Annotated in this window: 49 protein-coding genes, 1 pseudogene and 1 riboswitch (1 of these 51 running past the window's edge); of the genes and pseudogenes, 33 read left to right on the top strand and 17 right to left on the bottom strand. The window is 68.0% G+C overall.

All coding sequences use genetic code 11. The annotated features are described in order from the left end of the window. The 6 genes and pseudogenes from LDO54_RS32195 to fliF all read right to left on the bottom strand — a co-directional run. A pseudogene (locus LDO54_RS32195) lies at window positions 1–424 on the bottom strand (hypothetical protein); the annotation flags it as partial. An 88-nt stretch (window positions 425–512) separates the two neighbouring features. Further along, window positions 513–965 (bottom strand): flagellar export protein FliJ, encoded by a 453-nt coding sequence (gene fliJ, locus LDO54_RS32200; protein WP_224015723.1) that lies wholly within the window; start codon window positions 963–965, stop codon window positions 513–515. Then, window positions 962–2728 carry a flagellar protein export ATPase FliI gene (gene fliI / locus LDO54_RS32205; protein WP_224015725.1) on the bottom strand — a complete coding sequence of 589 codons (1767 nt, stop codon included), beginning with the start codon at window positions 2726–2728 and terminating at the stop codon, window positions 962–964. Before fliI ends, fliJ begins: the two co-directional genes overlap by 4 nt. After that, window positions 2722–3405, bottom strand: coding sequence for a flagellar assembly protein FliH (gene fliH, locus LDO54_RS32210; protein ID WP_224015727.1), 684 nt, complete (start codon window positions 3403–3405; stop codon window positions 2722–2724). The genes fliI and fliH overlap by 7 nt, the downstream gene beginning before the upstream one ends. After that, window positions 3398–4393 (bottom strand): flagellar motor switch protein FliG, encoded by a 996-nt coding sequence (gene fliG, locus LDO54_RS32215; protein WP_224015730.1) that lies wholly within the window; start codon window positions 4391–4393, stop codon window positions 3398–3400. The genes fliH and fliG overlap by 8 nt, the downstream gene beginning before the upstream one ends. Then, complete coding sequence (fliF, locus tag LDO54_RS32220; RefSeq protein ID WP_224015732.1) at window positions 4383–6173, bottom strand: flagellar basal-body MS-ring/collar protein FliF; 1791 nt, start codon at window positions 6171–6173, stop codon at window positions 4383–4385. Before fliF ends, fliG begins: the two co-directional genes overlap by 11 nt. A 280-nt stretch (window positions 6174–6453) precedes the next feature. Between fliF and fliE the strand changes: the two genes are divergently transcribed. The 5 genes from fliE (at window position 6454) to LDO54_RS32245 (ending at window position 9824) form a co-directional block, all read left to right on the top strand. Continuing rightward, complete coding sequence (gene fliE / locus LDO54_RS32225; protein ID WP_224015734.1) at window positions 6454–6789, top strand: flagellar hook-basal body complex protein FliE; 336 nt, start codon at window positions 6454–6456, stop codon at window positions 6787–6789. 162 nt (window positions 6790–6951) lie between these two features. Beyond that, window positions 6952–7404: a flagellar export chaperone FliS gene (gene fliS, locus LDO54_RS32230; protein WP_224015736.1), complete on the top strand. Its 453-nt coding sequence runs from the start codon at window positions 6952–6954 to the stop codon at window positions 7402–7404. After that, complete coding sequence (locus LDO54_RS32235; RefSeq protein ID WP_224015739.1) at window positions 7401–7733, top strand: flagellar protein FliT; 333 nt, start codon at window positions 7401–7403, stop codon at window positions 7731–7733. The genes fliS and LDO54_RS32235 overlap by 4 nt, the downstream gene beginning before the upstream one ends. A gap of 175 nt (window positions 7734–7908) precedes the next feature. After that, window positions 7909–9438 (top strand): flagellar hook-length control protein FliK, encoded by a 1530-nt coding sequence (locus LDO54_RS32240; RefSeq protein ID WP_224015741.1) that lies wholly within the window; start codon window positions 7909–7911, stop codon window positions 9436–9438. Further along, complete coding sequence (locus LDO54_RS32245; protein ID WP_224015744.1) at window positions 9435–9824, top strand: EscU/YscU/HrcU family type III secretion system export apparatus switch protein; 390 nt, start codon at window positions 9435–9437, stop codon at window positions 9822–9824. Before LDO54_RS32240 ends, LDO54_RS32245 begins: the two co-directional genes overlap by 4 nt. A gap of 63 nt (window positions 9825–9887) precedes the next feature. On the opposite strand, the gene LDO54_RS32250 is transcribed toward LDO54_RS32245, so the two are convergent. Together LDO54_RS32250 and LDO54_RS32255 are read right to left on the bottom strand one after the other, a co-directional pair. After that, complete coding sequence (locus LDO54_RS32250) at window positions 9888–11360, bottom strand: coniferyl aldehyde dehydrogenase (RefSeq protein ID WP_224015746.1); 1473 nt, start codon at window positions 11358–11360, stop codon at window positions 9888–9890. A 45-nt stretch (window positions 11361–11405) separates the two neighbouring features. After that, window positions 11406–13199: an isovaleryl-CoA dehydrogenase gene (locus LDO54_RS32255; protein ID WP_224015749.1), complete on the bottom strand. Its 1794-nt coding sequence runs from the start codon at window positions 13197–13199 to the stop codon at window positions 11406–11408. 519 nt (window positions 13200–13718) lie between these two features. Here LDO54_RS32255 and LDO54_RS32260 point away from each other — a divergent pair. Next, window positions 13719–15350: a GMC family oxidoreductase gene (locus LDO54_RS32260; protein WP_224015751.1), complete on the top strand. Its 1632-nt coding sequence runs from the start codon at window positions 13719–13721 to the stop codon at window positions 15348–15350. Window positions 15351–15602: 252 nt separating this feature from the next. After that, window positions 15603–17309 (top strand): OmpA family protein, encoded by a 1707-nt coding sequence (locus LDO54_RS32265; RefSeq protein WP_224015753.1) that lies wholly within the window; start codon window positions 15603–15605, stop codon window positions 17307–17309. Window positions 17310–17392: 83 nt separating this feature from the next. Here LDO54_RS32265 and LDO54_RS32270 read toward each other — a convergent pair whose 3' ends face one another. Then, a complete protein-coding gene (locus tag LDO54_RS32270) occupies window positions 17393–18337 on the bottom strand; it encodes a LysR family transcriptional regulator (protein WP_224015754.1) in 945 nt (314 codons plus the stop codon). Window positions 18338–18479: 142 nt separating this feature from the next. Between LDO54_RS32270 and LDO54_RS32275 the strand changes: the two genes are divergently transcribed. The 13 genes from LDO54_RS32275 to LDO54_RS32335 all read left to right on the top strand — a co-directional run bounded on the left by LDO54_RS32275 (window position 18480) and on the right by LDO54_RS32335 (window position 33741). After that, window positions 18480–18950 carry a CidA/LrgA family protein gene (locus LDO54_RS32275; RefSeq protein WP_224015757.1) on the top strand — a complete coding sequence of 157 codons (471 nt, stop codon included), beginning with the start codon at window positions 18480–18482 and terminating at the stop codon, window positions 18948–18950. 49 nt (window positions 18951–18999) lie between these two features. Then, window positions 19000–19722: an LrgB family protein gene (locus LDO54_RS32280; protein ID WP_224015759.1), complete on the top strand. Its 723-nt coding sequence runs from the start codon at window positions 19000–19002 to the stop codon at window positions 19720–19722. A gap of 193 nt (window positions 19723–19915) precedes the next feature. Continuing rightward, entirely contained in the window at window positions 19916–20692 is a 777-nt protein-coding gene (locus LDO54_RS32285) for a glycosyltransferase family 2 protein (protein ID WP_224015761.1), read from the top strand. A 68-nt stretch (window positions 20693–20760) separates the two neighbouring features. Continuing rightward, a riboswitch (S-adenosyl-L-homocysteine riboswitch) is annotated at window positions 20761–20879 on the top strand. 33 nt (window positions 20880–20912) lie between these two features. After that, the gene (ahcY, locus tag LDO54_RS32290) at window positions 20913–22331 is read left to right on the top strand and encodes an adenosylhomocysteinase (protein WP_224015764.1); all 1419 of its coding nucleotides are present in this window, start codon (window positions 20913–20915) and stop codon (window positions 22329–22331) included. A 208-nt stretch (window positions 22332–22539) separates the two neighbouring features. Further along, window positions 22540–22893, top strand: coding sequence for a phage holin family protein (locus tag LDO54_RS32295; protein ID WP_224015765.1), 354 nt, complete (start codon window positions 22540–22542; stop codon window positions 22891–22893). 48 nt (window positions 22894–22941) lie between these two features. Continuing rightward, complete coding sequence (gene metF / locus LDO54_RS32300; RefSeq protein WP_224015767.1) at window positions 22942–23772, top strand: methylenetetrahydrofolate reductase [NAD(P)H]; 831 nt, start codon at window positions 22942–22944, stop codon at window positions 23770–23772. A 277-nt stretch (window positions 23773–24049) separates the two neighbouring features. After that, window positions 24050–26335 (top strand): O-linked N-acetylglucosamine transferase family protein, encoded by a 2286-nt coding sequence (locus LDO54_RS32305; RefSeq protein ID WP_224015769.1) that lies wholly within the window; start codon window positions 24050–24052, stop codon window positions 26333–26335. A gap of 241 nt (window positions 26336–26576) precedes the next feature. Further along, entirely contained in the window at window positions 26577–28211 is a 1635-nt protein-coding gene (locus tag LDO54_RS32310) for an ABC transporter substrate-binding protein (protein WP_224015771.1), read from the top strand. A 139-nt stretch (window positions 28212–28350) separates the two neighbouring features. Further along, window positions 28351–29364 (top strand): ABC transporter permease subunit, encoded by a 1014-nt coding sequence (locus LDO54_RS32315; RefSeq protein WP_224015773.1) that lies wholly within the window; start codon window positions 28351–28353, stop codon window positions 29362–29364. Between the two features lie 54 nt (window positions 29365–29418). Then, window positions 29419–30336, top strand: coding sequence for an ABC transporter permease subunit (locus LDO54_RS32320; protein WP_224015775.1), 918 nt, complete (start codon window positions 29419–29421; stop codon window positions 30334–30336). Between the two features lie 84 nt (window positions 30337–30420). Then, window positions 30421–31452 carry an ABC transporter ATP-binding protein gene (locus LDO54_RS32325; RefSeq protein WP_224015777.1) on the top strand — a complete coding sequence of 344 codons (1032 nt, stop codon included), beginning with the start codon at window positions 30421–30423 and terminating at the stop codon, window positions 31450–31452. After that, window positions 31449–32465 (top strand): peptide ABC transporter ATP-binding protein, encoded by a 1017-nt coding sequence (locus LDO54_RS32330; protein WP_224015779.1) that lies wholly within the window; start codon window positions 31449–31451, stop codon window positions 32463–32465. The genes LDO54_RS32325 and LDO54_RS32330 overlap by 4 nt, the downstream gene beginning before the upstream one ends. Before the next feature lie 61 nt (window positions 32466–32526). Further along, window positions 32527–33741, top strand: coding sequence for a TraB/GumN family protein (locus LDO54_RS32335; RefSeq protein ID WP_224015885.1), 1215 nt, complete (start codon window positions 32527–32529; stop codon window positions 33739–33741). Here LDO54_RS32335 and LDO54_RS32340 read toward each other — a convergent pair. After that, window positions 33722–35950 (bottom strand): tetratricopeptide repeat protein, encoded by a 2229-nt coding sequence (locus tag LDO54_RS32340; protein ID WP_224015782.1) that lies wholly within the window; start codon window positions 35948–35950, stop codon window positions 33722–33724. The two genes, LDO54_RS32335 and LDO54_RS32340, sit on opposite strands and share 20 nt — an antisense overlap. Window positions 35951–36242: 292 nt before the next feature. Between LDO54_RS32340 and LDO54_RS32345 the strand changes: the two genes are divergently transcribed. Beyond that, window positions 36243–37037 carry a glycosyltransferase family 2 protein gene (locus tag LDO54_RS32345; protein ID WP_224015784.1) on the top strand — a complete coding sequence of 265 codons (795 nt, stop codon included), beginning with the start codon at window positions 36243–36245 and terminating at the stop codon, window positions 37035–37037. 39 nt (window positions 37038–37076) lie between these two features. Here the strand turns inward: LDO54_RS32345 and pxpA are convergent, their stop codons facing one another. The 3 genes from pxpA to pxpB all read right to left on the bottom strand — a co-directional run bounded on the left by pxpA (window position 37077) and on the right by pxpB (window position 39737). Continuing rightward, on the bottom strand, window positions 37077–37829 hold the full coding sequence (pxpA, locus tag LDO54_RS32350; protein WP_224015786.1) for a 5-oxoprolinase subunit PxpA: 753 nt from the start codon (window positions 37827–37829) through the stop codon (window positions 37077–37079). Between the two features lie 127 nt (window positions 37830–37956). Then, on the bottom strand, window positions 37957–39030 hold the full coding sequence (locus LDO54_RS32355) for a biotin-dependent carboxyltransferase family protein (RefSeq protein ID WP_224015789.1): 1074 nt from the start codon (window positions 39028–39030) through the stop codon (window positions 37957–37959). Next, a complete protein-coding gene (pxpB, locus tag LDO54_RS32360; RefSeq protein ID WP_224015887.1) occupies window positions 39027–39737 on the bottom strand; it encodes a 5-oxoprolinase subunit PxpB in 711 nt (236 codons plus the stop codon). The genes LDO54_RS32355 and pxpB overlap by 4 nt, the downstream gene beginning before the upstream one ends. A gap of 209 nt (window positions 39738–39946) precedes the next feature. Between pxpB and LDO54_RS32365 the strand changes: the two genes are divergently transcribed. Next, window positions 39947–40459 carry a winged helix DNA-binding protein gene (locus LDO54_RS32365; RefSeq protein ID WP_224015792.1) on the top strand — a complete coding sequence of 171 codons (513 nt, stop codon included), beginning with the start codon at window positions 39947–39949 and terminating at the stop codon, window positions 40457–40459. 71 nt (window positions 40460–40530) lie between these two features. Here the strand turns inward: LDO54_RS32365 and LDO54_RS32370 are convergent, their stop codons facing one another. Then, window positions 40531–41205, bottom strand: a complete 675-nt coding sequence (locus LDO54_RS32370; protein WP_436975741.1) for a 5-formyltetrahydrofolate cyclo-ligase — start codon at window positions 41203–41205, stop codon at window positions 40531–40533. 20 nt (window positions 41206–41225) lie between these two features. Between LDO54_RS32370 and LDO54_RS32375 the strand changes: the two genes are divergently transcribed. The 4 genes from LDO54_RS32375 (at window position 41226) to LDO54_RS32390 (ending at window position 46266) form a co-directional block, all read left to right on the top strand. Continuing rightward, window positions 41226–43199 (top strand): lytic transglycosylase domain-containing protein, encoded by a 1974-nt coding sequence (locus LDO54_RS32375; RefSeq protein WP_224015794.1) that lies wholly within the window; start codon window positions 41226–41228, stop codon window positions 43197–43199. Between the two features lie 104 nt (window positions 43200–43303). Then, window positions 43304–44260, top strand: coding sequence for a complex I NDUFA9 subunit family protein (locus LDO54_RS32380; RefSeq protein ID WP_224015796.1), 957 nt, complete (start codon window positions 43304–43306; stop codon window positions 44258–44260). Between the two features lie 81 nt (window positions 44261–44341). Next, complete coding sequence (locus LDO54_RS32385; protein WP_224015798.1) at window positions 44342–44998, top strand: glutathione S-transferase family protein; 657 nt, start codon at window positions 44342–44344, stop codon at window positions 44996–44998. Then, complete coding sequence (locus LDO54_RS32390) at window positions 44995–46266, top strand: multifunctional CCA addition/repair protein (RefSeq protein WP_224015801.1); 1272 nt, start codon at window positions 44995–44997, stop codon at window positions 46264–46266. Before LDO54_RS32385 ends, LDO54_RS32390 begins: the two co-directional genes overlap by 4 nt. Before the next feature lie 84 nt (window positions 46267–46350). Here LDO54_RS32390 and LDO54_RS32395 read toward each other — a convergent pair whose 3' ends face one another. Continuing rightward, window positions 46351–46545, bottom strand: coding sequence for a DUF2905 domain-containing protein (locus LDO54_RS32395; protein WP_224015803.1), 195 nt, complete (start codon window positions 46543–46545; stop codon window positions 46351–46353). Between the two features lie 36 nt (window positions 46546–46581). Further along, window positions 46582–47793: a class I SAM-dependent methyltransferase gene (locus LDO54_RS32400; RefSeq protein ID WP_224015805.1), complete on the bottom strand. Its 1212-nt coding sequence runs from the start codon at window positions 47791–47793 to the stop codon at window positions 46582–46584. 13 nt (window positions 47794–47806) lie between these two features. Between LDO54_RS32400 and LDO54_RS32405 the strand changes: the two genes are divergently transcribed. The 7 genes from LDO54_RS32405 to LDO54_RS32435 all read left to right on the top strand — a co-directional run bounded on the left by LDO54_RS32405 (window position 47807) and on the right by LDO54_RS32435 (window position 56242). Next, window positions 47807–48670: an SDR family oxidoreductase gene (locus tag LDO54_RS32405; protein WP_224015807.1), complete on the top strand. Its 864-nt coding sequence runs from the start codon at window positions 47807–47809 to the stop codon at window positions 48668–48670. A 276-nt stretch (window positions 48671–48946) separates the two neighbouring features. After that, window positions 48947–49342 carry a dihydroneopterin aldolase gene (locus tag LDO54_RS32410; RefSeq protein WP_065061120.1) on the top strand — a complete coding sequence of 132 codons (396 nt, stop codon included), beginning with the start codon at window positions 48947–48949 and terminating at the stop codon, window positions 49340–49342. A gap of 3 nt (window positions 49343–49345) precedes the next feature. Further along, window positions 49346–50341: a tRNA 2-thiocytidine(32) synthetase TtcA gene (gene ttcA / locus LDO54_RS32415; RefSeq protein ID WP_224015810.1), complete on the top strand. Its 996-nt coding sequence runs from the start codon at window positions 49346–49348 to the stop codon at window positions 50339–50341. 253 nt (window positions 50342–50594) lie between these two features. Next, complete coding sequence (glmU, locus tag LDO54_RS32420) at window positions 50595–51956, top strand: bifunctional UDP-N-acetylglucosamine diphosphorylase/glucosamine-1-phosphate N-acetyltransferase GlmU (RefSeq protein WP_224015814.1); 1362 nt, start codon at window positions 50595–50597, stop codon at window positions 51954–51956. A 76-nt stretch (window positions 51957–52032) separates the two neighbouring features. Next, window positions 52033–53859: a glutamine--fructose-6-phosphate transaminase (isomerizing) gene (gene glmS / locus LDO54_RS32425; RefSeq protein ID WP_224015816.1), complete on the top strand. Its 1827-nt coding sequence runs from the start codon at window positions 52033–52035 to the stop codon at window positions 53857–53859. A 145-nt stretch (window positions 53860–54004) separates the two neighbouring features. Next, window positions 54005–55528, top strand: coding sequence for a TPM domain-containing protein (locus LDO54_RS32430; protein WP_224015902.1), 1524 nt, complete (start codon window positions 54005–54007; stop codon window positions 55526–55528). 84 nt (window positions 55529–55612) lie between these two features. Next, window positions 55613–56242, top strand: a complete 630-nt coding sequence (locus LDO54_RS32435; RefSeq protein WP_224015819.1) for a LemA family protein — start codon at window positions 55613–55615, stop codon at window positions 56240–56242. Between the two features lie 24 nt (window positions 56243–56266). Here LDO54_RS32435 and LDO54_RS32440 read toward each other — a convergent pair whose 3' ends face one another. After that, window positions 56267–56552 carry the 3' portion of a hypothetical protein gene (locus LDO54_RS32440; RefSeq protein WP_224015823.1) on the bottom strand. It continues 11 nt past the right edge of the window, so 286 of the gene's 297 nt are visible here — the last part of the coding sequence; the start codon falls outside the window, past its right edge; its stop codon occupies window positions 56267–56269.

Below are 56552 nucleotides of genomic sequence, written 5' to 3' on the forward strand. Positions count from 1 at the left end.
CGGCGGCCTGGGCGCCCGCGGCATCGGCTTGCTGCTGGTTGGTGCGGGCGTCGTCGCCGCGATGGTCGGTCTTCGAGGTGCCGCGCGTGCTGCTCGACGAGCTGCTGCCCGAAGCCGATTGCGACGACTGCGACGACTGCGAGGACGACGACTGGCTCGCCTGCGACGATTGCGACGACGAAGCGTTCTGCGACGCGTTCGAGTTGTTCGCCGCGTTGGCGTTGTTGTACGCCTGCGCCGCGCTCGACTGCGCGTATTGCTGCGCCGTGGGCTGGTTCAGCGCGGTCTGCGCGGCGATGCTCTGCTGGAGCGTCTGCGCGAAGCCCTGGCTGGCCTGATCAGCCTGGCTGCCTGCGGAGGCGGCGCCACTCGAGGTGGGGTCGACGGCTCCGAAGAGTGAACTGACTGCGGAAAGAAGCGACATCGTGTCTGCCCCGGATAACGTAACGGTGTGGATCGCGGTGGATCGTTGTGCGAATTATGGGTACGGCGGGTCTGGCGCGCGTGGCGCGTCAGGAATGCTGCGACGCCCGCATGCGCAGCGCGCGGGCGGCGAATTCGTCCGAATCGCGCTGCTCGCGTTTGGCTTCCACGCGTGCCTTCACGGCGTCCTGGCGCGACTGCAGCACCTCGTAGGAACCGAGCTTCTGCTTGGTGCGCAGCCATTCGGGCTTGGCCGCTTCGACGCGCTGCGTCGCCTGGTCGAGCATGCGGCGCTGCTGTTCGATGGCGGCGTCGAGCGTGTCGATGAACGCCTGGAAATTGCGCACGTTGCCCGCCGCCATGCCCGCGCGCGCCGACTCGGTGAAGCGCGTATGGTACTCGTCGCGGTAGTCGATCAGCGACTTCAGCTGCTTCTCGATCTCCACGCGCTCGCGCTGCACGCGCCCGAGCTTCTGCGTGGCGGCGTCGACATCGTCCTGCGCGAGGCCGATCAGCGTCTGCAATGCGGTTTGCCGGGTCATGCCTTATTCCCCTGTCCAATGAGCGCAGCAAGCATATCGACGCTCTGATCGTAAGTCGCGCTCTCGCGAAAGCCTTGCTGGAGAAAGGCTTCGATGCGCGGATAAAGGGCGATGGCGCGGTCGAGCACGGCGTCGCGCCCGTTCACGTACGCGCCCACGTTGATGAGGTCGCGGTTGCGCTGGTAGCGCGAAAGCATCTGCTTGAACGCACGCGTCTGGTTCAGATGCTGGTCGTCGATCAGCGCCGTCATCGCGCGGCTGATCGAGGCCTCGATGTCGATGGCCGGATAGTGCCCGGCTTCGGCGAGCGCGCGCGACAGCACGATGTGGCCGTCCAGAATCGCGCGCGCCGAGTCGGCGATCGGGTCCTGCTGGTCGTCGCCTTCGGTGAGCACGGTGTAGAACGCCGTGATCGAGCCGCCGCCTTCGGGGCCGTTGCCGGTGCGTTCGACGAGCGCGGGCAGCTTGGCGAACACGGAGGGCGGATAGCCCTTGGTCGCGGGCGGCTCGCCGATCGCCAGCGCGATCTCGCGCTGCGCCATCGCGTAACGCGTGAGCGAGTCCATCAGCAGCAGCACGTGCTTGCCCTGATCGCGGAAATATTCGGCCAGCGAGGTCGTGTACGCGGCGGCCTGCATACGCAGCAGCGGCGAGACGTCCGCGGGCGCGGCCACCACGACCGAGCGCGCGAGACCTTCCGCACCGAGAATCTGCTCGATGAATTCCTTCACTTCGCGGCCGCGCTCGCCGATCAGGCCGATCACGATGACTTCCGCGCTGGTGGCGCGCGCCATGGTGCCGAGCAGCACCGATTTACCGACGCCCGAGCCCGCGAACAGGCCCATGCGCTGGCCGCGCCCGACCGTCAGCAGCGCGTTGATCGCGCGCACGCCCACGTCGAGCACCTTGTGGATCGGCTCGCGGTGCAGCGGGTTGATGACGGGCGCGGTGAGCGGCGCGTCGGCTTCCGTGTCGATCGGGCCGAAACCGTCGAGCGGCTTGCCCGAGGCGTCGACCACGCGGCCCAGCATGCCCCAGCCGACCGGCAGGCGCTTGGCGCCCGCCATCGGGTCGGCGATCGGCGCGCTTTCGAGCGGCCAGACGCGCGCGCCCGGCAGCAGGCCGGAGACTTCGGTGGTCGGCATCAGGAACAGCTTGTCGCCGGAGAAGCCGACCACTTCGGCTTCGGCCATCGGCAGCGAGCTGCCCGGCGGCAGTTCGATCACGACTTCCGCACCCACGGCGAGGCGCAGGCCCACGGCTTCGAGCACGAGGCCGGCGGCGCGCGTGAGGCGGCCGCAGCCGCGCAGCGGCAGGGCGATCGCGTTGCGCTCGCGCACGCTGTTCAGGCGCGCTCTCCAGCTCGCGTGGTGCGGGTTGGCCGGGTCGAAATTCGCGGGCGGCGTGTAGGGCGCGGGCTCGGGAGCCTTGATCGCCGGGGCCGGGGCCGCCGCCGCCGCCGCCGCTGCGGTGGCGGCTGCGGTTGGTTCGGTGGGTGCGGTTACTGCGGGCGGCTCGGCGAGACGCTCAGCCGCCGCGCCCATGTCGTCGGCGAAATGCGGGACCGAAAAATTCGGTGCCGGAAAATGCGGCAGATCGGGCAGCGTGAAATCGGGGTCGTCGTCGATCCGCACGCCATCGGCCTGGGTGGCGTCGTGCACGCCGGGGCCGAACGAGGCCAGCGCCAGTTCCTGTTCGAGCGGCGTGAGGCCGCCCGTGTGGATCGCCTGATGGACGGTCTGATGGAGCGACGAATTCACCATGGCCGCGCCTTCCCGAGCGCCGCCGCGACGCGCTCCCAGCGCGTGCCGATGTCGGCGTCCGTCTCGCCGGTGGCGGCCTGCGCGCGGCAGCCGCCGCGTTCGAGCGAGGCGTCGGTGCGCACGGTCCAGCCGCGCGCCTGCAAATCTTCAAGCAGATAGGCCTCGACCACCGGCAGGTCAGCCGGGCTCACCACCAGTTGCGGCGAACCGGCCAGCTGCGGCTCGTGCGCGAGCACTTCGCGCGCCGCGGCGAGCAGCGCCGTCGGGTCGTGCTGCACGTGCTGGCGGACCACCTGCTGGGCGATGTCGAGCGCCAGCTCGACGAGCGTCTCGGCCACGCCCGCTTCGGCGGTCGTGAGCGCGTCGGAGAAACGTTGCGCGATCGCCGAAATCTGCGCCGCGACGGCGCGCGCCTCGCCGAGTCCCTGTTCGAAACCCTGCTTCTGGCCCTGGTCGTAACCGGCCTGGTAGCCGAGCGCCTGGCCCGCGACGTGGCCGGACGTGAGACCGGCCTGATGCGCGTTGTCGCGGATGCGCTGCAGCTCCGCCTCGAACGCCGCCGTCTCGTCCGGGGTGGGCGGAGGCGGGGGCGGGGGAGGCGGATCGAAGCACGCCATCTCCCAGCGCTGATACGCCGAGAGATTGCGGTGCAACGGTTGTGAGGCTTCGTCAGACATAAGCGTCTTCTGCCTTGCCGCCGATCACGATCTGGCCGCCTTCGGCGAGGTTGCGCACGATCTGCAGGATACGCCGCTGCTGCGCTTCGACTTCCGAAACGCGCACGGGGCCGCGCGCGTCCAGGTCTTCGGCGAGCAGTTCCGCGGCGCGCTGCGACATGTTCGCGAGGAACTTCTGGCGCAGTGCGGGCGGGGCGCCCTTGAGCGAGATGATGAGCGATTCGGACTCGACTTCCTTGAGCAGCAGCTGAATCGCGCGGTCTTCGAGATCCAGCAGGTTCTCGAACACGAACATCTGGTCGATGATCTTCTGGGCGAGTTCGGCGTCGTACTGGCGGACCGTTTCGATCACGCCTTCCTCGTGCTGGCTCGTCATGAAGTTCAGGATTTCGGCGGCCGTGCGGATGCCGCCCATCGGGCTGCGCTTGAGGTTGTCGCTGCCCGACAGCAGGCCCATCAGCACGTCGTCGAGTTCGCGCAGCGCCTGCGGCTGGATGCCGTCGAGCGTCGCGATACGCAGCAGCACGTCGTTACGCAGACGCTCCGTGAAGCACGAAGCAATCTCCGACGCCTGATCGCGGTCCAGGTGAACCAGGATCGTGGCGATGATCTGCGGGTGCTCGTTCTTGATGAGTTCCGCGACCGAGCCCGAGTCCATCCACTTGAGGCCTTCGATACCGCTCGTGTCGCCGCCTTGCAGAATGCGGTCGATCACCGCGCCGGCCTTGTCCTCGCCGAGCGCCTTGGTCAGCACGTTGCGGATGTAGTCGTTCGAGTCGAGCGAGAGCGCCGTGTGCTGCTCGGCTTCCTTGACGAACTCGTGCAGCACGGCGTCGATCTCTTCGCGCTTGACGTTCTTCAGCGCGGCCATCGCCGCACCGATCTTCTGCACTTCGCGCGGCCCGAGGAACTTGAAGACCTGAGAGGCCTCCTCCTCGCCGATCGACATGAGCAGCAGCGCGCTCTTGACAGCTCCTTCAGCGCTCATCGTTCACCCAGCTCTTGACAACGGTTGCGACAATCTTCGGATCCTGGCGCGCGATGCTGCGCGCGAATTCCAGGTTGCGTTCGAACTTCTGTTTATCGGATTCGAGGGCGGCCAGCTCGCTTTCGCTCTCGACCACGCCGCCCGTGCCTTCGATCTTCTCGACCTGCGGCAGGCCGTCGAGCAGCAGCGGTTCGGCGTCGCCCGCGAGCGCCGGGGTGGCCGCGGCGGGCGGCTCCGGCGGCGGGAAGGCGCGGCGCAGCGCCGGCTTCACCATCACGAAGTAGAGGAACAGGGCCACGGCGCCGATGCCGAGCCAGGTCGCGATCTGCTTGGCCAGCGCGATCATGTCCGGCTGGCGCCACCACGGCAGGTTGGCGTTCGGATCGACGTCGGTCTGGAAGGCGGCGTTGACCACGTTCACCGAGTCGCCGCGCTTCGTGTCGTAGCCCATCGCGTCCTTCACCAGCTGTTCGACCTGCGCGAGCTTCTGCGCGTCGAGCGGCTGCATCGTGGCGTGGCCCTTGGCGTCGACCTTCTGCTGATAGTTCACGATCACGGCCACCGAGAGGCGCTTGATGTCGCCCGGCGCCTGCTGGAAGTGACGCACCGTCTTGTCCAGCTCGTAGTTCGTGGTGGTGTCGCGGTGATCCGAGATCGGCGTCGTGGCGGCCGCGCCGCTCGCGCCCGCGGGCGCGTTGATCGGCGCCGAGGCCGGCTGCGGCGGCTGGTTCGAGAGCGCGCCCGGCACGCCGCCCGCACCCGACTGCTGCATGTCGGTGGCGATGTTCTGCTGCTGGCTGCGGATCGAGGCCTGTTGCGGGTTCGCGTTCGGGCCGTAGTTTTCCGAAGTCTGTTCGATCTTCGAGAAGTCCACGTCGGCGCTGACCTGCGAGCGCGCGTTGCCCGAGCCGAACAGCGGCGCGAGGATCGCGTCGATGCGCGCCTGGGTGTCGTGCTCGATCTGGCGCACGTACTTGAGCTGCGAGGCGTCGAGGCCCGCGCTGGCGGCGCTTTGCGTCAGCAGGTTGCCGTCCTGGTCGACCACGGTGACGTTGCGCACCGGCAGATCGGGCACGGCCGACGAGATCATGTGCGTGATCGCGGCCACCTGGCCCTCGTCGAGCACGCGGCCCGGATACAGGTTGACGAGCACCGACGCCGACGGCGCCTCGCGTTCGCGCACGAACACCGAGGGCTTCGGAATCGCCAGATGCACGCGCGCCGACTTGACGCTCTGGATCGACTGGATGGTCTGTTCGAGTTCGCCTTCGAGCGCGCGCTGGTAATTGACCTGTTCGGCGAACTGGCTGATGCCGAACTTCTGGTTGTCCATCAGTTCGAAGCCGACCGAACCGTTCTTCGGCAGGCCTTGCTGCGCGAGGCGCAGGCGCATTTCGTTGACCTGCTCGGACGGCACCAGAATGGCGCCGCCGCCGTCGGACAGCTTGTAGGGCACGTTGGCGGCCTGCAGCGCCGTGATGATCGAGCCGCCATCGCGGTCGGACAGGTTGCTGTAGAGCACCTTGTAGTCCGGCGCGCGCGACCACAGCACGAGGCCGGCGACCACGGCGATCAGCACGGCGACGGCGACGATGAGCGGCGCGCGCGGATTGCCGCGCACGCTGCGCAGCGACGACAGCGAACCGAGGCGCTGCGCGAAGCCGCCGCCAAGGTCCTCCGCGGCGCCGGATGCCGCGCCACCGGCGCCTGTGGCGGCGCCGCTGGTGGCGAGGCCCATGCGGGCGTCGGGGTTGATCAAAGAGTTGGCAGACGAATCCATGCGACGGGTTTCTCCGGGAGACTTGCACGTCCCTGCGGCGCGCGCGCGGCAGAGACTTTCACGACAGGGATTATCCGAGAGCCGTGGCAAGCCGATTGCGCGAATAGAGCCGGGTTTTCCCCCTAGTTTCGGGGCTGCTCAAAATGTCCGACTGCTAATATTTCTCGCAGACTCGGTGCCGTGTGTATGCGTGCCGGGTCCGGGGGCGTCGCCCCGCGCACCCGGACCGGGGTTGCGCGGGCCGCCGCCGCCGCGTAACTCTCTTTATCGTGGAGTCAACATGACGGTGCCAGTCAACCCACTCACGTCGGCGCTAGCGCAGATGCAGGCGATGGCCGCGCAGGCCGCGAGCAGCGCCACAGCGGCCGAAGGCGGCTCGGGTGCGGCGAGCGGCGGCGAGTTCGCCGCGGCGCTCAAGGCGTCGCTCGACAAGATCAGCGACGACCAGAAAAAGGCCGTCGGCGAGTCGCAGGCGTTCGAGCTGGGGGCGAGCAACGTGTCGCTCAACGACGTCATGGTCGACATGCAGAAGGCCAATATCGGCTTCCAGTTCGGTCTGCAGGTGCGCAACAAGCTCGTCGCGGCCTACACCGACATCATGCAGATTCAGGTCTAGGACAGCGCGCGCGAGCCCTGTCCGGGTCCCGCCCGACTGTAAGCCCATTAAAGCTTCTCCCTCAAAGTTCCGATAACCCGGCTAGAACCCGGTTCGCGCGCCCACGGGCGGCGCGCCCGGACGCACCGTATCCACAGCCGCACGTTTGAAGGAGAAGCGCCGATGTTTTCCCCTGCCCAATCTGGAGCCAACGCCTATGCACGCGTCGGAGTCGAAACGGGGATTATGGGCGCCAGTCCGCACAAGCTGATCGCGCTCCTGTACGAAGGTGCGCGCAAGGCGATTGCGCAAGCCCGCATGCATCTGCAGCAGGGCAACGTGGGGCCGCGTGGCGAGGCGATCGGCAAGGCCATCCGGATCGTCGAAAGCGGGCTTCAGCTGGCGTTGAACGTGGAGGCGGGCGGAGAAATCGCCCAGCGCCTGAACGCACTCTACAGTTACATGACGCGACGTTTGCTCGAAGCGAATATTCAACAGAGCGAGTCCATGCTGGTCGAAGTCGATGGCCTGCTGGCAACGCTCGAGGAAGCCTGGTTGGGGATTGCGCCGGCGGTGGAACAGATGGCCCAGCAGCAGCGGGCATCCGGGCCTTCGTCCGGCTCATTGACGAGATGAGTTCGAAAGCAGACTACTTCGCCCACTATGAAGCGATCGCGGCGGTGTCGGGGCAAATGCTCGACGCGGCACGCGGCGCACACTGGAACGATCTGATCGGCCTCCAGGAGGAATACCGTCACCTCGTCGAAGCGCTCAAGGACGCCGATCTCGGCGTCCGGCTCAGCACCACCGAGCGCGCGCGCAAGTACGAGCTGATCCGGCAGATTCTCGCCGACGACGCAGCGATCCGCGATCTCGCGAGTCCGTGCATGGCGCGCCTCTCGGCGCTCTTTCACGGCACCGCGCAGCCCGCGCGGGTCCTGCAGGAACTGTACGGCGCGCGCTAAACGCGAGCACGGCGACCGGCAAGGCCGAGCGCGGACCGGGTATCTCCACCGCGGCCCGCCGCCCGCCATGCGCCAGCCGCCGTCGGATCTGGAACCGTCCCCTGAAACCGGCTGACGGCGTCGGCGCCCCGGACCGGGAGCCGAACCCGGCCTCTGAACTGGCTCCACGCTCCGCATGAACGGAATCGATACGAGCGCCGCCGCGCTGATCGCGAGCCGCGTAGGCGCGCTGGGCCCGACCGGCGCGCAAGGCAGCGCGGGCACCGCGCAGGCGGGCGTTTCCGCGCTCGCGGGCGGCGTCACGGCGCTGCCCGACGCGCAGGCCGTCAACACGCCGCAGGCGTCGGCGCAAACCGAACTGTCGGCCGTCGCGCTCGCGCTTGACGCGATCATCCGCTCGGGCGGCGAGGCCACGCCCGCCGTGGTCGGGCGCGCGCCGGTCTGGGCCAATCCCGGAGCCGACCCAGGCACGAATGGCGCCAACGCCACCAACACCAGCTTGCCGCTGCCGGGACTCGCGCAGGCCGAAGCCGCGCTCGAAAGCGCCTTGCTCGCCGATCTCGCCGCCACGACGGAACTGGGCGCGGGCGGCGCCGCGAACGGCGCCAATGCCGCGAACGGCGGCGATCCGACGCAAACCGCAGCAGGCACGGCCAACGCGCAAGGCGCGCAGGGCGCCGCGCTCGCGGCTCAATCCGGCCCCGTGGCCGCGCTGACGGCTTCGCTTGCGCAGACCGTCGCGCAGAGCGGCCTGTTCTACGAATCTCACCTCGCGCAATGGCTGCAAGGCCAGCGCTCGCCCGCCGAACTCGCCGACGAACCGCAGAACCGGCTCGCGGGCTCGCAATTGCCGCTCGACTGGAACAGCGCCGCCGACGATATCGACGACGTGCTGTGGACCGACGTGCCCAGCGCCGCGCAGATGGCCGCGCGCGCCGCCGAAGCGGCTGGTCAGGCGCGCGGCGCGAATGGGGCGAACGGCACGAATGGCGGGAACGGCGCGAACGGAGCGAACGGTGATCCAGGCAGCGCCGCCTCGCAGAACGGCGCGCGCGCGAACGCCCTGCTCGGCGACACGCTGCTGCCCGCCTTGCACACGCAGGCGGGATCGGCGGCGGGCGTGCATCAGGCGCTGCTGCCGGTCGTGCGTCAGCAGCTCGATCTGCTCGCGACCGGCGAATTCCGCTGGACCGGCGAGGCGTGGCCCGGCGTGCGCCTCGACTGGAGCATCCAGCAGGACGGCTACGACGCCCACGAAGTCCACAACCAGCGCGGCCCGCGCCGCAGCGCCGACGACGACACGCCGTGGCGCACGCGCCTGACGCTCGCGCTGCCGTCGCTCGGCACCGTCGACGCGGAACTCACGCTCACCGGATCGGCGCTCGCCGTGCGCGTTCAGGCCAGCCCCGGCGGCGCACAGCAGCTGACGGCGCACAGCGAGGTGCTGCGCGGCCGCATCGCGGCGCTCGGGCTCGCGCTGGCCGGGTTGTCGATCCGCGAAATTGGCGGCGGGGTGCCGGGTGGCACGGGTAGCACGGGCAGCGCCGAAGCCGCGCGCGCCGCCGATGCCTACGCGCATCACGCGGCGCAAGCCGAACACGCCGCCGCGTCCGCTTCCGGGGGGGCGGAAACGTACGCGCACGCATCCGCCGCAAGCGCTTCGGACACGCATCCGGCGTCGACCACCGACTGGGAACTGGGATGAGCCGCACCAACCGCAAGAGCGCCGCCGCGCTCGCCTACGACGACGCAGCCTCGCCCGACGCCGCGCCGCGCGTGGTCGCGAAGGGCTATGGCCTCGTCGCCGAAATGATCGTGCAGCGCGCGAAAGAGGCGGGCCTTTACGTGCACGAGGCGCCGGAAATGGTGTCGCTGCTGATGCAGGTCGATCTCGACTCGCAGGTGCCGCCGCAGCTTTATCAGGCGGTCGCGGAACTGCTCGCCTGGCTGCACGGCCTCGAAGTCGCGGGCCAGGCGCAGGCCGGCGCCGCCGCGAAGGGTCAGGGATCGGGCGATGGCGCGGGCCGCAACACGCCCGATCCGAAGTCGCTGACGGTCAATCCGTTCCGCTTTCCGGCGCTGCCGGGCTGACGCGCGACGCAGGCATCGCATCGCACGTATCGCACGCGCCGCCCGCACCGCACCGCGACAAAACTAGAACCGCAACATCACGCGGATCAGCGTATTGAACAGCTTGCCGTAGGGCGGCGCGATCAATCCGCGCGCGTTCAGGCGCGCCTGGGTGAACACGGGCTTCATCTTCGAGAAGGTCTGAAAACCTTCGTAGCCGTGATACGCGCCCATCCCGCTCGCGCCGACGCCGCCGAACGGCAGGCCCTCGGCGGCGATGTGCATCAGCGTTTCGTTCACCGACATGCCGCCCGCCACCGTCTCGTGCGTGACGCGATCGACCGTGCGCGCGTCGTCGGCGTAGAGATAGAGCGCCAGCGGACGCGGCCGCGCGTTCACGTAGCGCAGCGCCTCGTCGAGCGAGTCGTAAGGCACGATCGGCAGCAGCGGCCCGAAAATTTCCTCCTGCATCAGCTGCGTGTCGTCGGGCGCGCCCGTCACGATCACGGGCGCGAACTGGCGCGTGGCGGCGTCGCGCGGGCCGAGCGGATGCAGTTGCGCGCCCGCGGCCTGGGCTTCGTCGGCGAGCCGTTCGAGACGCTCGAAATGGCGCGCCGAGATGATCGAGGTGTAGTCGCGGTTGCTCGCGAAATTCGGGTAGAGCGTCTCGAAGCGCGTGCGCGCGCGGGCGATGAAGGCCGCTTCGCTGCCGCGCGGCAGCAGCACGTAATCGGGCGCGATGCAGGTCTGCCCGGCGTTGAGCGTCTTGCCGAGCAGCAGGCTGTCGACGGCGTAGTCGAAGCGCGCCTGCGTGCCGATCAGCGCGGGCGACTTGCCGCCGAGTTCGAGCGTGACGGGCGTCAGATGATCGGCGGCGGCGCGCATCACCGCATGACCGATGCGCGTCGAGCCGGTGAACAGCAGATGGTCGAACGGCAGCGCGCTGAAGGCCGCGCCCACCGCCGCGTCGCCGTTGACGACCGCGACGTGGTCGGGCGCGAAGGCCTGGCCGATCAGATCGGCGAACAGCGCCGAGGTGCGCGGCGTCAGCTCCGACATCTTGATCAGCGCGCGGTTGCCCGCCGCGAGCGCGCAGACGAGCGGACTCGCGGCCAGCAGCAGCGGATAGTTCCACGGCACCACGATGCCCGCCACGCCGAGCGGCTGCGGCACCACTTTCGCGCGTCCCGGCGCGAGCCACTTGCCCGCGCGGCGGCGCTGCGGGCGCATCCAGCGCTCGCCGTGCTTGAGCGCGGCATCGATTTCCTGCTTGAGCACCACGAATTCGGCGAGCGCGACCTCGGCTTTCGAGCGCTGGCCGAAGTCGGCGTTCATCGCGTCGGCGAGCGCGTCCTGATTCGCGAACAGCACCTCGCGCAGCGTGCGCAGATGGCGCGCGCGCGTGCTCCACGCGGGAAACGGCTCGCGCAAAAACGCGGCGCGCTGGGTGGCGAGCAGGGCGGCGAGCGTGTCCGGCGTGTGCTCGCCGCTTGCGGCGTGGCTCGTCGCCTCAGGCGCGGGCTGCGGGGCGAGGGTGTCGGGCAGATCCTGCTTCATGGTCGGTCCTTGGTGGAATGAGGCGCGTGGGCGCTCAAGCTCTTGTTATCGCGTCAGATAGTCGGCGGGCAGCGCGCGCTCGATCAGCGCGGCATGGTCGAAGCGCGCGGGCAGCGTGCCGAACACGCGGTCGCAGTCGGCGGCGTGCTCGTCCAGACGCGTGGCGATGAATGCTTCGGCGACTTCAGGCGGCCCGGGGCGCAGCAGCATGGCCTGCGCGATCAGCACGATCTGCTGCGCGATGCGCCGCGCGCTCGCCTCGCGCGTGCCGGGCGCGCCGTTGAGCAGCACCGCGAGCCGGTCGAGCGCGGCCACGAGCACCGGATGATCGGCGGCTTCGCGCCGCCATGCAAGAAAGAGCGCCTGAGCGGCGTCGGCCTCGCGTTCGAGCGCGCGCAGCACGTCGAGACACATCACGTTGCCCGAGCCTTCCCAGATCGAGTTGACGGGCGCTTCGCGGTAGAAGCGCGCCATCGGCCCTTCCTCGACGTAGCCGTTGCCGCCCCAGACTTCCATCGCCTCGCCCGTGAACGCGAGCGTGCGCTTGCAGACCCAGAACTTCGCGGCGGGCGTGATGATGCGCCGCCACGCGCGCGCTTCGAGCGCGTCGGCGCTTTCCTCGCCGGACTGCTGCGCCTGCGCGCTCTGCTCGAAGGCCTGCGCGAGGCGCATGAACAGCGCGGTCGCGGCTTCGGATTCGAGCGCGAGGTCGGCGAGCACGTTCTGCATCAGCGGCTGCTGCGCGAGCACACGCCCGAACGCGCTGCGGTGACGCGCGTGATGAATCGCCTGCACGAGCGCCGCGCGCATCAGCGCCGCGCTGCCGATCACGCAGTCGAGCCGCGTGAAGTTCGCCATTTCGATGATGGTCGGCACGCCGCGTCCTTCGTCGCCGATCATCACGCCTTCGGCGTCGAAGAATTCGACTTCGCTGCTCGCGTTCGAGCGGTTGCCGAGCTTCTCTTTCAGACGCTGCACGTTGATGGCGTTCTTCGTGCCGTCGGGCCGGAAACGCGGCACGAAGAAGCACGAGAGCGCGTCGTGGTCGGTCGTGCGCGCGAGCACGAGATGCGCGTCGCACTGCGGCGCGGAGAAGAACCACTTGTGGCCGGTCAGCAGATAGCGCGCGCCGCGTCCGGTTTCGGCGCCGGCGGGACGGGCTTCCGTGCGGTTGCTGCGAACGTCGGAGCCGCCCTGTTTTTCGGTCATGCCCATGCCGATCATCATCGAGCGCTTCTGGCCGAGCGGCACGTCGCGCGCGTCGTGCTCGCGCGTGTAGAGCTTGTCGCGCAGCGTGTCGAACAGCACCGACTCGCGCTGCAGCACCGGAATGCTTGCAAACGTCATGGTGAGCGGGCAGAGCGAGCCCGATTCGAGCTGCGCGTGCAGGAAATAGCCTGCGCAGCGCGCGGCCATCGCGCCGGGACGCGGCTCGGAGAACGGCAGCGCGTGCAGTCCTTCGGCGCGCAGCAGCGCGAGCAGGTCGTGCCAGGCGGGATGAAATTCGACGGCGTCGATGCGCTCGCCGCGCGCGTTGTGCGTATGCAGTTCGGGCGCGTGGCGGTTGGCGAGATCGGCGAGCGCCTGGACGTCGGCTTCGCCGAGCTTCGCGCCGTGACGCGCGAGCGTGTCGCGATGCCACTGCGCGCCGACGCGCGCGAGCGCTTCGCCGAGCGCGGCATCGGTCGAAAAAAGGTTGTAATCGGCGAGCGGCGGCGCCTGATTCGTGACTTCGTGCGTGGTGCCGGGGCGATGCGTGCGGGATGCCGAGTCGGCGGTGTCGGCGGTGTCGGCCGCGTCGGTCACGCTGGCCGTGGGCGTCGGGGCGGTCTGGGTCATCGAGGCTGTCTCCATCGGCGGCGCGCGGCGCGCGCGGTGTCGTCGTGCGTGTTCTCACGCCTGGCTCGTGCGCAAGACTCGCGCGCGATGCCGTCATGCTCGTTCGTGACGCGCACCGATGGCGGCCCGCCCACACGCGTCGTCCTTCGTGTCGTACTGCGCGACGCATGCGGCGGGCCGGGGCTTGGGCGCTCCAGCGCTCCCTGTGCTGCCGGCTGGAATCGTTTTAGGTTCCGCCGACGCCGGGCGCCGGACGGTCCTTCATGTTAGTCGGCAATGAGACATCGTGTAATGTCAGGATTAGAGGGAACGCTCTGGGATAAAAGCTGACCCGGTAGCCCGACACTTCCTACAATCGGCGACAACATGAAATAGAACGAGCGTGCAACAAGGGTGCCTCAAGCGCCGCCCGGCTGCAACGCGAGAAAACGAGACATGGAACGCGGCTGAGCGGCAGCGTCCGCTGCATGGGCTGGAGGCATGGCGCGAGCGCGCCGCGCCGGGCCAACAGGAGGAGACATGCAATACGACTACGTCATCGTAGGCGGCGGCTCGGGCGGCGCATCGCTGGCCGGACGCCTCGCCGAACGCTGTCCCGAAGCGAGCATCGCGCTGATCGAAGCCGGTCCGCACACCGAACGCAATCTCTTCGTCAATATGCCGATGGGCGTGGCGGCGCTCGTGCCGTTCCGCACGAAAAACAACTACGCGTACCAGACCGTGCCGCAGCCGGGCCTGAACGGCCGGCGCGGTTACCAGCCGCGCGGACGCGGCTTCGGCGGCTCCAGCGCCATCAACGCGATGATCTACACGCGCGGCCATCCGCTCGACTACGACGAATGGGCGCGGCTCGGCTGCACGGGCTGGGCGTGGGACGACGTGCTGCCGTATTTCCTGCGCGCCGAAGACAACTCGCGCGGCGCGAACGCGTGGCACGGCGCGGGCGGGCCGCTCGGCGTGTCCGATCTGCGCGAGCGCAACGCGGTGGCGGAGCGCTTCGTGCAGGCCGCGCGCGAAGCGGGCTTTCCCGCCAACGACGACTTCAACGGCGCGGAGCAGGAAGGCGTCGGCTTCTACCAGGTCACGCAGCGCGGCGGCGAGCGCTGCACCGTGGCGCGCGCCTATCTATATAGCCGGCCGCGCCCGAATCTGCATCTGATCGCCGACGCGACCGTGCTGCGCGTGAGCTTCGACGGCGCGCGCGCGACCGGCGTCGAAATCGCGCGCGCGGGCCGCAGTGAACGTATCGAAGCGCGCGCCGAGGTGATCCTCGCGGCGGGCGCGTTCAACACGCCGCAACTGCTGATGTGCTCGGGCATCGGGCCGGCCGCGCATCTGCGCGAGCACGGCATCGCGGTGCGGCACGACGCGCCGGATGTCGGCCGCAATCTGATCGACCACATCGATTTCACCTACAACAAGCGCGTGCATTCGAGCGAGACCGTCGGCTATTCGCTGCGCGGCGCCGCGCAGATGGTGCCGGGCCTCGTGCGCTATCTGCGCGGACGGCGCGGCATGTTCACGACCAACGTGGCCGAGGCGGGCGGTTTTCTCAAGAGCCGCCCGGAGCTGGATCGGCCCGATCTGCAACTGCACTTCTGCACCGCGCTCGTCGACGATCACAGCCGCCGCCTGCACTGGGGCCACGGTTATTCGCTGCACGTGTGCGTGCTGCGTCCGGCGAGCCGCGGCACCGTCACGCTCGCGAGCGCCGATGCGCGCGAGGCGCCGGTGATCGATCCGCGTTTTCTGTCCGACGCGCGCGACCTCGATCTGCTCGTCGACGGCGCGCGCATCGCGCGGCGCATTCTCGACGCGCCCGCGCTGCTGCGCCTGGGCGGCCGCGAGCTTTACACGCTGGCGGGCCAGAGCGACGCCGAGCTGCGCGCGACGATCGCCGCGCACGCCGACACGATCTATCACCCGGTCGCCACCTGCCGCATGGGCGGCGACGCGCACTCGGTCGTCGATCCGCAGCTGCGCGTGCGCGGCGCGACGCACCTGCGCATCGCCGACGCCTCCGTCATGCCGACGCTGATCGGCGGCAACACCAACGCGCCGACCGTGATGATCGGCGAGCGCGCGGCCGATCTGATCGTCGCCGCCCGACGCGAAGGCGCGTCTTCCCACAACGCAGGCGTGCTTGCCTGACTCGCACATTCCTCCAGCCTCGCGCCGCTGCTTTTTCCGCTCGAATCCCGCTCGAAGACGCACCCGCAAAGCGAGACGCACGGCGTCTCGCTTTGCCTTTCAATTGACGAAAATTGCTTAAATGTCGGCTTATTCGTTAAAGATTGTGCGAACTTCGCGGTGTCCGCAATTTCGAGATTTCGGAGTCCCTATAATCGCGCGGCACCTTGGGCGTGTCAGTTGGCGCGTCCGCGAACTGGAGGAACCGCCTCGATGAGCATCAACGTATTTCAACTGCTGGAAACGGTCCTGAGCGACGACGTCGTCCGCAATCTGTCCGGCCGCTTCGGCCTCACGCCCGATCTCACGCGCAAGGTCACCGGCGCGATCGCGCCGGCGCTCGTCGCCGCCATCATGCATCGCGGCAGCACCGCCGACGGCGCGCGCAGCCTGTTCTCCACCATCATGTCGCCCGACGTGAACGCGAGCATCGGCAAGCAACTGCCCGAACTGCTGTCGAGCACCGCGGGCCTGAGCCAGCTCGAAACGCTGGGCCGCGAGGTGGTCCAGAAGGCCGCGGGCGTGAACGTCGGCGCGCTCGCCGACGCGGTCGCCGGCCAAACCGGCGCGGCGCAGTCCACGGCGTTCTCGCTGACCGGCGTGGTCGGCGCGGCGCTGATGGGCATTCTCAAGCAGCACTTCACCTCGTCGCAGGGTTTCGTCGGCCAACTGCCCACGCTGCTCGGCCATCAGCTTTCGTCGGTCAACGCGAGCCTCACCGACCGTCTCGCGAGCGCCGTCGGCCTCGGCACCGCGGGCGCGTTCGCGGGTTCGATCCTCACGCGCCTGAAAGACGTGTCGGCGCATCTCGATCATCCGCAGCCGCCAGTGCGTCCGGTGCCGGCCTCGCTGCCGCCGCAAACCATCGGCGACACCACGCCGCCCATCGAAGCGGAAAAGCGCAAGCACACGTGGCTCTGGTGGCTGATCGCCGCGCTCGCGCTGATCGTGGCGTTCCTCGCGCTGCGTTCGTGCCATCGCGAAGAACCGGCGCAGGACGATCAGGCGGCTTCCGCGCCCGCGGCGGTCGCGGCTTCGGAAGCGAGCGCGGCCGATAACGCGTCGGCGCCCGCGATCACCTCTGAAGCGTCGGCGGCCTCGGCGGCCAGCGCCGTCGCCGCGCCCGCGCCCACGCAGGACTCGCATCTGTCGTTCACGGTCGACAAGGCCGGTGTGCCGACGATCACGGCCACGGTCGGCACCGACGCCGAGAAGGCGCACCTCGTCGACGCGCTCACCAAGCAGTTCGGCGAGGGCAAGTTCAACGCCAACGTGACGGTCGACGCCGCCACGAAACCGGCCGACTGGCTCGCGCACTTCGACGGCCTGCTGCCGCTGATGGCGCTGCCCGGCGCGGAAGTGAAGATCGACGGTTCGCACGTGGAACTGAGCGGCACGGCCGCCGACGCCAAGCTCGGCTGGCTCGACAAGCTCAAGGCGCTGTTCGGCTCGGGCTTCGACATCGGCGTGTTCAACGTGCAGAAGGCCGTGGCCGACGCCACGCAGTCGTTCCGCGACGCCGTGAAGGGCCTGTTCGGCGCCGACAGTTCGTGCGCGGCCGCCGATGTGGCGAAGGTGCTGAACCTGCAGGTGATCAACTTCAAGACCGCAAGCTCGGTGATTCCGGCCTCGGCCGCGCAGGATCTGCGCGACTCGGCCAAGGCGCTGAAGGCCTGCGCGAAGCAGGGCAAGCCGGTGCAGCTCGAAGTGGCGGGCTATTCGGATAACGTCGGCGTCCCGGCGAGCAACCTCGCGCTCTCGAAGCAGCGCGCGCAGGCGGTGCGCACCTTCCTGGTCGCGCAGGGCGTGGCGTCGGGCTCGCTGAAGGCCGAAGGTTACGGCGACGCCAGCCCGGTCGCCTCCAACGACACCGAAAGCGGCCGCTTCCATAACCGCCGCATCGAGTTCGTGGCGAAGTAAGTCACGGGCCGCGCAGTTCTCTGCAAAGCAAAAAGCCGTCCGGCGCGAGCCGGGCGGCTTTTTTCATGCGTGATCCCTACATATCAGCCCTGTGCGGCCGGCCGTTCGAGCCCGGGCGGTCCGACGAAATCGTCGAGGAAATTCGACGGCTTGCCGTATTCCTCGCGCGCCACCGCGAGCCACGCGCGCGCCGCGTGCGAGAGATAGCCGTTGCGCTTCCAGCCGATCGCCATGTCCCAGGTGATGGTCGGCTCGGTCACCGGCAGACAGGTGAAGCGCGCGGCGTCGAGCCGCCGCACATACGGCGCGGGCAGCAGCGCGATGCCCACGCCCGCGAGCACGAGCGCCGCCATCAGATCCCAGTGGCCGCTGCGGCCGACGATCTGCGGTGCGAAACCGGCCACGCGACAGGCACTCAGCACGACATCGTTGAGCGCGAGGCTTTCGCCGTAGAACACGAACGGCTCGTTCGCGAGTTCGGCGAGCGGCACGCTGAGCTTGTTGTCCCAGCGCGAGCCGCGCTGGGCGACCAGCCACAGCACCTCGTGCGAGATCGGCAGCACGTCGATCTGATCGGGATCGACGGGCAGCAGCACGCCGCCCAGTTCGAGTTCGCCCGAGATCAGCGCGGCCTCGATCGCGCGCGAACCCTGCTCGAACAGCTTCAGCTCGATCTTCGGATAGCGCTGGCGGAACGCCGCGATCGCGGGCGTGAACAGCGAGCCGCCCATCGGCGGAATGCCGATGGTGAGTTCGCCGCGCCCGAGCGTGCCCAGATCGGCGAGTTCGGCCTGCAACTGCGCCTGCGCGGCGAGCACGTCCTGACCGCGCTGATAGACGATGCGCCCGGCGTCGGTGAGCACCATCTGGCGCGCGTCGCGCAGCAGCAGCTGGGTGCCGGTTTCGTCCTCGAGCGCCTTCACCATCTTGCTGATGGTCGGCTGGGTGACGTGCATCTGTTCGGCGGCGGCGGTGAAGCTCTGCTGCCGCACCACCTCGATGAAATAACGCAGTGCGCGCAATTCCACGGTCATGCCTCCTTATACGCTGCGTAATCGCACAAATCTGGTGCATTCCAAATTCGAATGATCCAGATGATCGTAAGTCATTATATTTATGCTGCGCTGCACCCTATACTGACTTCCATTCCGATGTCACTTAGGGTTTGCCATGACTGCTCCGACCACTTCCGCACGCGCCCCGCAATCCGGCGGTTTCGCCCGCGTTGGCCGGATCGCGGCGCAGTCGGCGCTGCTCGCCGGCGTCTGGTTCGTCGCCGATCAGCTTGCGCGCGCCGTGCATCTGCCGGTGCCGGGCGGCGTGGTGGGCCTCGTGCTGCTGCTCGTGCTGCTGTTCTGCGGCGGCGTGACGCCGCGCTGGGTCAAGGCAGGCGCCGACTGGCTGCTCTCCGACATGCTGCTGTTCTTCATCCCGGCCGCCGTGGCGGCGGTGCAGTACGGCGGCCTGTTCCGCGCCGACGGCTGGCGTCTCGCGCTGGTCGTGGTCGGCGGCACGCTGATGGTGATGGTGGCCGTGGCGTTCGCCGTCGAACAGGCCGCGCGCCTCGAACGCCGCCTCGCGCTGCGCCGCGTGCGTCATGTTCGCCAGGTGCGCGATTCGCGCCATCTGGCGCGCGCCTGAGCGTTGCCCCCGAGTCTGATTTCGCCCGTCTCCCAAGGATGATTCCGTCATGAACACGTTCTACGCCTCACTGTTCGCCGACGACGCCTCCCGGCTGATCGCCGCGGGCTGCTTCATCCTCACCGTCGCACTCTATTTCGCCTCGAAAGCACTCTACGCGCGCGTGCGCTCGCCGTGGCTCACGCCGCTGCTGGCGGTGCCGGTTGTGCTGGGCGCGATCGTGCTGCTGCTGCACATTCCGTATCCGGTCTATTTTCAGGACACGCGCTGGCTGATGTGGCTGCTCGGCCCGGCCACGGTGGCGTTCGCGGTGCCGATCTACGAATACCGCGCGCTGCTCAAGCGCCACTGGATCTCGCTCGCGGTGGGCGTGACGGTCGGCATCATGGTGGCGGTGGGCGGCTCGCTCGCGCTCGCCAAGCTGCTGCATCTCTCGCCCGAACTGCAACGCAGCCTGATGACGCGCTCGATTTCCACGCCGTTCGCGCTCGCGGTCTCCGACAAGATCCACGCGCCGCGCGACCTCACCGCGCTGTTCGTGATCGCCACCGGCCTGTGCGGCATGCTGTTCGGCGAACTGGTGCTCGGGCTCGTGCCGCTGCGCACGCGGCTCGCGCGCGGCGCGCTGTTCGGCGCGGCGGCGCACGGCGTGGGCACCGCGAAGGCGCGCGAGCTGGGCCGCGAGGAAGGCGTGGTCGCCAGCCTGACGATGATGATCGCGGGCGTGGTGATGGTGCTGCTCGCGCCCGCGCTGGGTTTTCTGCCGATCTGAGGGACGACGGGCGCGCACCGGGCCGCGCAGCGGGCATCCGCGCGCCGCTGCTTTTTCGACCATTCGCTGACCTGCGCCCGGGCCGCGTCGTCGCGACGCAAGCGCACCGCGATCCACGATTCTGAGACGGGGCTAACATCGCGAGATTTCCCGCATCTCCCGCATTTCCCGCGGGCCGTCCTCGCTGCGCGCCATGTCCCCGATCTCCGTCATCATTCCCTGTTTCAACGGCGCCGCCACGCTCGCGCGCGCTCTCGACAGCTGCCTCGCGCAGCCTGAAGCCACGCAGATCCTCGTCGTCGACGACGGTTCCAGCGATGCTTCCGCGTCGATCGTGCGCGTCTACGCCTTGCGCGATGCGCGCGTGCGGCTGCTGCAGATGCCAGGCAATGGCGGTCCCGCCCGCGCGCGCAACTGGGCGGCGCTGAACGCCAACGCGCCGCTCATCGCCTTTCTCGACGCCGACGACGAATACCTGCCCGGCGCACTGGCCGCCGCGGGCGGGCATCTCGACGCGCATCCGCGCGAAGCGGTCATCCGGCTCGATGTCGATTACGCGGGCTTTCCCGCGCGCCTCACGCAGCATCCCCAGTTCGCGCAATTCGCGGCCGTGCTCAGCAACACCGTGCCGAGCAGTCTCGTGATCCGCCGCAACGTGCTGCTCGCGCTCGGCGGCTTTCCGACCGACGAGGTCTTCCGCCGCCACGGCGGCGAGGACGGCGCGCTCTCGTGGACGCTGCGCGACATCTTCGGCCAGCGCCGCCTGATCGACGCGCGGCGCGTGCGCATGCACTGGCACGCGGGCATCCACGCGGAACGCTTTCTCGAAATTCAGCTCGGCTTCACGGATCAGGACCCGGCCGCCGTCGAGGCAACGCTGCGCGCCTCGCGCGCTTTTCTCGACAACGCCAGCGCGAGCGTGCAGCAGTTGCGCTCGCTGGAGATCTCGCCGGGCGCAGCCGCACGCTGAACCGGGCGGGAAACGTTCCTGCGTTCCCGATACGCCGCCGTCATCTCGATTTGCTACAATCACGCCTCGTCTTCGAGGAGCGTTGCGACGGATGTCACCCATCCGCCAGGCTCGAAGGCGCTCAATACGGTCGCTTCCCGGTTTCATGCCGCAGTCGCACCGCACTGAAAAACGGCGCTCACGTCTTTAATTTCTAGTCACTTTTAGAAAGGAGGGCGTGATGAACGCCGCAATTCCGCAAGATCAAGCCAAGGATTTCATCGTTGCCGACATGTCGCTTGCTGCCTGGGGCCGCAAGGAACTCGACATCGCCGAAACCGAAATGCCCGGCCTCGTGCAAACGCGTGAGGAATACAAGGCGCAGCAGCCGCTGAAGGGCGCACGCATCGCCGGTTCGCTGCACATGACGATCCAGACGGGCGTGCTGATCGAAACGCTGACGGCACTGGGCGCCGACGTGCGCTGGGCCTCGTGCAACATCTTCTCGACGCAGGACCATGCCGCTGCCGCGATCGCGCAGGGCGGCGTGCCGGTGTTCGCGTTCAAGGGCGAATCGCTCGACGAATACTGGGAGTTCTCGCACCGCATCTTCGAATGGCCGAACGGCGAGTTCGCCAACATGATTCTGGACGACGGCGGCGACGCAACGCTGCTGCTGATCCTCGGCTCGAAGGCTGAAAAGGACCGCTCGGTCATTTCGAAGCCGACGAACGAGGAAGAAGTCGCGCTGTACAAGTCGATCGCCGCTCACCTCGACGTCGATCCGGTGTGGTACTCGACGCGTCTCGCGCACATCCAGGGCGTGACCGAAGAAACCACCACGGGCGTGCATCGCCTGTACCAGATGGAAAAGGAAGGCCGTCTGCCGTTCCCGGCCATCAACGTCAACGACTCGGTCACGAAGTCGAAGTTCGACAACCTGTACGGCTGCCGCGAGTCGCTCGTCGACGGCATCAAGCGCGCGACCGACGTGATGATCGCGGGCAAGATCGCGGTCGTGGCCGGTTACGGCGACGTGGGCAAGGGCTGCGCGCAATCGCTGCGCGGTCTGGGCGCGACGGTGTGGGTCACGGAAATCGATCCGATCTGCGCGCTGCAAGCCGCGATGGAAGGCTACCGCGTCGTGACGATGGAATATGCCGCCGACAAGGCCGACATCTTCGTGACGGCCACGGGCAACTTCCACGTGATCGGCCATGACCACATGAAGGCGATGCGCCACAACGCGATTGTCTGCAACATCGGTCACTTCGATTCGGAAATCGACGTGGCGTCGACGCGCCAGTACCAGTGGGACAACATCAAGCCGCAAGTCGACCACATCATTTTCCCGGACGGCAAGCGCGTGATCCTGCTGGCCGAAGGCCGCCTCGTGAACCTCGGCTGCGCCACGGGCCACCCGTCGTTCGTGATGTCGAACTCGTTCACGAACCAGACGCTCGCGCAGATCGAACTGTTCACGCAGGGCGACAAGTACGAGAACAAGGTCTACGTGCTGCCGAAGCACCTCGACGAAAAGGTCGCGCGTCTGCACCTCGCGCGCATCGGCGCGAACCTGTCGGTGCTGTCGGACGAGCAGGCTTCGTACATCGGCGTCGAAAAGAACGGTCCGTTCAAGCCGAACCACTACCGCTACTAAGCCGACCCGCGTCGGCTCGCCGTGACGGTTCGCTGTTTTACGGTTCGCTGTGATGGCTCGCCGTTACGGTTCGATACAAAGGCGCAACAAGACGTCCCTTATTTTTAAGACGTCTTTAAGCGACTGGCCCGATGCTGTGCTTACGCCCGCGCGCTCATGTTGACGCGCGCGGGCGCACCACATAACCACGACGCAAGAGGAACTCACCATGACCGTGTTGCTGACCTGGCTGATCAACGCGCTCGCGCTGCTGATCATCACCTGGCTGGTGCCGTCGATCCACGTGCGCAGCTTCGGCACCGCGCTGATCGTGGCGATCGTGCTCGGCCTGATCAACGCCGTGCTGCGCCCGCTGCTCATCGTCCTCACGCTGCCCGTGACGATCCTCACGCTCGGCCTGTTCATCCTCGTGGTGAACGCGCTGTGCTTCTGGCTCGCCGCGTCGCTGCTCAAGGGCTTCGAGGTGTCGGGTTTCTGGTCGGCGTTCTTCGGCTCGATCCTGTACAGCATCGTGTCGTGGCTGCTGTCGGCGCTGATCTTCGGCAACCGCAGCCTCGGCTGACGCGTAGTTGACGCTCTGGCCGGGGCTCGCCGCCTCGGCCCACTCATCATGAAACCGATCGAACTCTCATTCGAATTCTTCCCGCCGAAGACCCCGGAAGGCGTTGAGAAGCTGCGCGCCACGCGCGACCAGCTGCTCGCGTTCAAGCCGCGGTTCGTTTCGGTGACCTTCGGCGCGGGCGGCTCGACGCAACAGGGCACGCTCGACACCGTCGCCGAAATCGCCAAGCAAGGCGTGGACGCGGCGCCGCACCTCTCGTGCATCGGCGCGACGCGCGACAGCCTGCGCGACATCCTCGCGCAGTACCGCTCGCACGGCATCCGCCACATCGTGGCGCTGCGCGGCGACCTGCCTTCGGGCATGGGCGAAATGGGCGAGCTGCGCTATGCGTCGGATCTCGTCGCGTTCATCCGCGCCGAAACCGGCGACGCGTTCCACATCGAAGTGGCCGCGTATCCCGAATATCACCCGCAGGCGCGCTCGCCGCGCCACGACCTCGAAGCGTTCGCGCAGAAGGTCAAAGCGGGCGCCGATTCGGCGATCACGCAGTACTTCTTCAATGCGGACGCGTATTTCCGCTTCGTCGACGACGCGCGCAAGCTCGGCGTGGACGTGCCCATCGTGCCCGGCATCATGCCGATCACGAACTACTCGCAGCTCATGCGCTTCTCGGAAATGTGCGGCGCGGAAGTGCCGCGCTGGGTCGCGAAGCGTCTGGAAAGCTTCGGCGACGACCGCGAAGCGATCCGCGCGTTCGGCCTCGACGTGGTGACGGACCTGTGCCGCCGCCTCGTCGACGGCGGCGCGCCGGGCCTGCACTTCTACACGCTCAACGCGGCCAACGCGAGCAAGGCCGTCTGCGAACGTCTGGGCGTCTGAGCCGGTCTTCGAGCATCCGCAAACCGCGCGGCTTCCTTTGCGAAGGAGCCGCGCGGTTTTTTTTCGTGGGTACGCAACTGATGATGGTGATGTGGGTCAAGTAGGTTGATTTGAGACGGTGCCGATAATCACCGGTTTCCTTTTATGTCGGCCGGTTTGCTTTTACATCGGCCGGTTTTCGTTTTATCGGGCTGGATCGCGTGTTGCGTCCGGCTTGCTCACCGCTCTCACCTCCATCCGATTGCACGCCACGGCCGATGCCGATGGCCCGCCCATCATGAATCCCGTCGATCCCGCTCTTACCGCCGGCACGTTCGCCGACGCCGTCGCCGCCTGGCGCGCCGGTGCACACGACGACGCCCGCGCGCGCTGCGCACGGCTGATCGCCGCCAACGCGCACGATGCCGACGCGCTGCATCTCGCAGGGATTCTCGACACGCCGCGCGACCGGCTGGCGGCGCGCGCACTGATCGAGCGCGCGCTGGCCGTGCGCGCCGACGCCAATTTCCTCGTGAGCCTCGCGCTCACCTACGATGCGTCGACGCAGGCGAGCGCCGCCATCGCCACGCTCGAACGCGCGCTCGCGCTCCAGCCCGACTCCGTCATCGCGCTGAACAATCTCGCCAATCTGCACGCGCGGCAGGGCGACACGGCGCGCGCGCTGGCGCTGTTCGAACGCGTGCTGGCGCTCGCGCCCGATTACGCGGCGGCGTATTACAACTACGGCAGCCTGCTGCTGACGAGCGGCGCGCCCGAGCGCGCGGAGGCGCCGCTGCGGCGCGCCGTGGCGCTCGACGCGGGCTACGTGAACGCCTGGAACAATCTGGCGAACGCCCTGATCGCGCTCAACCGCACGGGCGAGGCGCGGGCGCTGCTCGAACACGCGCGCACGCTCGCGCCCGATGCGCCCGACGTGCTCACGAATCTCGGCTGCCTGCTGCGCGCGATCGGCCGTCACGACGAGGCGCGCGATGCGCTCTCGCGCGCGCTCGTCCGGCAGCCGGGCAACGCGGCGGCGTGGAACAACCTCGGCAATGTGAACGTCGATCTCGCGCGCCCCGACGACGCACTCGTGTGCTTCCGGCGCGCCATCGAGATCGACGCGCAGTTCGCGAACGCGCACAGCAATCTCGGCAACGTGTTCAAGAACATGGGCCGCATCGAGGACGCCATCGCCGCCTACCGGCGCGCGCTCGCCTGCGATCCCGGCAATCTGGGCGCGCACAGCAATCTGGTCTACGCGTGCACCTTCGCGAGCGACGACGGCCACGCGATCCGCGCGGAAACCGAGCGCTTCGCCGCCGCGCACGAGGCCGCGTGGCTCGGCGCTCCGTCTGGGCCGCTTGGGCCGTCAGGGCCGCGTGCGCCCGCCGCGTATGCGAACACGCCGGAACCGGCGCGGCGGCTGCGCATCGGCTATGTCTCGCCCGATTTCCGCAACCATTGCCAGGCGCTGTTCATGCAGCCGCTGCTCGCGCATCACGACCACGCGACCTTCGAGATCGTCGGTTATTCGCTCGTCGCGCAACCCGACGACACCACGGCGCGTCTCGCCGCGCACGCGGACCACTGGCGCGACGTGAGCCAGCTCGACGACGAACGCCTCGCGCAGCAGATTCGCGCCGACGGCATCGATATCCTCGTGGATCTGACGATGCACATGGACGGCGCGCGGCGCCTGCTGTTCGCGCGGCGGCCCGCGCCGGTGCAGGTGGCGTGGCTCGCGTATCCGGGCACCACGGGCAGTCCGGCGCTGGGCTGGCGGCTCAGCGATCCGTGGCTCGATCCGCGCGACGTGCCGGATATCGAGGCGCACTACACCGAGCGCACGCTGCGTCTGCCCGACACCTTCTGGTGCTACGACGCGCAGGCGCCCGGCGTCGAGGTGAACGCGCTGCCCGCGCAAGCGGCGATCGAGTCGGCAATCCAGGCGGCAATCGAGTCGGCGACCCATGCAGCGAGTGCGCCGCTCGTCACGCTCGGCTGCCTCAACAATCCGTGCAAGCTCACCGACGCCACCTTCGCGCTGTGGTCGGCCGTGTTCGCCGCGCTGCGCGACGCCGGGCAGGCGCGGCTCGTGCTGATGGCGCCGCCGGGCAGCGCGCGCGAGCGCCTGGGCACGCGGCTCGCGGCGCACGGCATCGATCCGGCGCAGGTGAGCTACGTGGGCTTCCAGGCGCGGAACGACTATCTGCGCACGTGGTCGCAGATCGACCTCGCGCTCGACACCTTCCCGTACAACGGCCACACCACGAGCCTCGATGCGTTCTGGATGGGCGTGCCCGTGCCCACGCGCGTGGGCCGCAGCGCCGCGAGCCGCGCGGGGCTCTCGCTGCTCGCCAATCTCGGCTTGCCCGAACTGGTCGCGCACAGCGACGCGGAATACGTCGACATCGTCGTCTCGCTGGCGCGCGATCTGCCGCGCCTTGCCGCGCTGCGCGCCGGTTTGCGCGCGCGCATGGAAGCTTCGCCGCTGATGGACGGCGCGCGTTTTGCGCGCGGCATGGAAGCCGCGATACGCGAGATGTGGCGCGACTGGTGCGGGCGCGCGGCCGCGGCGTGAAATGCGCCACAGAAACAAAACAGCCCCATAAACGGTGATAAAACTACCAAAAGTGAGCAATAAATCGTGCGAATCGCGTGAGCCGTCGACACCCTGAATCGGCGGGACGCGCTTCGGCGCACGCCTGTCAAGCGAGCGTTTTCCACGAGTCCCGGGACTTTTTGGCTCGCTTGTGACGGCGTAGAGAGGGCAGGTAAGATCGCGCTACGCTGGCTCAGGCCGGCATCGAACTGGAGGAAACATGAAAGAAAACAAACTGTTGCGTGCCGCACGACTGACGTCTCTCGTGACGCTCGCAGCGGCATCGATTGCAGGCGCCCCGCTCGCGCACGCCGCCGGCAGCATTCCGAACAAGACGCTCGTCTACTGCTCGGAAGGCAGCCCCGCCGGTTTCGACCCGGCGCAGTACACGACCGGCGTCGACTTCACCGCGAACACGTTCACCGTCTATAACCGTCTCGTCGAATTCGAACGCGGCGGCACCAAGGTCGAGCCGGGCCTCGCGCAATCGTGGGACGTTTCCCCCGACGGCAAGACCTACACGTTCCATCTGCGCCACGGCGTGAAGTTCCAGACCACCTCGTTCTTCAAGCCCTCGCGCGAATTCGACGCCGACGACGTCGTGTTCACGTTCCAGCGCATGCTCGATCCGAACCAGCCGTTCCGCAAGGCGTATCCGGTGTCGTTCCCGTACTTCACCGACATGGGCCTCGACAAGTTGATCGCCAAGGTCGAAAAGGTCGATCCGTACACCGTGAAGTTCACGCTGAACGAGCCGAACGCGCCGTTCATCCAGAACATGGCGATGGAATTCGCGTCGATTCTCTCGGCCGAATACGCCGATCAGCTGATGAAGGCCGGCAAGGCCGCCGACATGAACCAGTTCCCGGTCGGCACGGGCCCGTTCATCTTCAAGAGCTACACGAAGGACGCGACGATCCGCTTCGACGGCAATCCCGACTACTGGAAGCCCAACACGGTGAAGATCTCGAAGCTGATCTTCTCGATCACGCCGGACGCGAGCGTGCGCGTGCAGAAGCTCAAGCGCGACGAATGCCAGGTGATGAGCTATCCGCGTCCCGCCGACATCGCGCCGCTGAAGGCCGATGCGAACATCGCCATGCCGTCGCAGCCGGGCTTCAACCTCGGCTATCTGTCGTACACGGTCACGCGCAAGCCGATGGACAAGCTCGAAGTGCGTCAGGCGCTCGACATGGCGATCAACAAGAAAGCGATCATCGAGTCGGTGTACCAGGGCGCGGGCCAGGCGGCGACCAATCCGATGCCGCCCACGCAATGGTCCTACGACAAGTCGCTGACGGCGCAGCCGTACGACACGGCGAAGGCCAAGGCGCTGCTCGCGAAGGCCGGTTTCCCGAACGGCTTCGAGATGACGCTCTGGGCGATGCCGGTGCAGCGTCCGTATAACCCGAACGCGCGTCTGATGGCCGAGATGATCCAGGCCGACTGGGCCAAGATCGGCGTGAAGGCGAAGATCGTCACGTACGAGTGGGGCGAGTACATCAAGCGCGCGCACGCGGGCGAGGACGACTCGATGCTGATCGGCTGGACGGGCGACAATGGCGACCCGGACAACTGGCTCGGCACGCTGCTCGGCTGCGACGCCGTGAACGGCAACAACTTCGGCAAGTGGTGCTACAAGCCGTTCGACGACCTGGTCCAGAAGGGCCGTCAGACGTCGAATCAGGCCGAGCGCACGAAGATCTACACGCAGGCGCAGCAGATTTTCGCGCAGCAGCTGCCGTTCTCGCCGATCGCCCACTCGACCGTCTATCAGCCGGTCAGCAAGAAGGTGATCGACATGCGCATCGAGCCGCTGGGCTACGCGCGCTTCGACGGCGTGGGCATGCAGTAAAGATCATCGGGTAAGACTTTCCGCTTCGCCCGCACACCGGGAAAAGAAGCGGAAAATGGTCCGGCGACCGGGGTCACGAGCCCCTGTCGCCGGTTGCGTTTCCATTCAGGCTCATTGAAGTTTTAGGGGGGAACACCACATGTTCCGCTTCGTATTGCGCCGCATCGGCATGGTGATTCCGACGTTCATCGGCATCACGATTCTGGCGTTCGCGCTCATTCACCTGATTCCGGGCGACCCCATCGAAGTGATGATGGGCGAACGCGGCGTCGATCCTCAAATGCACGCCGACGCGATGCACCGCCTCGGGCTCGACGAGCCCCTGCCGATGCAGTATCTGCACTACGTCGGCCACGCGCTGCAAGGCAATCTCGGCACCTCGATCATCACCAACACGAGCGTGATGGGCGAGTTCCTGGCGCGCTTTCCCGCCACCGTCGAACTGTCGATCTGCGCGCTGATCTTCGCGCTCGTGATCGGCCTGCCCGCGGGCGTGTTCGCGGCGCTGCGGCGCGGCACCGTGGTCGATCACGGCGTGATGGGCACGGCGCTCACCGGCTACTCCATGCCGATTTTCTGGTGGGGCCTCATCCTCATCATGGTGTTCTCGTCGAAGCTCGGCTGGACGCCGGTTTCCGGGCGCATCGCGGTGGAGTTCGACATTCCGCGCGTGACCGGCTTCATGCTGATCGACTCGCTGCTGCCGGGCACCGACGAAGGCTCGTTCAAGTCCGCGCTCTCGCATCTGATCCTGCCCGCGATCGTGCTCGGCACGATTCCGCTCGCGGTGGTCGCGCGCATGACGCGCTCGTCGATGCTCGAAGTGCTGCGCGAGGACTACATCCGCACCGCGCGCGCCAAGGGTCTTTCGCCCGTGCGCGTGATCGTCGTGCACGCGCTGCGCAACGCGCTGATTCCCGTCGTGACCGTGATCGGCCTGCAGGTCGGCACGCTGCTCGCGGGCGCGGTGCTCACCGAAACATTGTTCTCCTGGCCCGGCATCGGCAAATGGCTGATCGACGCGATCAGCCGCCGCGATTATCCGGTGGTGCAGGGCGGCATTCTCATGATCGCGACGCTCGTGATCCTCGTGAATCTGGTCGTCGATCTGCTGTACGGCGTGCTGAATCCGCGCATTCGCCATACGAGGTAATCACGCCATGACGATGCAAACCCCACAACACCAAGACAATCGAAAGGAGGCGTGATGGCTGACATTCAGAACACCGCGCCGCGCGCGGTCACGCCGCCTTCGGGACGCGCGCTCGTGCTGCGCGAATTCTGGGCGAACTTCTCGCGCAACAAGGGCGCCGTCGCCGCGGGCGTGATCGTGCTGCTGCTGGTTTTCGTGGCGATCTTCGCGCCGCTGATCGCCCCGCACAGCCCGATCGAGCAATACCGCGACAACGTGAAGATTCCGCCCGCCTGGCTCGACGGCGGCAACTGGAAGTTCATTCTCGGCACCGACGAAGCGGGCCGCGACATCCTCTCGCGCCTGATGTTCGGCGCGCGCCTGTCGCTGTGGATCGGCTGCGTCTCGGTCGTGCTCGCGCTGATTCCGGGCATCGTGCTCGGGCTCGTCGCCGCGTTCTTCGAGAAATGGGCCGACACGCCGATCATGCGTCTGATGGACGTGCTGCTCGCGCTGCCGTCGCTGCTGCTCGCGGTCGCCGTGGTGGCGATCATCGGCCCGGGCCTGACCAACACGATGCTCGCGATCGCGATCGTCGCGTTGCCCGGCTATGTGCGTCTCACGCGCGGCTCGGCGCTCGGCGAACTGCACAAGGAATACGTCACGGCCTCGCGCGTGGCGGGCGCGGGCACGCTGCGGCTGATGTTCTCGCAGGTGCTGCCCAACTGCACGGCGCCGCTGATCGTGCAGGCCACGCTCGGTTTCAGCTCGGCGATTCTCGACGCCGCCGCGCTCGGCTTTCTCGGCCTCGGCGTGCAGCCGCCCGCGGCGGAGTGGGGCGCGATGCTCGCCTCGGCGCGCGACTACATCGATAGCGCATGGTGGATCGTCACGATGCCTGGCCTGTCGATCCTGATCTCGGTGCTTGCGATCAATCTGCTCGGCGACGGGCTGCGCGACGCACTCGATCCCAAGCTGAAGCGGATGGCCTGATATGAAAACGACCCCCACACTCCCTTTGGTCGTTGCCCCCCGAGGGGGCGTCAGTCCTCTTGGGGCGGCCCGGCGAGGCCTGACATGACTGAAGAACTTCTATCCATCCGCAATCTGGCCGTGAATTTCAACGGCCTGCCCGCCGTCGACCGCGTGAATCTTTCCGTGGCGCCGGGCGAAGTGCTCGGCATCGTCGGCGAATCGGGTTCGGGCAAGAGCGTGACGATGATGGCGCTGATGGGCCTGATCGACGCGCCCGGCAAGGTCACGGCCGATTCGGTCACCTTCGATGGCCGCGATCTGCTCAACGCGACCGGCAAGGAGCGCCGCAGCATCGTCGGCAAGGACATCGCGATGGTGTTCCAGGACGCGCTTTCGAGCCTGAATCCGAGCTACACGGTCGGCTATCAGATCAAGGAAGTGCTCAAGCTGCACGAAGGTCTGCGCGGCGCGGCGCTGCATCGGCGCGCGCTCGAACTGCTCGACCAGGTGGGCATTCCCGACGCGAAGAACCGCATCGACAACTTCCCGCACCAGATGTCGGGCGGCATGAACCAGCGCGTGATGATCGCGATGGCCGTGGCCTGCAATCCGAAGCTGCTGATCGCCGACGAGCCCACCACGGCGCTCGACGTGACGATCCAGGCGCAGATCATGGAACTGCTCGTGCGTCTGCAGAAGGAGCGCGGCATGGCGCTCGTGCTGATCTCGCACGATCTGGCCGTGGTCTCCGAAGTCGCGCAGCGCGTGGCCGTGATGTACGCGGGCGAGATCATCGAGACCAATCGCGTGCCGGACATCTTCGCGCGTCCGCATCATCCGTACACGGAGGCGCTGCTCGCGGCGATTCCCGAGCACAACCAGGGCGCGGCGCGCCTCGCCGCGCTGGCGGGCATGGTGCCGGGCCGCGACGATCGTCCGGGCGGCTGTCTGTTCGCGCCGCGCTGCAAGTACGTGATCGACGACTGCAACAAGGCGCGCCCCGCGCTCGCCGAACTCGTCGATCTCGCCAGCGAAAGCGGCGGCTGCGCGCGCGTGCGCTGCATCAAGCCGCTGAACGTGCAGGGCAAGATGGCCGGTCAGGCAGTGAACCCCACGAACGGAGGCGCGCGATGAACGCAGTCCAGAAACCCGCGCCCGACGACAAGGTGCTCGTCGCCGAGGATCTCAAGAAGCATTACAGCGTGAAGCGCGGCATGTTCGGCACGGGCACCGTGAAGGCGCTCAACGGCGTGTCGTTCTCGCTCACGCGCGGACGCACGCTCGCGGTGGTGGGCGAGTCGGGCTGCGGCAAGTCCACGCTCGCGCGCCAGCTCACGATGATCGAGCCGCCCACCTCGGGCAAGCTCACGATCGACGGCGAGGACGTGGCCAATGCGAGCCGCGAGAAGATCGCCGCGCTGCGACGCCGCGTGCAGATGGTGTTCCAGAACCCGTTCGCCTCGCTCAATCCGCGCAAGACCGTCGAGCAGACGCTCGGCGAGCCTCTGGCGATCAACACCAAGCTCACCGCCGCCGAACGCGCGGACCGCATCGCGCACATGATGCGCATCGTCGGCTTGCGGCCCGAGCACGCCAAGCGCTATCCGCATATGTTCTCGGGCGGGCAGCGCCAGCGTGTGGCGATCGCGCGCGCGATGATCCTCGATCCGCAGATCGTGGTCGCCGACGAGCCGGTGTCGGCGCTCGACGTGTCGATCCAGGCGCAGATTCTCAATCTGTTCATGGATCTTCAGGAGCAGTTCCGCACCAGCTACGTGTTCATCTCGCACAATCTGGCGGTGGTCGAGCACATCGCCGACGACGTGATGGTGATGTACCTCGGCGGCGTGGCGGAACTCGGCGACAAGGCCACGGTGATCGGCCGGCCGCGCCATCCGTACACGCGCTCGCTGCTGTCGGCCACGCCCGCGATCTTCGAGGCGGACCGCCGCGTGAAGATCAAGCTGGAGGGCGAATTGCCGTCGCCGCTCAATCCGCCGTCGGGCTGCACGTTCCATCAGCGCTGCCCTTATGCGATCGAGCGGTGCCGCCAGGAAGTGCCCCAACTTCGCGAAGTTGATGGGCGTCAGGTATCCTGCCATCGTGCGGAAGAGGTGGGGGAAATGGATGGGAGCAGTTCGGCCTGATGAGGCAGCGGCGCGCCATGGTGCGCGCTGCGTGCATTCAGACGGCTGCTCCGCCATGTCGATGACGACGCGCGCGCGCTGGCAGGTGCGCGCGCAGTGGCTGGCGAGGAGGGCTCGCGCGGGTTTGCGGATGGTTTTTCGCTCGGAGTGGTGGGGTGCGGGTCCGATGTCCGGGCTGCGCGCGCCCTGGCGGGGTCTCGCGCGTGCGGCGATGGGCGCGGCGCTGGCGTTGGCGATCGTGCTCGGCACTTACGCGGGCGACGCGCTCGCGGCGGGCGCCGCCGCCAATACGCCTAGCGCGCGTCCGCCTGTTCCGGGTATTCCGGCCACGTCCGGCTCGCGCCTGCCTTCGGGCGGCGGCCTGCCCGGCTTCCATTCGCCGCCCGCCGTGCCCAGCTACGCCTCGGGCACCACCGCCGGCGGCCCGGTGCGCACCCGGCCCGCGCGCATGCCGTTCTATGTCGCCACGCGCGGCACCACCACCATCTATCTGCTCGGCACGCTCCACGTGGGCGATCCGGTCGACTATCCGCCCGGCCAGCCGTTTCGCGCGCCCATTCTCGCGGCGCTCAACGCCTCGCCGACACTCGCGCTGGAGCTGTCTCCCGACGATCTGCTGGTCTCGCAGGACGACGTCTCGAAATACGGCGTCTGCCGCAAACCCTGTCTCGAACAACTGCTGCCCGAGCCGCTGTGGATGAAGCTGGCGGCGCGCATGCGCGGCAATCCCGAGGCGCTCGCCGAGATGCGCAAGATGAAGCCGTGGCTCGCCTCGCTGCTGGTGGAAACCTACGATTCGCTGAGCGCGGGCCTGCAAACCGAGTACGGCACCGAGGCGCAATTGCAGAACGTGTTCCTGCGCCTGAAGGGGCGGCGCATCGTCGGGCTGGAGACGCTGTCCGAGCAGATGCGCGCGTTCACGAACCTGAACCTCGCGCAGCAGCGCGAAATGCTGGCGCAGGATCTCGCGCAGACGCCCGCGCAGAACGTGGCCGACGTGCAGACGCTGCTGCGCCTCTGGCGCGTGGGCGATGCCGATGCCATCGCCGCCTGGGAAGCCGCGCGTACCGAAAAGCTCTCGCACGACTGGCGCGTGGCGGCGTCGGTGGACAACCGCATCGTCTACGAGCGCAACCGGCGCTTCGTCGTGCGCATGCAGCAGTACGCGGCGCCGAACAAGCCGCTGTTCGTGGCGATCGGCGCGCTGCATCTGGGCGGGCGCAAAGGGGTGCTGCAGTTGCTGCGCCAGCGCGGTTTCACGGTCGATCCGGGTTGAGTTTTGGCGGGCGGGGTGGAGCGTCGGCCTTGTCCACTTTGTCTGCGTCGTCCGCTCGGTCCATCTGGTCGACGAGATCGGGCGATGCCGTCGTTTCGCGCGCGTCGTCGGTTTCGCTGAGGGCGGGGCGCACGCGCTTCGATTTTCTCCGCGGCTTCGGCGGCGTGGCGGCGGGCGCTTTCTCCGCGATCTCCGGTTCCAGTTTCGGCGCGGCCGCCCGCGTCTTCGCGCCCACCCGCGTGCGCGCCGACGGCGCGGCGGCGAGCGCGTCGCGGACCTCGTCGATGGCGTCGCGCCAGTCGCCCACCTCACGCTGGCGGAACAGCCGCGCCGTGGGATACCACGGCGAATCGGCGCGATGTTCGAGCCAGCGCCACTCGCCGTTCGCGGGCACCAGCACCCAGACCGGCTTGCCGAGCGCGCCCGCCAGATGCGCGATCGACGTATCCACGGCGATCACGAGATCGAGATTCATGATGAGCGCCGCCGTATCGGCGAAATCGTGCAGATCGGCGCTGAAATCGTGGATCACGACCTGCGCCCCGGCATCGGTGAGATCGGTGGCATCGGCGAGTTGGGCGCGCGCCGCCTCGCCCTTCTGTAGCGAGAACCAGCTGATGCGCTCCAGCGCGAACCACTCACGCAGCGCGGCGAGCGGCACCGAGCGGTTGCGGTCGTTGTAGAAGTCGGGATTGCCCGCCCAGACGAGCCCGACGCAGCGATGCCCGGCGGGCTTGCGCGCCGTGGCGGCCTTTCCCTTCTGCGCGGGCATGGCCCCGCCCGCGCGCCGCGCGAGATCGGCCTGCATGGCCGCCAGCACGCGCGGTTGCCACGCCGCGATCTCCGTCTCGCGCGCGAACAGATACGGCACCGTGGCCGGAATCGTTTCGAGCGTCGTGCCGACCACGGGCGGCACGCTCATCATGTAGATCCAGTAGTCGTAGCCGCCCGACGGCGCGCCCGACCACGCGCGATGCACGCCCGGCACCGACTGTGCGAGCCACACCAGCGCGCGCGGCACGCAGACGTCCACGCTCGCGCCGCGCGCGGCGATCTCGGCGGCGTAGCGCACGAACTGGATCTGGTCGCCGAAACCCTGTTCGTGGACCAGCAGCACGCGCTTGCCCGCCAGCGGCTCGCCGCGCCATTCGGGCATGCCCTCGACGTCGAACAGCGCGTAGTCGGCGGCGCGCCAGCGTCGCGCATAGGACGCCCAGCCCTCGCGGTACTCGCCGCGCTTGAGCTTGAGCCAGACGAGGTTCTGCTGCGCGTCGGCGTGGTCGGGGTCGAGTTCCAGCGCGCGCAGATAGTACGGCTCCTCCTCGTCGTTGCGGCCCTGCGCGCCCAGCGCCGAGCCGAGGCAGACGAGGTTGGCCGGATTCGGCGCCAGCGCCACCGCATGGCGATAGCACTTCTCGGCGCTGCGGTAGTCGCCCGTGCGCCCGAGCAGCGTGCCGAGGTTCACCCACGCCGCCGCGTAAGCCGGATCGAGTTCGAGCGCGCGCAGAAAACTGGCGACGGCCGCCTGTTCGTCGCCGTGCGCGTTCAGGGCGTTGGCCAGGTTGAAGTGGATGCCCGCGTCGCCGGGCGCGAGCGCCAGCGCCGCGCGATAGCAGGCGAGCGCCTCGCCGTGGCGGCCGAGCGCGGCGAGCGTGCTGCCGAGATTCACGTGGGCGTCGGTGTAGTGCGGCGCGAGCGCGAGCGCGGCACGGCCATGTTCGACCGCGCCCGCGAGATCGCCCTGATCGCGCAGCGCGAGCGCGAGATGACTGTGCGCCTCGGCGAACGACGGTTCGAGCCGCAGCGCCTCGTGCAGGCTGCGCACGGCCTCGGCGGTCTCGCCCAGCGCGCGTGCCGCGAGCGCGCGAACGCTCCAGCAGATCGCGTCGCCGCTGGCGCAGGCGAGCGCGCGGTCCATCAGCAGCAGCGCGCCGCGATGGTCGCCGAGTTGATGACGCGCGACGCCCCAGTAATGCAGCGCCGCCGCGTGCGTGGCGTCTTGCGCGACGAGCGCCATGTAGAGCGACTGTGCGGTGTCGAGATGCCCGGCGCGGTGCGCGTCGAGCGCGGCGGCGAGGCGGGTATCGGCACGTGCGTCGGCATGTGCGTCGGCATGAGCGTCGGGATGCGGCGGCGCGGCGGCGGAGGCTTGCGGAGCAGCATCGTGGGCGTGGGCGGACGGCCAGGCGTCGGGATCGGGCGGGAGCATGGGAAATAGGGGCGGCGTGGCCACGGCGGCGCGAACCCGTGGACGAACCGTGAACTTGAAGGGAGGAACCGAACAAGTTAGCGGTCCGACCCCGTTGCGACGATCAGAAAATTCCCAAACCGACGCGGCGAACCGTCAAAAATCGTCGCTGCCCGGGGGCACATCGCGATCGGTTCGAGTGCGATTCAGGAGCGAATCTGGATCAAACGCCCGCCCATGCTTTCGTCGGAATCCGATATCGACGCCGCAGCCGCGCCCCTACGATGAGCCTTTCAACTGCGGAGAGCCCATCATGTCGACTCTTTCGGACGCCGGGCGCACCGCGCCGCTCGTCAGCGTCATCACGCCCACGTGGGCGCGCGAGGCCATGCTGCCGTTCGCGTATCGCCAGTTCGCGCAGCAGGATCTCGGGCACGACAGCGGCTGCGAATGGATCGTGATCGACGACAGCGACACGCCGAGCGCTTTCCTCCAGCAGCTCGACGATGCGCGCGTCGTCTATCGGCATCTGCCTCGGCGCATGAGCATCGGCGAGAAGCGCAATCTCGCGGTGCAGCTCGCGCGCGCCGACGTCATCGCCCATTTCGACGACGACGAGTACTACGCGCCGCACTATCTGCGCACGATGCTCGGCCAGATGCGCGCGCAGGACGCCGATTTCGTGAAGCTCGGCGCGTTCTTTCTCTACAGCCGCGTGTACGGCTGCTACGGCTGGTGGGATCTGCTGAAGAAAAGCGGGCTGCATTTCAAGTGGAGCGCGCAGCCGATGGCGGCGCTCAACTTTCCCGACGAGCACCGCGCGTTCGCCGACAACCAGCTCGGCTACGGCTTCAGCTATGTGTATCGCAAGCCGGTCTGGGAAGCGGCGCCGTTCGAGCCGTGTTCGTTCAACGAGGACGCCCTGTTCGCGCAGGCCGCGCTCGCGCGCGGCGCGAAGTTCGCCCTGCTCGCCGACGACGCCGGCCTGTGTCTGCACGTGCTGCATGCGTACAACACGTCGATGAGCTTTCCGCAGTTCCTGCTGCCCGACGCGCTGGTGGCGCGGCATTTTCCCGATTTCACGCGCTTCGTCGCGACGCTGCCGTAGCGGCGTCGCGATGTCGCGATGTTCTGGCGTCGTGGCGGCTCAGGCGTGTGCGCCCGCCGCGCGCACGCCGATGCCCGCCTCGTCGAGCGCCGCGCGGATGCGCCGCGCGAATTCGAGCGCGTGCGGCCCGTCGCCGTGCAGGCAGATGGTCTGCGCGTTGAGCGGCACCCACGCGCCGTCGACGGCCTGCACGCGCTGTTCGCGGATCATCGCGAGCGTGCGCGCGAGCACGGCGTCCTGGTCGTCGAGCAGGGCGCCCGGCTCGCTGCGCGGCACGAGCGAGCCGTCGGCGCGATAGCCGCGGTCGGCGAACACTTCCTCGACCGCCACGAGGCCCGTTTCCCGCGCGGCCGCCACCAGCCCGCTGCCCGCGAGCGCGAACACCGTCACCGACGGATCGAAGTCGTGCACGGCGGAGACGATCGCGTCGGCGATCTTCGCGTCGCGCGCGGCCTGGTTATAGAGCGCGCCATGCGGCTTGACGTGCGCGATGCGGCCGCCTTCGACCTGCGCAATCGCCGACAGCGCGCCGAGCTGATACAGCACGCCCGCGTAGATCTCCTCGGCGGGCAGATCCATTTCCTTGCGGCCGAAGTTCTCGGGATCGTTGAAGCTCGGGTGCGCGCCGATCGACACGCCTTTCTCCACGGCCCAGCGCACGCATTCGCGCATGGCGTTGGCGCCGCCCGCGTGCCAGCCGCACGCGATATTGGCCGAGCTTACGAGGTCGAGCAGCGCCTCGTCGGCGCCGCAGCCTTCGCCGAGGTCGGCGTTCAGATCGATGGTCGTCATGGTGGTTCTCTCCGTGTTGCCTCACGTCCGCGTCGCGCGCGGGCGTGTCGTTGCCTGTGTTGCGTGGTGTTGCGTGTTATTGCCGGTTACCGCGTGATGCCAGGTCGTGCCGATATCGCTGCGCGCCTCAACTCCCCGCCGCCGCGCGCTTGCGGCTCGCGTAGCGTTCTTCCTGCATGCCGATGGCGGCGTCGATCTGGCGCAGATACGCGCGCGCCTCTTCGAGCGCGTGGCGCGCCACCGCAGGCGTCGCCTCGACGAAGCGCACGCCCGCCGTCAGCCGCACCTGCGCGAGCTTCCACAAATCGGCGCGGATCACGGCGCCGATCCGCGGATAGCCGCCCGTGGTCTGCGCGTCGCTCATCAGCACGATGGGCTGGCCGTTGGGCGGCACCTGGATCGTGCCGGGCAGCACGGCGTGCGAGAGCAGGGCGCCGCCCGCGTCGGGCGCGGCGCGCGCGAGCGGCGTGCCGTCGAGCCGGTAGCCCATGCGGTTGCTGTTGGGCGTCACCTGCCATTCGTCGGACCAGAACGCGCGCTGCGACTCGGGCGCGAAGCTCGCGTATTCGGGGCCGGGCAGCACGCGCACGGGCACGGCCCAGAGCACGCCGTCGGGATGGCGGCCGCGCCGGTGATGCGGTTCGTCCACGTGAACGAAGTTGCACAGCGTCGGCGCCTTCACACCGAACGGCGGCGCGTCGGGGCCGAGCGAGGCGCGCTCGCCGCCCGGCGCGAACGAGGCGCCCGAGGCGAGCCGGTCGCCGTCCTTGAGCGCGCGGCCCGCGAGGCCGCCGAAACCGGCGGCGAGGTCGGTGCTGCGCGAGCCGAGCATCGGCAGCACGTCGATGCCGCCCGCCACGCACACATACGCGCGCATGCCGCGTTTCGCGCCGTTCAGCACGAGCGTTTCGCCCGCCGCGACCGGCAGGCTCCACCACGACCAGACGGGCTTGTCGCCGAGCGTCGCGCCGAAGTCGGTGCCGGTGATGGCGACGCGCGTGGCGCGTGCGAAGCGCAGCGCGACCGGGCCGAAGGTGATTTCGAGCCCCGCCGCGTCGGGGCGGTTGCCGACCAGCCGGTTGCCCACTTCGAGCGCGAGCGTGTCGAGTGCGCCGCCCGTCGCGACGCCCAGATGGCGGTAGCCGGGGCGGCCGAGATCCTGGACCGTGGTGAGACGGCCCGCGCGCAGGACTTCGATCATGCGAGGACCTCCGCGATCGTGAAACGCACGCGGTCGCCGGGCAGCAGCAGCGTGGGCGGCTGGCGCGCGGGATCGAACAGCGCGAGCGCGGTGCGGCCGATCAGTTGCCAGCCGCCGGGCGATTGCGCCGGATAGATGCCGGTCTGCTCGCCGCCGATGCCGACCGAACCGGCGGGCACGGCCAGACGCGGTTCGGCGCGGCGCGGCGTGTGCAGCGCCGCGTCGAGGCCGCCGAGATAGGCGAAGCCCGGCTGGAAGCCGAGAAAGAACACCGTGTAGACGCCCGCCGCGTGACGCCGCGCGACCTCTTCGGGCGCGAGGCCCGTATGGCGCGCGACCTCGACGAGATCGGGGCCCGCCGCGCCGCCGTAGCTCACCGGAATCTCGACGTCGCGGCCTTCGGGCTGCGCGTGAGCGGCGCCGTGGCTGTCGGCGCTGTCGTTGGCGGTTTCGTCGGCGCTGTCGGCGCTGTCGGCGGCGCGCCACGCGGCTTCGAGCGCGGCGGCGAGCGCGGCGGCATCGGCGTCGAGCGCATCGAAGGCGATCGTCAGGTTGTTCATGCCGGGCACGACTTCGCGCACGGCGGCCCAGCCGCGCGCCTGCGCGGCCACGGCCCAGATGCGGCGCTGAACTTCCAGCGTGGCGGGCGGCGGCGCTTCGCAGACGAGCGCCTCGTCGCCGAGAAAGTAGATGCGTGGAACGGGTATGCGCATGGTGTCGGGAAGTGGAGGGCGAAGCGGCCGCGCGTCGGCGCGAGGCCGGGCGCGAGAGAAGCGGGCCGCGCCCGGCGGCCGTTTTTGTCAGGTTACATTCTCGATAAATTATCGACAAATTCTCAACAAGCGTTTGTGCCAGGCGCGTCGCGCACGGACCGCCTCTACACTGGCGCCACCACTGTCACGCCGGGACACCCGCCATGCCGCGCCAGCCGACCAGGATCGTTTCGTCCGAACATCTCGTTTCCGCGACGAGCGCCGAACTCTCCGAACTCGAGTACGCGCTCATCATGGCCAGCAACGCGTTCAGCCGCTGGATGGTGCGCTGCATGTCGGCGGCCGGGGCCAAGGATATGACGCCGATCGAGGTGTCGCTGCTGCATCACGTCGGCCATCGCGACCGGCGCAAGAAGCTCGCCGATATCTGCTTCGTGCTCAATATCGAGGATACGCACGTCGCCACCTATGCGCTGAAGAAGCTCGTCGCGCGCGGCTACGTGGCGAGCGAGAAGAGCGGCAAGGAAGTGTTCTTCGCGGTGACGCCCGCGGGGCGCGAGCTGTGCCTGCGTTATCGCGACGTGCGCGAGAGCTGCCTGATCGCCACGCTCAAGGAAAGCGGCCTGTCCAACGCGCAGATCGGCGATGCCGCGCAGCTGATGCGCAACGCGTCCGGGCTCTACGACACGGCGGCGCGCGCGGCGGCTTCGCTTTGAGCCGATGAGTCGATGAGTCGATAGCCCGGCGATCAGGACGATCGCGGCGACGGGAACGATGCGCGCTGGTTTCAGCCTTCGGCGACCCGACGCGCCACCCGTTGCGCGTCGTGATTCGCGTCGTCATTCTCGCCGTGATGCTCGCCGCGATGCGCGAGATGCGCGCCCGTTTCGGTGACCACGGCGTCGAGCGGCAGATCGTGCGCTTCCGGTTCGAGCACGCCGTCGTCGATGCGGCACGCTTCGTACGCGAGGCCCACGGTGTACGGCGGCTGCGCGCCGGGCCACGCGGCGAGCGTGCGGTCGTAATAGCCGCCGCCATAGCCGAGCCGATAACCCGCGCGGTCGAAGCCCACGCACGGCACCAGCAGCAGGTCGGGCACGACGGCGAGCGGCTGCGCCGGTTCGGGGATGCCGTGATGCCCTTCGCGCATCGGCGCGTCCGGCGTCCAGGCGTAGAAATGCAGCGGCGTGTGGCGCTCGGGAATCGCGGGCAGCGCAGCGCTTCGCGAGGTGCCGGCGGCGAGCCACGTGGCGATCCACGTGCGCGCGTCGAACTCGCCCGACAGCGGCCAGTAAAAGCCGATCGAACGCGGCGCGAGACGCGCAATCAGCGCATCGAGATGCCCCGTCAGAGCAACGCTTACAGTGGCGTCCGAAGACGCCGCCAGGCGTGCTGCGCGCAGCTTTAGGCGCCAGTCCTTTTTGGCTTCCGCAAGGGGCTTGCGTGCTATGCTTGGGTTCACCTCGCGCTCCAGAAATAACGATGTCCAAACGCCTTGTTCGAGTATATCGCGTGGTCGGTCTCGCACTGACCGCCGCGGCACTCGTCGCGTGCAGCACGGCCGACGCCGTGCGGCCCGTCGCCCTGCCCATCGGGGCGACTCTCACGCCCGACGACCAGACTTTCATCCAGCTTCGCGAAGCCGCGCGCAACAACGATCCGGCGCGCGCCGCGCAACTCGCCGCGATGATCCCGGACTATCCGGCGCCGTCGTATCTCGAGTACTTCCAGCTCAAGCCGCAGTTGTTCGATTCGCAGGGCCACGCGCGCGTGGACGCGCCCGACGCGCCCGTGCTGTCGTTCCTGCAACGCCACGACGGCGAGGCCATCGGCGACCGCATGCGCAACGACTATCTGCTCGTGCTGGGCGCGCGTCACGACTGGGCGAACTTCGACAAGCAATACCCGCGCTTCGTCCTCAACGACGACACGCAGGTGAAGTGCTACGCGCTGGAGTCGCGCGCGGCACGCGGCGAGAACGTCGCCGACGACGCGCGCGCGCTGCTCACCGAGCCGCGCTATTACGGCGACGGCTGCGTCGACCTCATCACCGCGCTCGCCATCAAGAACCAGTTCTCGACCGACGACGTCTGGCAGCAGATCCGCCTCGCCTACGAGCAGAACCAGACCACCACCGGCTCGAAGCTGCTCGACGCGCTCGCGCAGCGTCCCGACCCCACGGCGTTCAGCCAGGCGATCAGCACGCCGCCGCTCACGCTCGCACGCGGTGTCGGCGCCGACCCGCAATCGCATCAGCTCGCGCTGCTCGCCGTCACGGTGATGGCGCGCAACGATCCGGCCATGACCGCCGCCACCTACGCGGCCGTCGCGCCCTCGCTCACCTCGCCCGAGCGGGCGATCGGCTGGGGCACGATCGGCTATCAAGCGGCGCTCAAGCGCATGCCGGGCGCGCTCGACTGGTATCGCCTTTCCGCCAACGCGCCGCTTTCGAGCCCAGCTTACGAATGGCGCACGCGCGCCGCGCTGCTCGGCGGCGACTGGACCATGGTGCGCTGGTCGATCGAGCAGATGCCGGCCGCGCTGCGCGCGCAGCCGTCGTGGGTCTACTGGCACGCGCGCGCGCTCAAGCAGGCGGGCGAGACCGGTCAGGCGAGCCAGGAATTCGCCTCGATCTCGCAGGGCTATAACTTCTACGGCCAGCTCGCCACCGAGGAACTCGGCCAGAAGATCACCATTCCGCCGAAGACCACGGTCAGCGACGCCGAAGTCGCGCAGGCCGGCCAGACGCCGGGCTTCGCGCTCGCGCAGCGTTTCTACGCGCTGAATCTGCGTCTCGAAGGCAACCGCGAATGGAACTGGCCGCTGCGCGGCATGAACGACCGTCAGCTGCTCGCGGCCGCCGAATACGCGAAACGCATCCAGCTGCTCGACCGCACGGTGAACACGGCCGACCGCACGCAAAGCGAGCACGACTTCTCGCTGCGCTACCTCGCGCCGTTCCGCGACGTGGTGGAGCGCGACGCGCAGACCAATGGCCTCGACGTCGAATGGGCCTACGGTTTGATCCGTCAGGAATCGCGCTTCATCCTCAACGCGAAGTCGGGCGTGGGCGCGAGCGGCCTGATGCAGATCATGCCCGCCACGGCGCAGATGGTCGCGAAGAAGATCGGCATCGGTCCGCTTTCGCGCGATCAGCTCGACGACCTGGACACCAATATCCTGCTCGGAACGAACTATTTGTCGATGATTTACAATCAGTTCGACGGTTCCGCCGTGCTCGCCACCGCGGGCTACAACGCGGGACCGGGACGCCCGCGCCAGTGGCGTTCCACCTTGCAGGGCGGCGTCGAAGGCGCCATCTTCGCGGAAACCATTCCGTTCCAGGAAACCCGCGATTACGTGAAAAACGTGTTGTCCAACACGGTCTACTATGCGGCGCTGTTCGAGGGCCGTCCGCAATCGCTGAAGGCGCGTCTCGGCTACATTTCGCCGTAAGCGCCACGCGGCGCGTTCCGCTCGCACGCGGGCCGCGCCGCCTCGCCAGCCGTCTCCCGCGGACCTCCCCACGCCTCGCCGCCGTCTGCACGAGGAGGTCGAAGATGAGACATCAAGCCATCGCGGTCATCGGCGGTTCGGGATTCATCGGCAGCCACCTCGTCAATGCGCTCGTCGAGGCCGGCAAGACCGTGCGCGTGGCCACCCGGCGCCGCGCCAACGCCCGCCATCTCACCCTGTTGCCCATCGACGTGCTCGAAACCGACGTGAGCGATCCCGTCGCGCTCGCGGGCTTTCTCGAAGGCGCGGACGCCGCCATCAATCTCGTCGGCACGCTCAACGGCGGCCACGGCACGCCTTACGGCGCGGGCTTCGCGAAGCTCCACGTCGATTTACCCACCAAGATCGTCGCCGCCTGCGAGAGCAAGGGCGTGCACCGGCTCATCCACCTGAGCGCGCTGGGCGCCGATCCGCGCGGCCCGAGCATGTATCTGCGCTCGAAGGGCGACGGCGAAAAGGCCGTGCACGCGTCCGCGTCGCTGGCCTCCACGATCTTCCGCCCGTCGGTCGTGTTCGGTCCCGAGGACAGCTTTCTCAACCGTTTCGCCGTGCTGCAAAAACTCTTTCCGATGATCCCGCTGGGCATGCCGGATGCGAAGTTTCAACCGGTGTTTGTCGGCGACGTGTCGAAGGCGATCGTGAATGTGCTCGATCTCGACGCCGCGAGCGGGCACACTTACGAACTCGGCGGCCCGACCGTCTACACGCTCGAACAGCTCGTGCAGTACTGCGGCGAGGCGATCGGCAAGCACGCGCGCATCGTGCGGCTGCCCGACGCGTTCGCGCGCTTGCAGGCGTTCTCGTTCGAGTTCGCGCCGGGCGAGCCGGTGCTCACGCGCGACAATCTCGATTCGATGAAAGTCGACAGCGTGCTGAGCGGCCCGCTCGCGCCCGAACTGGGTGTCGAGCCCGCGAGCATCGAAACGATCGCGCCGCTCTATCTCGCCGACGCCTCGCTGCGCTCGCGCCTGAACATCTTCCGCGCCAGCGCGGGACGATAAACCGGCGAGCCGGACGCGGCGCACGAGATTCCAGGCACGGCGAAAAGCGCGGCGTCCCTCAACATTTTTGCGATGGTCATCATGAAGCTCGTAATCGGAGACAAGAACTACTCGTCGTGGTCGATGCGCCCTTGGGTGCTGATGACGCATTTCGGCCTGCCGTTCGACGAGGTGCTGATCGAGCTCGATCAGCCGGGCACGAAGGACGCGATTCTGGCGTTCTCGTCGTCGGGCAAGGTGCCGTGCCTCGTCACCGACGAAGGCGTGGCGGTGTGGGATTCGCTCGCGATCGCCGAAACGCTCGCCGAGCGCTTTCCGCAGCACGCGATGTGGCCGCGCGACGCGAACACGCGCGCGCAGGCGCGCAGCGTGAGTGCTGAAATGCACTCGGGCTTCGGCGAACTGCGCACGCACATGCCGATGTCGATCCGCACGATCAAGCCGGGTGCGGGCGCGACGCCCGGCGCGCTCGCCGATATCGCGCGCGTCGATGCGCTCTGGAACGCGTGCCTCGACGCGAACGGCGGCCCGTTCCTGTTCGGCGAATTCAGCATCGCCGACGCGATGTACGCGCCCGTGGTGATGCGCTTCAACAGCTACCAGCCGACGCTTTCGCCGCAGGCCGCCGCCTACGCGCAACGCGTCACGGCGCTGCCCGCCGTGGCCGCGTGGATCGACGCCGCGCGCCGCGAGACGCATCGCATCGGCCACGACGAACTCGACGATTCCGCAGCATGAAGATTTATGTCGTAGGCGGCGCGATCCGCGACGAGATGCTCGGCCTGCCGGTGCGCGACCGCGATTACGTCGTGGTCGGCGCAACGCCGGAGCAGATGGCCGCGCAGGGTTATCGTCCCGTCGGCAAGGACTTTCCGGTGTTTCTGCATCCGCAGACCCAGGAGGAGTACGCGCTCGCGCGCACCGAGCGCAAGACGGCGGCGGGCTATCACGGCTTCCAGTTCTTCTACGCGCCCGACGTGACGCTCGAAGAGGATCTCGCGCGGCGCGATCTCACGATCAACGCGATGGCGCGCGAGGTGCAGCCGGGCGGCGTGATGACCGGGCCGGTCGTCGATCCGTTCGGCGGCGCGAACGATTTGCGCGCGCGCGTGTTCCGTCATGTCAGCGATGCGTTTCTCGAAGATCCCGTGCGCATCCTGCGCGTGGCGCGCTTTGCCGCGCGTTTCGCCGATTTCACCGTCGCGCCTGAGACCATGACGCTGATGCGCGAGATGGTGAATTCGGGCGAGGTCGATGCGCTCGTGCCCGAACGCGTCTGGCAGGAAGTCTCGCGCGGGCTGATGGAAGCGAAGCCGTCGCGCATGTTCGAAGTGCTGCGCGAATGCGGCGCGCTCTCGCGCGTGCTGCCCGAAGTCGATGCGCTCTGGGGCGTGCCGCAGCGCGCCGACTATCACCCCGAAGTCGACACCGGCGTGCACGTGATGATGGTGATCGACCACGCGGCCGTGCAGGGCTACGCGCTGCCGGTGCGCTTCGCGGCGCTCACGCACGATCTCGGCAAGGCGACCACGCCCGAGGAGGTGTTGCCGCGCCATATCGGCCATGAAGGGCGCAGCGTCGATCTGCTCAAGCCGCTCTGCGACCGGCTGCGCGTGCCGAACGATTGCCGCGATCTCGCGGTGCTCGTCGCGCGCGAGCATGGCAACGTGCATCGCGTGATGGATATGGGTGCGGCCGCGCTCGTGCGGCTGTTCGAGCGCAGCGACGCGCTGCGCAAGCCCGCGCGTTTCGCCGAAGCGTTGCAGGCCTGCGAGTCGGATCTGCGCGGACGCCTGAACTGGGAGAACGCGCCGTATCCGCAGGCCGAGCGCTTGCGCGTGGCGCTGGTGGCGGCGCGTGGCGTCGATGCGGGCAAGATCGCCGGGGAGGTGACGGCGGCGGTTCAGGCGCACGGCAAGAGCGGCACGTCCGTGGCGGAGAAGATCAAGGACGCCGTGCACCGCGCGCGCGTCGATGCGGTGGAGGGCGCGCTCGCGGCGGCTTGAGTCTCGATCGACGCTTGCGGGAACGAAAAACGGCGCACGCGTGCGCCGTTTTTTTATGGGGCGGCGCGCGCCCGCTTCATCGCATCAAAGCGCGCGCACGAGAAACGACAGCGCCATCGACAGCACCAGCGTCGACATGAACGGCAGCGGATACTCACGGCCGAAGATCCGCAGCGTGACGTCGCCGGGCAACCGGCCGATGCCGAGCTTGCGCAGCCAGGGCTGGGCGCTCGACAAAATCGCGACGGCGATGAAGGTGGTCAGAAACCAGCGGATCATGTCGGGGCCGTGAGTGTAGAGAGGATCAGAGCGTGATTAGAGCGTGTGGCTGCGGTCGCCGCGCGCGAACGCCGCGAGGGTCGAGTCGATGCCGCGCGAGAACGCGATCACCTTGAACAGCTCGCCCATCTCCGCTTCGGAAACGAGTTTCTGCACCGCGTTCGCCGCGGGCATGAAACGCACGACATCGCTCGGGTCGATTTCGCCGAGCACGTCGGTGATGCCCGCGTTCATCAGAAAACGCGCCTGCGAGGTGTAGCCGAGCAGGTCCGCGCCGGTTTCCACGCCCGCCTGCGCGATGCCGGTGAATTCGACGTGCGCCGTGATGTCCTGCAAGCCGGGGTAGAGGAACGGATCGCCGTGCGCGCGGTGGCGGTAGTGGCACATCAGCGTGCCTTGCACGCGCTGCGGATGGTAATACTCGCCAGCCGGAAAGCCGTAGTCGATGAAGAACGCCGCGCCGCGCGCGAGCATCGCGCAGACCGTGCGCGTGAAGGCGAGCGCCGCTTCGTGCGTTTCCGCGACGTAATCCTCGCTGCCGTCGATCTGCGCGAGCACGCTGCCGGGCACGCTCGCGGCCCAATCCGCGTCGCCGCTGTGCGCGGGGCGGTCGGAGAACACGAAGGCGCCGGCGTCGTTTACGGCCACGCCGCGTTCGTGCCAGACGGCGTCCTTGCGCGCGAAGAGGCGCACGGGCATGGCGTCGAGCACCTCGTTGCCGATCACCACGCCTTCGAAGCTCTCGGGCAGCGCGTCGAGCCAGCGCACGCGCTCCGCCAGATGCGGCGCGAGCTTCGCGATGGTTTCGCGCTGACGCTCGCGCAATTCGCCCGACAGATCGACGATGGCGTACGAATCGAAGCGCACGCTCAGCGCTTCGAGCGCGAGCATCACGCCCGCCGCGAGACGGCCCGTGCCCGCGCCGAATTCCATCAGCGCGTGCGTGCCGCTTTTGTCGAGCGCTTCGGCGACGGCGCGCGCGAGCGTGGCCGAGAACAGCGGCGACATCTCGGGCGCGGTCACGAAGTCGCTGCCGTCGTCGGCGAGCAGGCCGAATTTGCGCGCGCCGCCGCTGTAATAGCCGAGGCCCGGCGCGTAGAGCGCGCGCTCCATGTAGCGGTCGAACGGCAGCCAGCCGCCCGCTGCGGCGAGTTTGGCGCGCAAGGTCGCGGCGAGCGCCTCGGACTGCGCGAGCGCGATCGGCTCGGGAACAGGTAAACTAGCGGGTTCGTGAGCTTTCGGATTCATCCCGGCATTGTAAATGAGCGCAACTTCCGGCATCGGCGCGCCTGAACGCGGCGCAGCGCAGACGGCGCATTCCGCTTCCGACCCCGCTAATACCACTGCGCCCGCGCGCGTGGTGCTGGTGACGGGCGGCGCGCGGCGCATCGGCCGGGCGTTTTCGCTGGGTTTCGCGGCGCACGGCTGGGACGTGGCGGTGCATTACGGCGACTCGCGCGAGGAAGCCGACGAAGTGGTCGCGGAAATCCGCGCACTGGGCCGTCGCGCGATTGCGCTGCACGCCGATCTGGCGAACGAGGCGCAGGTGGCGCGCCTCGTGCCCGATTGCACGGCCGCGCTCGGCAGGCCATCCTGTGTGCTGAACAACGCGTCGCGTTTCAGCGAGGACACGGCGCGCGACGTCGGCTACGAAAAGCTGCTGCAGCTCATGTCGATCAACGTGGGCGCGCCGCTCGTGCTGGCGCGCACGCTCTGGGAGGCCACGCCAGATGCCGCGGAGCACGACGAAGCGCTGCGCGCGTGCGTCATCAACGTGCTCGACCAGAAGCTGTACAACATGAATCCGGATTACCTGTCGTACACGCTGACGAAGGCCGCGCTCGCGAACGCCACCGTCGCGCTGGCCCAGGCGCTCGCGCCGAAGGTGCGCGTGGCGGGGCTCGCGCCCGGCCTCACGCTGCAATCCGGCGATCAGTCGCCGGCAGGTTTCGAGGCGGCGCACAAGGTGACGCCGCTGGGCCGTGCGTCGCGGCCCGAGGATCTGATCGACGCCGCGCTGTATCTCGCGCAGGCGCGCGGCGTGACCGGCACGACGCTCGTCGTCGACGGCGGCCAGCATCTCGTGCCGCTGCCGCGCGACGTGATGTTTTTGACGGGCGCCTGAGCGCTCTGATGCAGGGCTGAAGACCCACGCGCCTGCTGGCGTTCGCGAAAAACCGGTTGCGGGCGCAGCATGAATGCTCGGCACTGAAAAGCAACTAACTGCAAGACATTGCCGCGCGCCCGAAACGTTTTATCGCGGCCTTTTCCGCCTCGTCGCACCGCTCGCCCGAGCGCCCCGACAGTCTGGCAGAAGGACCGCGCGAATCTGACTGACCCGCATGGCGCAGCGCGCCTGCGCAGGTGCCTGAAACGCACGCTTTTATCGACTGGAACGAACATGTCCGCCGTACTCCTGCATCCCCGGCTCGCCGACTGCCGCCGGCTCTTTCTGCGCAACTACGAAGTCAACATCAACATCGGCGTGCACGACTTCGAAAAACGCGGCGAACAGCGCGTCGTGATCAACGTCGATCTGTACGTGCCGCTCGCGTCGACCACGCCGCGCGAGGACAAGCTGCGCGAAGTCGTCGATTACGACTACATGCGCGCGACGGTCGCGGCGCGCATCGGCCAGGGGCATATCCATCTGCAGGAAACCCTCGTCGACGACCTCGCCGCCGCGCTGCTCGCGCACGAGCAGGTGCGCGCGGTGCGCGTGTCGACCGAAAAGCCCGACGTCTATCCGGACTGCGACGCGGTGGGCGTCGAAGTCTTTCGCATCAAAGAGGACTGAGCCATGAACGCACCCGAAACGCTGCCCGTGGATCAGAACCAGGCTGAAGCGCCCGAAGCCGATACACCCGAAGCCGGCGGCCGCCAGGCGCTGACCAGGCGCGAGCAGAAAGAAGCCTACGAGAACAACAAGCTCTACAAGCGCATCGTGCGCCAGGTCGGCCAGGCGATCGGCGACTACAACATGATCGAGGACGGCGACAAGGTCATGGTCTGCCTGTCCGGCGGCAAGGACAGCTACGCCATGCTCGACGTGCTGATGCGCCTGCGCGAGCGCGCGCCGATCGACTTCGAGATCGTCGCGGTGAATCTCGACCAGAAGCAGCCGGGCTTCCCGGAGCACATCCTGCCCGCGTATCTCGACAAGATCGGCGTGCCGTATCACATCGAGAACCAGGACACCTACAGCATCGTCAAGCGCCTCGTGCCCGAGGGCAAGACCACGTGCTCGCTGTGCTCGCGTCTGCGCCGCGGCATTCTCTACCGCGTGGCGGGCGAGCTGGGCGCGACCAAGATCGCGCTCGGCCACCATCGCGACGACATCCTGCAAACGCTGCTGCTGAACATGTTCTACGGCGGCAAGCTCAAGGGCATGCCGCCCAAGCTGCAATCGGACGACGGCAAGAACATCGTGATCCGGCCGCTCGCCTACGTGAAGGAAGTCGATCTGGAAAAGTACGCGGAACTGCGCGAATTCCCGATCATTCCGTGCAACCTGTGCGGCAGCCAGCCGAACCTCAAGCGCGCCGAAATGAAGGCGCTGATCCGCGACTGGGACAAGCGCTTCCCGGGCCGCATCGAGAACATGTTCAATGCGCTCGGCAACGTCGTGCCCTCGCATCTGATGGACGCCTCGCTGTTCGGCTTCAAGGATCTGCGCGCGACCGGCGTCGAGGACCCGAACGGCGACATCGCCTTCGACGAAGAACCGTGCTCGACCGACACGCCCGCATCGAGCGAAGGCGCGACGCTCAAGTTCACGCCGCTCGACGATCTCTGATCGACGCGCGTTCAGAACGAATGCGATGCGCAATGCGCATCCGACCCCAGGCGGCCCGACGTGATCTCACGCGGGCCGTTTTTTCGTGCGGCGCAGGCGTGCGCGCGCGACGCGGGTTGCATGCGCGCAACGCGCTTGTAAAAGTGTGTACTAAACACGGGGAATCCGCGCCGAAGGCCTGTCCGCAAGGCGTCCGGCGCATACCCCCCATGCTAGAATCGATCGCTTCATTCCCACTCAAGTCACCGATGCAATGAACATCGTGATCCTCGCGGCAGGCATGGGCAAACGCATGCACTCCGCGCTGCCCAAAGTACTGCATCCGCTGGCTGGCAAGCCGCTTCTCTCGCACGTCATCGATACCGCCCGCACGCTGTCGCCCACGCGACTCGTCGTGGTGATCGGCCATGGCGGCGACGCCGTGCGTGCCGCCGTCGGCGCCCCCGATGTGCAGTTCGCGCTGCAGGAACAGCAGCTCGGCACCGGCCACGCGCTCGCGCAGGCGCTGCCGCTGCTCGATCCGTCGGTGCCCACGCTCGTGCTCTACGGCGACGTGCCGCTCACGCGCGCGTCCACGCTCAAGCGCCTGACCGACGCGGCGGGCGCGAACGCCTACGGCATTCTCACCGTCACGCTCGACGACCCGACCGGCTATGGCCGCATCGTGCGCGGCGCGACAGGCGAAGTCGTGCGCATCGTCGAGCAGAAAGACGCCGACGACGACGAACGCCTGATCGACGAGATCAACACCGGCATCGTCGTGACGCCCACGGCGCCGCTCGCGGGCTGGCTCGACGCGCTGAAGAACGACAACGCCCAGGGCGAGTATTACCTGACCGACGTGGTGGAATCCGCGATTGCCGCGGGTCACGCGGTCGTGACCACGCAGCCCGACGCCGAATGGGAAACGCTCGGCGTCAACAGCAAGCAGCAGCTCGCCGTGCTCGAACGCGTCTATCAGCGCAATGCCGCCGACACGCTGCTCGCGGGCGGCGTCACGCTCGCCGACCCGGCGCGCTTCGATCTGCGCGGCACGATCTCGTGCGGCCGCGACGTGTTCATCGACGTGAACTGCGTGTTCGAAGGCACGGTCACCATCGGCGACAACGTGCATATCGGCCCGAACTGCGTGATCCGCGATGCCGAGATCGGCGCGGGCACGCGCGTGGACGCCTACACGCACATCGAAAACGCCACCGTGGGCGCGAAGGCCGTGCTCGGTCCTTACGCGCGTCTGCGTCCGGGCGCGAAGCTCGCCGACGAAGTGCACGTCGGCAACTTCGTCGAAGTGAAGAACGCGAACATCGGCCTCGGCTCGAAGGCGAATCACCTGAGCTACGTGGGCGACGCGGATGTCGGCGCGGGCGTGAACATCGGCGCGGGCACCATCACCTGCAACTACGACGGCGCGAACAAGCATCGCACCGTGATCGAGGACCACGTGTTCGTGGGCTCGGATACGCAGCTCGTCGCGCCCGTGCGCGTGGGCCGCGGCGTGACCATCGCGGCGGGTACCACGGTCTGGAAGGACGTGCCGGCCGAGACGCTGGCGCTCAACGAGAAAACCCAGATCGCGAAAACCGGCTACGTTCGTCCGGTCAAGAAAAAAAGCTGAACGGCAGGACACTTCGGGCGCCGCGCCTTGAACACGCGCGCGGCGCCCCGCCTCTCATTGCAAAGGATCGAATTCCATGTGCGGCATCGTCGGCGCGGTAGCGCAACGTAACATCGTCCCCGTTCTTATCGAAGGACTGCGGCGGCTCGAATATCGCGGTTACGACTCGTGCGGCGTGGCCATCGTGACGGCCGAGGGCCCGCAGCGCGTACGCAGCGTCGCGCGCGTGGCCGAACTCGACGAGCAGGTGCGCGAGGCGCACTTCGAAGGCGTCACGGGCATCGCGCATACGCGCTGGGCCACGCACGGCGCACCGACCGTCAACAACGCGCACCCGATCTTCTCGCGCAACGCGCTGGCGATCGTGCACAACGGCATCATCGAGAACTACGAAACGCTGCGCGAAACGCTCAAGGGCCAGGGCTACGAGTTCGTCTCGCAGACCGATACCGAAGTCATCGCGCACCTGATTCACAGCCTGTACCGGGGCGATCTGTTCGCCGCCGTGCGCGAAGCCGTGCAGCAGCTCGCGGGCGCGTATGCAATCGGCGTCGTGCACAAGGATCAGCCGCATACGGTCGTGGGCGCGCGCGCGGGTTCGCCGCTCGTGGTCGGCTACGGCAAGGGCGAAAACTTCATCGCGTCCGACGCGCTCGCCATCGCGGGCAGCGCCGAGCGCGTGAGTTACCTCGAAGAAGGCGACGTCTGCGAAATCACGCTCGAAGGCGTGCGCATCGCCGACCGTCAGGGCAACATGGTCACGCGCGAGACGCGCGACGTGCAGGCTTACGGCGGCTACGGCGCCGAGGTCGAACTCGGGCCGTATCGCCACTACATGCAGAAGGAAATCTTCGAGCAGCCGCGCGCGATCTCCGACACGATCCCGGCCGCCGACGCCTTCGACACCGACCTGTTCGGCGAGAACGCGGGCGAGGTGTTCAAGGGCATCGACAGCATCCTGATTCTCGCGTGCGGCACGAGCTATTACGCGGGCCTCACGGCGAAGTACTGGCTCGAATCGGTCGCGAAGATCCGCACCGATGTGGAAATCGCGAGCGAGTATCGTTACCGCGAGTCGGTGCCGAATCCGCGCGCGCTGGTCGTCACGATTTCGCAGTCGGGCGAAACCGCCGACACGCTCGCGGCGCTCAAGCACGCGCAGTCGCTCGGCATGGCGCACACGCTGGCCGTCTGCAACGTCGCGACGAGCGCGATGGTGCGCCTCACCGAACTCAAGTTCCTCACACACGCGGGCCGCGAAATCGGCGTGGCGTCGACCAAGGCGTTCACCACGCAGCTCGTCGGCCTGTTCATCCTCGCGGTCACGCTCGGCAAGCTGCGCGGCCACGTGAGCGCGGAGCAGGAAGCCGCGTACCTGAAGCTGCTGCGCCATCTGCCCGCCGCGCTCAACGGCGTGCTCGCGCTGGAGCCGCAGATCATCGCGTGGTCGGAAGAGTTCGCGCGCAAGGAAAACGCGCTGTTCCTCGGCCGCGGGCTGCATTACCCGATCGCCCTTGAAGGCGCGCTCAAGCTGAAGGAAATCTCGTACATCCACGCGGAAGCGTATCCGGCGGGCGAACTCAAGCACGGCCCGCTCGCGCTCGTGACGGAAGCAATGCCGGTGGTCACGGTCGCGCCGAACGACGCGCTGCTGGAAAAGCTCAAGTCGAACATGCAGGAAGTGCGTGCGCGCGGCGGCCAGCTCTACGTGTTCGCCGACGCCGACACGCATATCACGAGCGAAGAGGGCATCCACGTGATCCGCATGCCGGAGCACTACGGCCTGCTTTCGCCGATCCTGCACGTGGTGCCGCTGCAGCTGCTCGCGTATCACACGGCCTGCGCGCGTGGCACCGACGTGGACAAGCCGCGTAATCTCGCGAAGTCGGTGACGGTGGAATAACGCGCGAGCGGCGGCTGCCGCAATTTGCTGCCTGAGAAGCGCCGGATGAAAATCCGGCGCTTTTTTATTGGTTTTTCGCTTCGTAGAGCGTGAAAACGCTTTGTTGATGCAGTGCGCATAGATCGTTTGCAGCGCGCCGGGTTTGGTGCAGACTGGCGCCAAATCGCTTTCCTCTGACAGATTGGGAAGCGAGCGATCGAGAGGACAAGGCGTCATGATTCGACTGGGATGGCTGGCCGCGCTGCTGATCTGCGTGGCGGCGCACGCGGGCAGCAACGAGGGCGGCAGTGGGGTGGACAGCAGCGCGGCAGCCGGCGGCGACACAAGCGTTGTCGCGAGTCCCGGCGCAGGCACCGGCGCCTGCACGCAAGCCTATGCCGCGCCGCTCGTCGATACGGTCCTCAGCGCCGATTCGATCCCGCACCCTCAGGGACGCGTCACCGACCTCACCAGCGCGCTCTCCAGCGCCTGCACGGCCGATCTCACGCGCCGTCTTGCCGCGTTCGAACAGCAGACCGGCGATCAGCTCGCCGTGCTGCTCGTGCCCAGCACCGGCGACGTCAGCATCGAGCAATACGCGACGCAGATCTTCGAGCAATGGAAGCTGGGGCAGAAGAAGGCCGACAACGGCATCCTGCTCGTGGCCGCGCTGCACGATCACCACGTGCGTATCGAAGTGGGCTACGGCCTCGAAGGCACGGTGCCCGATGTGATCGCGGGGCGCATCATCCGCGAGCGGATCGTGCCGGCGTTTCGCGACAACAACTTCGAAGCCGGCATCAGCGCGGCAGTCGACTCGCTGACGCAACGTCTGACCGATCCCGTGCAGACGGGCGCATCGACACCCGACGAGACGGCTGATGAATCCGCCGCGAGTTCGATGGCGAACTCCGCTGATTCCACGAATTCCGCCCACTCCAACGATTCCGTCGACCCGGCCACCGCCGCAGCGCGCCCGCCGCCGATGTTGGCGCCGCCTTCGCGCTACGACGGACCGCTCTTGTGGTTCGGGCTGGCCTTCGCGAATCTGCTGCTGGGTGTCGTTGGCGGGCGGGTCTACAAAACACGGCGTGCGCAGGCGAAAGCCGATGCCGAAGCAGCCAGCCGCGATCGGGAGTCGAACGATCAGGTAATCAAAAACGCAACTAACAACATAGGCAAAGAGACGAATAACAGCAGCCGGCAACGCCGGCGGCGGCGGGGCGTCGAACTCGACTTCCCAATCTGGCCGTTGGTATCGGGTTTCGTTGCCACCATGCTGTTTCTGATCGTCTGGCTGCCGCCTCGCTCCGACGACCTCCGCTTGCTGCCAATGTTGGGCGCTTGCGTCGGCTTCGTGCCGTGCGCGCTTGGAATCGGCCTCTATCTTTCCAGGCGAGTCCGCAAATGGTCGGCAATCTTCGCGGCCATCTACGCCGTGGTGACGGGCTTCGTGTGCGCAACCGGCGTCGGCTTTGTCCACGCGCTCGGCACCGCGGCGGTCGTCGTGTTGCTCGGATCCATGGCGATCATCTGGATCGCCGCGAAGATCATGGGCGTCGATACGTCGTCGAACTCGTCGTCATCGTGGTCGTGGTTCGGCAAACGCTCCCGCTCGTCGAACGACGATTCCGGCTGGGGCGGTGGTGGCGGTTCGAGCGGTGGCGGCGGCGCTTCGGGCAACTGGTGACACGCGCGCGCAACGCACTCGACGCACGCACAAACGGATTTTTCTCAACTCGCCCGCAACGGGCTTTCGACAGGAATTGAACTCATGAAGTGGCTGCGCATTTTGCTGGCTTGTCTGATCCTCGCACCGCTCGCGGGCTGCGGCTACAACGCGATCCAGTCGTCGGACGAAGATGTGAATGCGGCGTGGTCGGAAGTGCTGAACCAGTATCAGCGACGCGCCGATCTGGTGCCGAACCTCGCCGCTGCCGTGAAGGGCTACGCCGCGCACGAGCAGAGCGTGCTGACGCAGGTGGCGCAGGCGCGCGCGAGCGTCGGCAGCGTGCAGATGACGCCGCAGATGGCGAAAGATCCGAATGCGCTCGCGGCGTTCGATATGCGGCAGGGCGAGCTGACGAACGCGCTGAGCCGCCTGATGGTGGTGTCGGAGAACTATCCGCAACTGAAGGCGGACAAGCTGTTTCAGGATCTGCAGGTGCAGCTTGAAGGCACGGAGAACCGCATCACCGTGGCGCGCGGCCGCTATATCCTCGCGGTGCAGCAGTACAACGTGCAGATTCGCCAGTTTCCCGGCGTGATCATGGCGAAGGCGTTCGGCTATCAGCCTCGGCCCAACTTCAGCGTCGCGAACGAGCTGGCGATCTCGACCGCGCCGAAGCTCGACTTCTCGTCGCCCGGCGCGCAGCCGCCCGCTTCGCAGGCCGCCGCGCAATAAGCGTCAGCGGCGCCGCGATGGGCCTCAATCGTCGTCGTCGCCGTGGTGATGCTTGTACCAGCCGCGATGACGGCCGTGATCGTGCCAGCGGCGGTCGTCGTCGTGATCCCAGCCGTCCTCGCGGTAGCCGTAGCCATAGCCATACGCGGGCGCGGCGTACGCGACCGGCGCTTCCTGGTAGATCACGGGCGGCGGCGGCGCAGCGTAGACCGGCGCGACCGGCACGCCCAGCATCACGTTGAAGTCCGTATGCGCCGACGCCACGCCCGATGCGGCGGCGAGGCTCAGCCCCATAGCGGTCAGAATCAAT

Source organism: Paraburkholderia tropica (genome assembly GCF_914484835.1).
GTDB classification, from domain to species: domain Bacteria; phylum Pseudomonadota; class Gammaproteobacteria; order Burkholderiales; family Burkholderiaceae; genus Paraburkholderia; species Paraburkholderia tropica_A.

Bases quoted from the DNA above. Each gene is read 5' to 3' on its own strand.
- fliJ (WP_224015723.1), bottom strand. From the start codon at position 965: ATGACCCGGCAAACCGCATTGCAGACGCTGATCGGCCTCGCGCAGGAC.
- fliI (WP_224015725.1), bottom strand. From the start codon at position 2,728: ATGGTGAATTCGTCGCTCCATCAGACCGTCCATCAGGCGATCCACACG.
- fliH (WP_224015727.1), bottom strand. From the start codon at position 3,405: ATGTCTGACGAAGCCTCACAACCGTTGCACCGCAATCTCTCGGCGTAT.
- fliG (WP_224015730.1), bottom strand. From the start codon at position 4,393: ATGAGCGCTGAAGGAGCTGTCAAGAGCGCGCTGCTGCTCATGTCGATC.
- fliF (WP_224015732.1), bottom strand. From the start codon at position 6,173: ATGGATTCGTCTGCCAACTCTTTGATCAACCCCGACGCCCGCATGGGC.
- fliE (WP_224015734.1), top strand. From the start codon at position 6,454: ATGACGGTGCCAGTCAACCCACTCACGTCGGCGCTAGCGCAGATGCAG.
- fliS (WP_224015736.1), top strand. From the start codon at position 6,952: ATGTTTTCCCCTGCCCAATCTGGAGCCAACGCCTATGCACGCGTCGGA.
- LDO54_RS32235 (WP_224015739.1), top strand. From the start codon at position 7,401: ATGAGTTCGAAAGCAGACTACTTCGCCCACTATGAAGCGATCGCGGCG.
- LDO54_RS32240 (WP_224015741.1), top strand. From the start codon at position 7,909: ATGAACGGAATCGATACGAGCGCCGCCGCGCTGATCGCGAGCCGCGTA.
- LDO54_RS32245 (WP_224015744.1), top strand. From the start codon at position 9,435: ATGAGCCGCACCAACCGCAAGAGCGCCGCCGCGCTCGCCTACGACGAC.
- LDO54_RS32250 (WP_224015746.1), bottom strand. From the start codon at position 11,360: ATGAAGCAGGATCTGCCCGACACCCTCGCCCCGCAGCCCGCGCCTGAG.
- LDO54_RS32255 (WP_224015749.1), bottom strand. From the start codon at position 13,199: ATGACCCAGACCGCCCCGACGCCCACGGCCAGCGTGACCGACGCGGCC.
- LDO54_RS32260 (WP_224015751.1), top strand. From the start codon at position 13,719: ATGCAATACGACTACGTCATCGTAGGCGGCGGCTCGGGCGGCGCATCG.
- LDO54_RS32265 (WP_224015753.1), top strand. From the start codon at position 15,603: ATGAGCATCAACGTATTTCAACTGCTGGAAACGGTCCTGAGCGACGAC.
- LDO54_RS32275 (WP_224015757.1), top strand. From the start codon at position 18,480: ATGACTGCTCCGACCACTTCCGCACGCGCCCCGCAATCCGGCGGTTTC.
- LDO54_RS32280 (WP_224015759.1), top strand. From the start codon at position 19,000: ATGAACACGTTCTACGCCTCACTGTTCGCCGACGACGCCTCCCGGCTG.
- LDO54_RS32285 (WP_224015761.1), top strand. From the start codon at position 19,916: ATGTCCCCGATCTCCGTCATCATTCCCTGTTTCAACGGCGCCGCCACG.
- ahcY (WP_224015764.1), top strand. From the start codon at position 20,913: ATGAACGCCGCAATTCCGCAAGATCAAGCCAAGGATTTCATCGTTGCC.
- LDO54_RS32295 (WP_224015765.1), top strand. From the start codon at position 22,540: ATGACCGTGTTGCTGACCTGGCTGATCAACGCGCTCGCGCTGCTGATC.
- metF (WP_224015767.1), top strand. From the start codon at position 22,942: ATGAAACCGATCGAACTCTCATTCGAATTCTTCCCGCCGAAGACCCCG.
- LDO54_RS32305 (WP_224015769.1), top strand. From the start codon at position 24,050: ATGAATCCCGTCGATCCCGCTCTTACCGCCGGCACGTTCGCCGACGCC.
- LDO54_RS32310 (WP_224015771.1), top strand. From the start codon at position 26,577: ATGAAAGAAAACAAACTGTTGCGTGCCGCACGACTGACGTCTCTCGTG.
- LDO54_RS32315 (WP_224015773.1), top strand. From the start codon at position 28,351: ATGTTCCGCTTCGTATTGCGCCGCATCGGCATGGTGATTCCGACGTTC.
- LDO54_RS32320 (WP_224015775.1), top strand. From the start codon at position 29,419: ATGGCTGACATTCAGAACACCGCGCCGCGCGCGGTCACGCCGCCTTCG.
- LDO54_RS32325 (WP_224015777.1), top strand. From the start codon at position 30,421: ATGACTGAAGAACTTCTATCCATCCGCAATCTGGCCGTGAATTTCAAC.
- LDO54_RS32330 (WP_224015779.1), top strand. From the start codon at position 31,449: ATGAACGCAGTCCAGAAACCCGCGCCCGACGACAAGGTGCTCGTCGCC.
- LDO54_RS32335 (WP_224015885.1), top strand. From the start codon at position 32,527: ATGACGACGCGCGCGCGCTGGCAGGTGCGCGCGCAGTGGCTGGCGAGG.
- LDO54_RS32340 (WP_224015782.1), bottom strand. From the start codon at position 35,950: ATGCTCCCGCCCGATCCCGACGCCTGGCCGTCCGCCCACGCCCACGAT.
- LDO54_RS32345 (WP_224015784.1), top strand. From the start codon at position 36,243: ATGTCGACTCTTTCGGACGCCGGGCGCACCGCGCCGCTCGTCAGCGTC.
- pxpA (WP_224015786.1), bottom strand. From the start codon at position 37,829: ATGACGACCATCGATCTGAACGCCGACCTCGGCGAAGGCTGCGGCGCC.
- LDO54_RS32355 (WP_224015789.1), bottom strand. From the start codon at position 39,030: ATGATCGAAGTCCTGCGCGCGGGCCGTCTCACCACGGTCCAGGATCTC.
- LDO54_RS32365 (WP_224015792.1), top strand. From the start codon at position 39,947: ATGCCGCGCCAGCCGACCAGGATCGTTTCGTCCGAACATCTCGTTTCC.
- LDO54_RS32375 (WP_224015794.1), top strand. From the start codon at position 41,226: ATGTCCAAACGCCTTGTTCGAGTATATCGCGTGGTCGGTCTCGCACTG.
- LDO54_RS32380 (WP_224015796.1), top strand. From the start codon at position 43,304: ATGAGACATCAAGCCATCGCGGTCATCGGCGGTTCGGGATTCATCGGC.
- LDO54_RS32385 (WP_224015798.1), top strand. From the start codon at position 44,342: ATGAAGCTCGTAATCGGAGACAAGAACTACTCGTCGTGGTCGATGCGC.
- LDO54_RS32390 (WP_224015801.1), top strand. From the start codon at position 44,995: ATGAAGATTTATGTCGTAGGCGGCGCGATCCGCGACGAGATGCTCGGC.
- LDO54_RS32395 (WP_224015803.1), bottom strand. From the start codon at position 46,545: ATGATCCGCTGGTTTCTGACCACCTTCATCGCCGTCGCGATTTTGTCG.
- LDO54_RS32400 (WP_224015805.1), bottom strand. From the start codon at position 47,793: ATGAATCCGAAAGCTCACGAACCCGCTAGTTTACCTGTTCCCGAGCCG.
- LDO54_RS32405 (WP_224015807.1), top strand. From the start codon at position 47,807: ATGAGCGCAACTTCCGGCATCGGCGCGCCTGAACGCGGCGCAGCGCAG.
- LDO54_RS32410 (WP_065061120.1), top strand. From the start codon at position 48,947: ATGTCCGCCGTACTCCTGCATCCCCGGCTCGCCGACTGCCGCCGGCTC.
- ttcA (WP_224015810.1), top strand. From the start codon at position 49,346: ATGAACGCACCCGAAACGCTGCCCGTGGATCAGAACCAGGCTGAAGCG.
- glmU (WP_224015814.1), top strand. From the start codon at position 50,595: ATGAACATCGTGATCCTCGCGGCAGGCATGGGCAAACGCATGCACTCC.
- glmS (WP_224015816.1), top strand. From the start codon at position 52,033: ATGTGCGGCATCGTCGGCGCGGTAGCGCAACGTAACATCGTCCCCGTT.
- LDO54_RS32435 (WP_224015819.1), top strand. From the start codon at position 55,613: ATGAAGTGGCTGCGCATTTTGCTGGCTTGTCTGATCCTCGCACCGCTC.